The organism is Pseudoalteromonas sp. MMG006, assembly GCF_018101025.1.
Taxonomy (GTDB): domain Bacteria; phylum Pseudomonadota; class Gammaproteobacteria; order Enterobacterales; family Alteromonadaceae; genus Pseudoalteromonas.
The window spans coordinates 229,004-286,674 of record NZ_JAGJEJ010000003.1 but is presented as its reverse complement, the minus strand read 5'-3'; the positions used below and the strand labels follow the sequence as shown (position 1 = coordinate 286,674).

Below are 57,671 nucleotides of genomic sequence, written 5' to 3'. Positions count from 1 at the left end.
ACAAATTCAATGCTTAACGTAGAAAGTTTATTTAGCATTACCTTACTTGAGTCTGAGAAAGTTAACTTAAGCGTCCCATCCACACAAATTACTATACCTCGCTCACTTTACCGACCTCCTATGTTTGCTTAATTGCAGGATAGGTGTATTTAAAATTTAAATTTTTAAGCTTCAACAGCTGCTAATCACCTTTTCTGCCTTGAAATAAGACTTTTGTTTTCTTTATTTTGGCCGGAGTAGGTAATGAACCTCGTTATAAACTTTAAAATAATATTATGTAGTACTGTGCTTTTAAGTACGGTAGCTAAAGCGCAAAGTACCTTTGATTTTCAAATACAAAATTCACCCCGTTCAGTCCAAACGCTTAGCTTAGCGCAGGCGCTAAATTATGCACTTACAAATGAACCAAGGCTAAAAGCTAGCAGCGAAATGCAAGCGGCCACTATGTCAAAAGGTATTGCTGCGGGCAGCCTACCCGATCCCGTTTTAACCGTTGGTTTATTAAATTTACCAACGAATGGATATGCGTTTGATCAAGAAGGAATGACGCAGCTAAAAGTAGATTTAAGCCAAAAATTTAGTCGTGGTGATAGCCGATCCTTACAAACAAAAGCGTTAGCTCAATTAGCGCAGCAGTATCCTTGGCAACGCGCCGATAGGCTTGCTCAGGTTAAAGCAATTGTAATTGAGTCATGGCTAAATGCTTACAGGGCACAACGCAGTATTGACCTAATTGAGCAAGACAAAGGTTTGTTTTCTCAGCTAATAGAAATAACAGAGGCAAGTTACGCAAATACCTTAGGTAAAACCCGTCAGCAAGACATTATTCGTGCACAATTAGAGCTTACTCGCCTTGAAGATAAGCTTATTACGCTTGAGCAGCAATTTGAAAGTGCTAAAAGTCGCCTTGCACAGTGGCTACCTATGGATATGTTAATGCAGCCACTTAATAGTGATTTAATTAAAACGACCCCATTAATTGACTTTTCACAGTTGGAGTTTAACCAGTTAATACCGCTTTTAATGGCTCACCCTGCAATTGTTGCTATAGAAAAAACAGTCACAGCTAAACAAACAGAAGTTACCCTTGCTAAGCAAAGTTACAGACCTCAAGTGGGTGTTAATGTGGGTTATGGTTATCGAGATGATACGCCTGTGGGAGAATCGCGAGCTGACTTACTCTCAATAGGGTTGAGTATCGATTTGCCACTATTTACCGATAATAGACAAGATCAGCAAGTTAAAGCCGCTATTGCAACCGCAGAGGCAACTAAAACGCAAAAGTTGGTTGCTCTTCAAAAACTAAAAGGGATGTATTTTAAAGAGTACAGCCAGTTAGCACGGCTAAAAAAACGTGAGCTGCTTTATAAAAACACATTATTACCTCAAGTAGCAGAGCAAGCCCAAGCTACGCTAAATGCTTATACCCGCGATGATGGTGATTTTTCTGAGGTAATGCGTGCGCGTATTAGTGAGCTAAACGCCAAAATAGATGCCTTAAATATTACCGTCGACCAGCAAATTATTACTGCCCGACTTAATTACTATGCAAGTAGTTTAGATACCCAAGTAATGGCTGAGCAAGTAGGAGAAACCAATGAATATTAATTTAAAACTACTTATAGCGGGCGCTGTGGGGGCGGGTGTTTTGGCGATAACACAGCAGTTTTTAATAGATAGCTCAGCAGCAGGTGAGCAGCAACATGCATCAAAAGAGCCACTTTATTGGGTTGCGCCAATGGATAGTAATTATAAACGCGATGAGCCGGGGCTTTCGCCTATGGGGATGGATTTAGTACCTTTTTATAAAGATGATGCTAACAATAGCCCAGGTACCGTAACTATCTCTCCAGAGGTGGTTAATAACTTGGGCGTAAGAACCAGTAAGGTACAGCTAAAAACTCTGCAAAGCGATATTAATACCGTGGGATATGTACAGTACAACCAAGATCAGTTAATTCATATTCATCCGCGAGTAGAAGGGTGGTTAGAAACTTTATTTGTAAAAGCACAAGGCGCACAAGTTAAAGCGGGTGAGCCTTTGTATACCTTATATTCCCCTCAGTTGGTGAACGCTCAAGAAGAGTTTTTACTAGCAGTAAACCGTAATAATACGGTGCTAATAAGGGCGGCAAAAGCACGTTTAGAATCGTTAAATGTGTCTGATGGGTTTATACAGCGTCTTCAAAATAATAAAAAAGTAATGCAAAACATTACATTTTACGCCCGTGAAAGTGGCGTGGTTGATGAGCTAAATGTACGGGAAGGTTTTTTTGTAAAACCAGGTACATCAATGATGAGTATTGCTCAGTTAGATGAAGTGTGGGTAGAGGCGGAGGTATTTGAGCGACAAGCGGCGCAAGTAAGTGTTGGCTTACCCGTTACTATGACCCTTGATTATTTAAAGGGAGAAAAGTGGCAAGGCAAAGTCGATTATATTTACCCCGCGCTTGACGCTAAAAACCGTACTTTGCGTGTAAGACTCAGATTTAATAATAAAGATCACCGCTTAAAACCTAATATGTTTGCACAAGTAAGTATTCATTCAAGTGCGAGTGAAGCTCACCTCACTGTACCAAAAGAAGCGGTTATTCGTACTCAGCACCAAAACCGAGTTGTTATCGCAAAGGGGGAGGGGAGATTTAAATCGGTGCAAGTAGATGTTGGGCATATTAATAGTACCGAAGCCGTTATTCTATCGGGTGTTTTAGAGGGCGATAAGGTTGTTACCTCGGCGCAGTTTTTAATTGATTCTGAGTCGAGTAAAAGCTCTGACTTTAAGCGAATGGACATGCCTAATTTAGGCTCTAGTTCACACTCGGGTATGAGCATGGATATGAAGGCAACTATGCAGCCACAAACAGCCACAGTTAACGGTACTATTAATGCAATAAACTTACAAAATCGTGTCATTAATATCAGTCGTGAGGCCATACCAAAATGGAATCGAGAGCCTGCCACAATGGATTTTATATTATCGCCAGAGGTAGATATTAGCCTGCTTAAACATGCTCAGTATATTAATTTTACGTTTAGCATTATTAACGATGAATTTGTGATTACAGAGATAAAGATCGCAAAGCCAAATAGCCACTCTACTATGCAACACAGTTCTCACTAGGAGCCATTATGATAACTGCCATTATTCGCTGGTCTGTTAGCAATCGCTTTTTTGTGTTGTTGCTTACATTAATACTCATGGGGGGAGGGTTATATGCAGTAAAAAATACTCCTGTAGATGCGCTGCCTGATTTATCTGATGTGCAGGTGATTATTAAAACCTCGTATCCTGGGCAAGCCCCACAAGTCGTGCAAGACCAAGTTACATTCCCGCTGACTTCGGCAATGCTTTCTGTGCCAGGGGCGCAAACAGTAAGAGGCTTTTCGTTTTTTGGCGACTCGTATGTTTACGTTATTTTTGATGAAAAAACCGATTTGTATTGGGCACGAAGCCGCGTGCAAGAATACTTAAGTCAAGTAGCAAAACGCCTTCCTGAAACGGCTAATGCAGAGCTTGGCCCCGATGCAACGGGTGTTGGTTGGATTTACTTATATGCACTGGTTGATAAAACAAATAAGCATGACATTAGCCAATTAAGAAGCTTGCAAGATTGGTTTTTAAAGTTTGAGTTACAAACCGTGCCGGGGGTGTCAGAAGTTGCAGCCGTAGGTGGCATGGTTAAGCAATATCAAGTAAATGTAGAGCCCGATAAGTTACGCGCATATGGTATTCCGCTAAGCCTAATTCAAACGGCTATAAAGCAAGGCAATCAAGAAATGGGCGCCTCTGTGGTAGAAATGGCAGAAGCTGAATACATGGTAACAAGCACCGGCTATATAAAAAGTGAAGCCGATTTAGAGGCTATTCCCCTTGGTGTAAACGCCAATGGTACTGCGCTGCAATTGCGAGATGTAGCCGACATACGGTTAGGGCCGCAAATGCGCCGCGGTATAGCCGAGTTAAATGGAGAAGGCGAAGTAACTGGCGGCATAGTTATTATGCGTTATGGCGAAAATGCACAAAAAACAATTGAATTGGTAAAAGCAAAATTAGCATCACTCAAAAAAGGATTACCAGAGGGCGTTGAAATAGTTCCTGTGTACGATCGTTCTAACTTAATAAATAACGCAATTGATAACCTAACCAGTAAATTAACTGAAGAGCTGATTGTAGTTGCATTAGTGTGTGTGGTGTTTTTGTTTCATGTGCGCTCATCTTTAGTGGCTATTATTACCCTGCCACTAGGTATTTTAACTGCGTTTATTATTATGTATTGGCAAGGGATTAATGCCAATATAATGTCGTTAGGGGGCATTGCCATTGCAATAGGTGCAATGACCGACGGCGCGATAGTCATGATTGAAAATATGCATAAGCATATGGAAAAAACGCCATTAACCAACGAAAACCGCTGGGAGATAGTTGTTAAAGCGGCTAGTGAAGTAGGCCCAGCGTTGTTTTTTAGTTTACTTATTATAACCGTAAGCTTTATGCCGGTATTTATTTTAGAAGCGCAAGAAGGGCGTATGTTTGCACCTTTGGCTTACACTAAAACCTATGCAATGGCTGCCTCTGCGGGGCTTGCAATTACACTTGTGCCAGTTTTAATGGGCTACTTTATACGTGGAAAGGTGCTTAAGGAGGAAAAGAATCCAGTAAATCATTTATTAGTTATGGCGTATAAGCCGCTATTAAATAAAGTGCTTAAGTTTCCTAAAGTAACTTTGCTACTTGCCTGCGTGGTTGCTGTTATAGGCTTTTATCCGCTAGATAAAATGGGGAGTGAATTTATACCCCCGCTTGATGAGGGGAATTTAATGTATATGCCCACTACTTACCCTGGTTTATCGATAGGTAAAGCACGTGAAATTTTGCAGCAAACTGATAAGTTAATTGCCACTGTGCCAGAGGTTAAAACGGTATTTGGGAAAGTGGGCCGCGCCGAAACCGCGACCGACCCAGCGCCACTTACGATGATTGAAACCTTCATTCAATTAAAACCAAAAGGTGAGTGGCGCGAGGGAATGACACTCGACAAGCTCAAAAAAGAACTCGACGGTTTGGTTAAATTTCCTGGGCTGACTAATGCGTGGGTTATGCCCATTAAAACGCGTATTGATATGCTTGCAACGGGTATTAAAACCCCAGTAGGTATTAAAGTTGCTGGACCTAAACTAAGTGAAATTCAAAAAATTGGCCAACAAATAGAAGTGCTATTAAAAGACGTGCCAGGCACTGCATCGGTATACTCTGAGCGAGTAGCAGGTGGGCGCTACATTAAAGTAGACATAAACCGTGAAAAAGCCGCTCGATACAGTTTAAATATCAGCGATGTACAGCAAGTTGTTGCGACGGCTATTGGCGGAATGAACGTAACACAAACAATAGAGGGGCAAGAGCGCTACCCCGTAAATTTACGTTATCCGCAAGCATACAGAGACTCACCAGAAGAGCTCATGTTACTTCCTATAGTTACACCTTCTGGGCAGCGCATAGCTCTTGCTGATGTAGCCGATGTATTTATTGAAAATGGCCCACCCGGGATAAAAAGTGAAAATGCACGTGTAAATGGTTGGGCGCTTATTGATATTGACGGTGTTGATATTGGCACTTACGTACAAAATGCTCAGCAAGTATTAAATAAGCACTTAGTATTGCCTGCTGGTTATTCTATTACATGGGCTGGGCAGTACGAATACATGCAGCGAGCCAAAGACAAACTTACTTACGTATTACCACTTACTTTAGCGATTATTATTGTATTGCTTTACCTTAATTTTAGAAGCTTTGCTGAAGTGACTATTATTATGGCTACGTTGCCACTGGCGATGATTGGTGGCATATGGTTAATGTATTTAGAGGGATTTAATTTTTCAGTAGCAGTAGGTGTGGGCTTTATTGCCTTAGCCGGTGTTGCCGTTGAAATTGGCGTAATTATGTTGGTGTATTTAAATCAAGCCTATCAAGAAAAATCCTTAGAAGCTGAGCTAATAGGTAAGCCGCTTAGTTTAATACAGTTACAACAAGCAATTATTGAAGGCGCAGGGCTGCGGGTGCGCCCAGTAATGATGACGGTTGCAACTATCATTATTGGTTTGCTACCAGTGCTTTATGGTACTGGTACTGGCAGCGAAGTAATGAGCCGAATTGCAGCGCCTATGGTTGGCGGCATGATAAGCGCAATTGCCCTTACCTTGGTTGTTATTCCTGCCGTTTACCTATTATGGCGCAAGCAAGGGCTTAAATAATGAAGTAATAGAGCAATGTATCATTTTTTAACCTGATCTGCGCCTTGTAACTAGGCTCAGGTTACTAAAGCATTGCTCTATAAAAATTACCTATAATTTGTAAGTTGTTCTATTAAATGATTCATTATTATTTATTTTAATTTTAAGCTTTTGTTTTTAGTTGTTTTTTTAGTTGGCATGTTTTACGCAACAAAGTAGTACAGTCAACTTAGTAAGGAACGCACATGCAAGTTAAAACAATTAAAGAAGTGTACGATTGGACCGTTTTATTTCACACACAAATGGCGGCAAATTTTTATAGTGTAAAGGACATACTTGATGAACATAACGCGATGCTGGTGGACTATTACCTAAATTACGAAAAAAAGCTCGCTGAGGATTTAGTGGGTTTTAAAGCTATTACCGAAATTAATACTTTAGATACTTATAGTTATGAATACTTTGCAGAAAACCCTGACCTGATCACGTTTGAAGATATTAGTAAAGATCAGCAGTTTGATGAAAAAGTAATTCAAAACTACTTATCAAGTCAGCATCAAAAGGTGATTGAGCTATATAAATATTTATTAGAGCGCGCCGAAACTGATAATGGTCAGGAAAAGCTTGAGCAAATATTAGAGCTGGAAGAGCAAGGCTTAAAGCAAATGATGCAAAGCACAAACCGCCATATGGATATGTAATTGTAAAAAACAGGGTGTTGGTCACCCTGCTTTTTTGATCTAAGAGCAGTTAAACGCGATACCAACCTTTTTTAAATAGCGTTGTTCTAGCGCTAAATCGGCTTGAAGCAGGGTGTGCTCTTGAAGATAGTTATCGCAAAACTTTATAAATAATCCAGTGTTATTTGCGCTAATTTCCATATTTGGTTTTTGGCTAATTTGTCGTTTTTGATTAAATAAAATCGCTAAACGTAAAATAGTAATAAGCTTAAGCACCTGCTGCTGAGAAATAGTTATAAATTCAGAAAGTTCATCGAGTTTTATTTTTTTACGGTAAAAACGAATAAGTGAGCTGAGTATTAACTGCTCCTGCTGTGTAAAGCCCGGTAATTGGCTATTAGCAACAATATAAGCACTGTGCTTATTAATACCTGATGAGTTAATAGATAAGCCAATTTCATGTAGTTTTGCTGCCCAAATGAGTAATGCAACATCGTCATCATTGTTAAGTTGCCAAGGGGATTTTAAGCGCTCATAGAGCCAAATAGCGGTATCTGAAACTCGTGTCGCGTGAGCTTTATCTACCGTGTATCTGTCGCTAACATTATTTATGGTATTACTGCGAATATCTTTGTCAGCTAACTTTTGCTGCATTTCATGAAGCAATCCCTCTCGCAGTGAAAAATCACTATAAGTTAGCTCGGTGATTGCAAACTCTCTAAAAATAGCAATTAAAATAGCAAGTCCGCCACACATACTTTGCTGACGTTCTGGTGTTAGTCCCTCAATTTCTAAATTATCAATTTTTTTTGCTTTTAAAAATTGTTGTTTCAGAGTTAATAAATCGTCGTAAGTTATGCAAGGGTGATGAGGATTTTGAGCGCTCACCATAGCCAATATCGATTTTATCGTTCCTGAGGTACCAATAACGCTTTTCCACCCCTGTGATACATAATTGGCAAAAATAGCTTCTATTTCTTGTTCTGCTTTTATTTCAGCTTTATTAAAGCGCTTAGCGTTTATGATGCCGTCACTAAAAAATTGATTGGTGTAACTAACGCATCCCATATTACGGCTTGTAAGTAGTTTATGTTTAAAATGCTTACCAACTATAAGTTCTGTACTACCGCCCCCTATATCAATAACAAGACGGTTATCTTCGTTATGTACATAATGAGCAACCCCTTGATAAATCAGCCGTGCTTCTTCTTGCCCCGCAATTACATCAATATGAAAAGGAAATACTTTATTGGCCTGCGTTAAAAAAGCATGAATATTTTTAGCTCTGCGAAAAGTATAAGTTGCTGCTACTTTAACGTTGCAGGCAGGGAAGTCTTGTAGCGTTATTGCAAACTGCTTAAGCACAATTAAGGCGCGATCAATTGCTTGCTGGCTGAGCCTAAATTTATCATCTAGACCGTCTGCTAAATATACACGCTGCTTTTCTTTATGCAGAATTTGTAGTGTGCCGTCAACTTCGCGAGCAACCACTAAATGAAAGCTATTTGAGCCTAAATCGACGGCTGCTATTGAGGGATGATCATTCATTATTATAATTGTGTTCCCATTTTTTTAGATGGTCGTAAATTGCAATTTGCGAGCGTATTTTTTTTCTGTTTCCGCGTCTTACATACGCATTTTTTTGCTCGCTGTCGATTAGCCGTGCTTTAGTACGGTCTTTAAATTGTAGCTCTAAAATATCAATAATGAGCCGTTTTAATCGAGCATCTAAAATTGGTACGCCCACTTCAACGCGATGTTCTAGGTTACGTGTCATCCAATCGGCAGACGAAATATATACTTTGTCGTCTCCGTTATTACCAAACACCATGACTCTAGGATGCTCTAAAAAGCGATCTACAATACTTATTACTCTTATATTGTCGCTAAATTTAGCAATGCCTGGTATTAACGAGCACATACCACGAACAATGATGCGTATTTTAACGCCTCTGCGGCCGGCGTAATAAAGCTTATCAACAAGCTGTTTATCAACTAAGTTATTTATTTTTACAGTGATTTTACCGGGGTTGCCGTTTTCTACATGCTGAATTTCTTTATCGATTAAATCCAGCAGCATATCGCGCGCATTAACGGGAGAGATCATAAGGTATTCAAAATTGAATGGCTTATAGCTGCTTTCAATAAATTTAAATACACTATCGCATTCCTCGCAAATACCAGCGTGCTTAGTGAAAAGGCTAAAGTCGGTGTAAATTTTTGCTGTTTTTTCGTGAAAATTCCCTGTGCCTATGTGTGCGTATTTCACTATTTTATTTTTTTCTTTGCGATGAATAATACACAGCTTACTGTGCACTTTTAGTGCAGGAATACCAAAAATTACCTTTATGCCCGCACTGCTTAACACTTTTGCCCACTCAATATTATTTTGCTCATCAAAACGGGCTTTAAGCTCAACCATTACGGTAACTTTTTTGCCATTTTTTGCTGCATTAATAAGTGAAGATATAAGCCGTGATTTACTTGCAACGCGGTAAATATTAACTTTAATTTGCGTCACTACTGGGTCAAACGCTGCTTGGCGCACAAACTCTAGCAAATGATTAAAGGTATGATATGGATAGTAAAGTAATATATCTTGCTCGGTTATGGCGTCAAATACGCTGGTGTGTTTATTAAAAGCAGTGCTTTGTAATGCAGGTAGCGGTTTGTTTTCAAGGTATTGGCGACCAACATTTGGAAAGGCTATAAAGTCTCTAAAGTTTCGATAGCGCCCGGCTGGAATAAGTGCATCGTGGTGAGTCACATTTAGACGTTTTTTCATTACTTTTAACATGCTTTCAGGCATTGCTTCGTCGTATACAAGGCGCACTGGCTCTGCATAAATACGCTGCTTTAGGCCCTTTGACATTTTATCAAGCAAGCCTTCTTCTAATTCATCATCAAGATTATATTCGGCATCGCGGGTTAATTTTATTGCGTGCCCTTGAATGGTTTCAAAGTTAAAAAAGTTACTAAATACATCATTTAAAAAGTACGAGATTACGTCATCTAGCATCACTATTGTTTTACGACGGCGTGTTCTTTCTGGCGGTAAAATTATAAAGCGAGGAACCCGATCTGTAGGCACTTCAAGCATAGCAAAGTGACTTTTCTCATCGCTCATTTCTACAAAAAGGTAGGTCATTGTGTCGTTTATATAATCAGAATAGTCTTTATTTTCGTCGAGTAGAATTGGGGATATATGCTGTAATACGTTGTCGTGAAAATAGTTTTTTAGCCAATTTGAGTGAAACTCAGTCAGCTTTTCGGGGCGATCGACATGAATATTATGGGTGGTAAGGTCGTTTAAAATTTGTTGATGAATTTGATTAAATTTTTTACCAAGCTGCAATACTTTTTTTTGTATTTGGCTTAGGAGTGCTTCATCTTCTTCAAAATTAGCATCGGGAAGTTTATTTAATAAAATACGACGCTTAACATCGGCAACACGCACCCTAAAAAACTCATCAAGATTATTAGAAAAAATACCTAAAAACCGCATCCGTTCAATAATAGGGTTATTTTTGTCTTTTGCTTCTTGCAATACGCGTTCGTTAAACGAAAGCCAACTTAGCTCTTTCGCAAAGTGCTCGAGGGCTTGAGTTTGTTTGATATGGGCGTTCATACTTTATTCCATGATTAGATGCAGAATAAAATATAGTGCCGATTAATGACATTAACATGACATGCGTGTCACATTTGTGACACGCAAACAGGGGTTATGGCTCTTCTACGTCCACAATTAAATCGCTAGTAATTGCTTCAAGTGCGTAAATTACTTCGTCTTTATCCATTCCACCAGGTAAGGTTACCGTTGCAACAGCACTAAATATTGGCACTCCCCAATTAGGTGCACTCTGTTGCCTTGAATTTAAATGCGTAATGTTAGCGCCTTTGTGGCGAATAACACTTGCGAGTTCTTGTACAATACCTGGACGGTCGTTGCCCGTAATAACTAAGTTAAGCTGTTCACGTGCGCTTGGCTCTACTTCGGTATTACCTGCCTCTATCCTTACATCTAATTTTGGCAGTGCATTAAGTGCATTTTGCAAAGGTTGAAAGTGCTCCTCAGCTAATTCAAGTTGTATAATACCCGCAAAGTGCCCAAGTAAATGACTTAAATTACTACTAAGCCAGTTACCATGATTTTCTAATACGACTGATGAGATATTCTCTACTAAACCAGGGCGGTCTTGCCCTAAAATCGTTATAACCAACTGCTTCATAAATAATTCTCTTATTTAAGCCCCAAAAAGTATACGTATAGGCATTAATGTGTGACGTTAAAAAGTGTGTGGTCGAAATGTATTATTTACTATTAGCACTAGGCATAAAATATAAACTTACCGACTACTTTATACAGCACTTACAGTGCTCAACCCGTTGCCATTGCTATTTATCTGGTGCGTTTTAAGTATTGACTCCGATAAATACTTTGTCCAATTATTTTGCAATTTAGTTCACTCTATAAGAATTAATTTTTGATTAAGCTGACCATTTGGTTAGTTTATCTCTTTATACCTTTATTTGAGTGGCTTAAATATTACGGCTGTAACATTACTGTCATCTTGATGAAATATAATTTCGCCAACGTTAAGATTAAAGGGTGTTTTGATGACTTCAAATCCGAATAAACCGACTTTTAATACGGATCGAAGCCGTCTATTTAAAGATCGGTTTGCCAAGTTTGGTATAACCGCAGGTGGGGTAATGGTATTAATAGCGCTGCTATTGATATTTTTCTACCTTCTTTATGTAGTTCAGCCAATTTTTGAATCAGCAAAAGTAGAAAAACGCGATAGCTTCAATGTAACTAACTCGCAGCAAATTGCAGGTTTAGGTGTTGAAGAACAAACTGAAGTTGCTTACCTACTAAGCAAGCAAGGGCAAGTTGATTTTTATAGTGTTGATACCGACAGTTTTGGTAAAAAGCTCAAAACACTTGATGCGCAATTACCAAGCGATGCGACAAGTTTTGCAACCAGCGCTCCCTTTCAGGGGCATTATGCGTATGGTTTAGAAAACGGCAGCGTAATGGTTGTTGCACCTAAATTTTTAGTTACCTTTCCAAATAACGAGCGAAAATTAACACCTCGTTTAGATTTTCCGCTTGGGGAAATGGCACTTGAAGTTGATGAGCAAGGTGCTGCTATTAAACGCTTTGCATTTAGCCATTACGAAGACAAAACAGCCGTTGTTGCACTTACCGAAGATAAGCGCGTGCTATTTAGCAGCTTTGTTGCTGAAGAAAATATGTTTACTGGCGAAGTTGAATGGGTTGTTGAACGTACTGAGCTTGATGTAAATGGGCGTGTAGACGAGCTATTAATTTCGCCAGATACAACACGGACTTTTATTCGTTCAGCTAATCAAATTTACGTTTATGATACGCGCTACCCAGATGACGTAGAGCAGATACAGTTACTTTCAGCTAATGAAGAAAATGCAAATATAGTATCAGCACAGCTTCTAGCGGGTGCAAACTCGTTAATGCTTGCTAATGACAATGGTGAAGTGTCGCAGTGGTTTGAAGTTAATACAGAGGCTGGGCGTGAGTATCAAAAAATACGTTCGTTTGAAACGACTAAGCAAAGTAAGCTCAATGTATTTACCGAGTTTTACCGTCGTACTTTCTTTACTACGAGCAGTAATGGTGAGCTAGGCGTTTATTACACAACCAGCGAAGCAAAACTATGGCAAGGTAAGGTAAGTGAAGGCGCTATAGAAAACTTTGCAATTGCACCGCGTTCAAACGCCGCGCTTTTACTTGCTGATAACAAATTATCCGTACTTGAAATTCATAATGAGCACCCAGAAGTGACGTGGTCTGCTTTATGGCAAGAAGTATGGTACGAAGGTTACCCTGAGCCGGGTTATATTTGGCAGTCAACTTCTGCAAGTGATGACTTTGAATCTAAATTTTCATTAGTGCCAATTTCGTTTGGTACGTTAAAAGCAGCGCTTTACGCGATGTTATTTGCAGTACCTATTGCGCTTTCTGCCGCTATTTATACGGCTTATTTTATGTCAAGCGAGTTGCGTAAAGTAGTTAAGCCTACAGTTGAAATAATGGAAGCTCTTCCTACTGTTATTTTGGGATTTTTAGCGGGTCTGTGGTTAGCGCCATTAATTGAAGAGCACTTGCCGGCTATTGTTGGGCTGCTGGTATTGTTGCCGCTTGGTATTTTAGCTACCGCATTGGGTTGGACTAAGCTGCCGTCGAGTATTCGTCATAAAATTCCTGAAGGTTCACATTCAATACTATTGATTCCGGTAGTGCTATTAATTGGTTGGTTCTCATTCGCGATGAGCGAAACAGTAGAGCTTTGGATGTTTGATGGCAATGTACGTCAATACTTAACTAATGAGCTTGGTATGACGTTTGACCAACGTAACTCATTAGTAGTTGGTATAGCGATGGGGTTTGCTGTTATTCCTACTATATTCTCGATTGCTGAAGATGCTGTATTTAGTGTGCCTAAACACTTATCAAATGGCTCACTTGCATTGGGTGCCACGCAGTGGCAAACACTTGTACGTGTGGTACTTCTTACAGCAAGCCCTGGTATTTTCTCTGCAGTAATGATGGGACTTGGCCGTGCAGTGGGTGAAACCATGATTGTACTAATGGCTACAGGTAACACACCTATTATGGATTGGAGTATTTTTCAAGGTATGCGTACGCTTGCAGCAAACATTGCAGTAGAAATGCCTGAGTCAGAAGTTGGTAGCTCGCACTATAGAATATTGTTCTTAGCAGCCTTTGTACTATTCATATTCACCTTTATTTTCAACACAGTGGCTGAGTTTGTTCGTCAGCAACTGCGTGAAAAATACAGCTCAATGTAAGCGGAGAGACACGACATGGTAAAGCAGTGGTTTAAGTCTGGTTCTCCTTGGATTTGGATGACAGGTGGTGCAGTCAGCATCAGCTTGATTTCGGTTTTAGGTTTATTAGCAATGATAGCCTGGAAAGGGTTAAGCTTTTTCTGGCCTTCTGAAGTTGTACAGTTTGAGCTTGAAGGGTCTATTTCAAAGCAAACTGTAATAGGCGAAATTTACGACCGTGAATTAGTACCAAAAGCGCGCTTAGCGGCTACCGGTATTGATGTAAGCGGGTTCAAAAAAGACGAAGTAGAGCGCCTACTTATCAAAACGGGTAACCGTGAATACGTAGATTTAGACTTTCGTTGGATTTTAGAAACCGACATTACAAATAAAACAACGCCGGCAACGCTTGCTGTATTTGAGCGTAGTAAAAATGGTAACTTTTATGGTTACGTTGAAAGTGTAATTAAAGATGGTAAACCAGTTGAAGGCGATAAAATTGAAGCGCTGCATGAACTTGTAGATCGCGCTGTAGATTTAAACGATGAAGCGCTTGATTTACAAAATGGTGACATTGGCCATATAAACTATGAGCTTGAGCGTCTTCGTTTAAAAGAAAAAGGGTACTTGCTTGATGATGCATTAACAGATGAACGTGTAGCTGAGCTTGCTCAAGCACGGGCAGATTTACGTGCAGAATATGCAGTGCTTGAAAAAGATTTATTTGCACTTCGTAAGCAGGCAAAACGTGACCATGTCACTGTAAAAGATATGCGCGGTGAAGTGGTTACTATTCCGATGTATCAAGTACTTGATGTTTGGTTTCCAAACGATATGGGTTTTTTTGCAAAGCTTGGTCATTACTTTGTACAACTAGGTAAGTTTGTATCAGACGACCCACGTGAAGCAAATACCGAAGGCGGTGTATTCCCAGCTATATTTGGTACTGTATTTATGGTTATGTTAATGGCTGTAATTGTAACGCCTTTTGGTGTGGTAGCTGCAATATACTTACATGAGTACGCAGCTAAAAACGCAGTGACTAAGATGATCCGTATCGCGGTAATTAACTTAGCGGGCGTACCTTCTATTGTGTACGGCGTATTTGGCCTAGGCTTTTTTGTATATATGCTAGGTGGCAGCTTAGATCAGTTGTTTTACCCTGAAGCATCACCTACTCCCGTATTTGGTACGCCGGGTGTTATGTGGTCTGCGCTTACATTAGCTATTCTTACTTTACCGGTTGTTATTGTATCAACGGAAGAAGGTTTATCTCGTATTCCAAGTACAGTACGTGATGGTTCGTTAGCGCTTGGTGCAACAAAAGTTGAAACGTTATGGCGCATAATTATTCCTATGGCAAGCCCAGCAATAATGACAGGTTTAATACTTGCAGTTGCGCGAGCGGCCGGAGAAGTTGCACCACTTATGTTGGTAGGCGTTGTAAAAATGGCACCTACATTACCCCTTGATGGAAACTTCCCATATTTTCACTTAGATAGAAAGTTCATGCACTTAGGCTTTCATATTTACGATGTTGGCTTTCAAAGCCCTAATGTTGAAGCAGCGCGTCCGCTGGTATATGCAACGGCCTTTTTATTAGTGTCGGTGATTATTACCCTCAACATAACTGCGATTGGTATACGTAATCACTTACGTGAAAAATTTAGATCGCTTGAACACTAATTAGTAAAGATTTTATAGGTAACAAACATGATTACAGTCGCCCCACAAGTAAACCAAGCTAATATAGGTCAAAAATTAGACCTAGAAAACTTAACTGACGACCAAAAAGCGTTAGAGATTAAAAACCTTGATCTTTACTACGGTGAAAAACAAGCATTAAGCAATGTTAATATGAATATTCCGAAAGGTCAGGTAACCGCATTTATCGGACCATCGGGCTGTGGTAAATCAACGTTACTTCGTTGTATTAACCGTATGAACGATTTAGTTGATATTTGTCGTATTGAAGGTGAAATATTACTTCATGGCCAAAATATTTACGATAAAAGTGTAGATGTTGCCGCGCTTCGTCGCAACGTGGGTATGGTGTTTCAGCGCCCTAATCCATTTCCTAAATCAATTTATGAAAATGTGGTTTATGGCCTACGCTTACAAGGCATTAAAGAAAAGCGTAAATTAGATGAAGTGGTAGAGCAATCACTTCGCGGTGCTGCTTTATGGGATGAAGTAAAAGACCGATTACACGATAGCGCATTTGGCCTATCAGGTGGTCAGCAACAACGTTTAGTTATTGCCCGTTCAATTGCAATTGAACCAGAAGTACTTTTGCTAGATGAACCAACATCGGCACTTGATCCAATTTCTACGTTAGTTATTGAAGAGCTAATTAACGATTTAAAGAACAAATTTACCGTTGTTATTGTTACACATAATATGCAACAAGCAGCGCGTGTATCTGATCAAACCGCCTTTATGTACATGGGTGAGCTGATTGAATACTCAGACACAAATACCTTATTTACAACACCTAGTAAAAAGAAAACAGAAGACTACATTACAGGCCGTTACGGCTAGTTATCGCTTTCGTGTTGTTGATGAATTTAAGAGAAGGTAATTATGGAACATAATATTAATAAGCATATCTCTGGTCGCTTTAACCAAGAGCTAGAAAACGTACGTAATCATGTATTAAATATGGGTGGTTTAGTTGAGCAGCAGCTTAATAGTGCGCTTGATGCAGTTAGCCGTAACGATGCTGAGCTTGCACAAAAGGTGCGCCAAAACGATTACAAAGTTAATGCGATGGAAGTAAGCATTGATGAAGAATGTACGCGTATTATTGCGCGTCGCCAACCTGCCGCGAGCGATTTGCGCTTAGTTATAGCTATTGCAAAAACGATTGCAGATTTAGAGCGTATTGGCGATGAAGCTGAGCGAATTGCTAAAGTTGCACTTGATTCATTTACTAAAGATCAACAAGACTTATTAGTAAATATTGAAAACATGGGTCGCCAAGTTTTAAAAATGCTACATGATGTACTTGATGCATTTGCGCGTATGGATGTGCAACGTGCATTTGAAGTACACAAAGAAGATGCAAAAGTTGACCGTGAATATGAAGCGATCACACGTCAAATAATGACTTATATGATGGAAGATCCACGTTCAATTCCTAAAATAATGGATTTGGTGTGGTCAGTTCGCTCATTAGAGCGCATTGGCGATAGGTGTCAAAATATTGCGGAATACATCATTTATTTTGTAAACGGCAAAGATATTCGTCATACATCTCAAGAAGATATAGAAAAATCTTTATAAATTTTTACTAATCATTCTTTTGTATTAAAGCGACTCAGTGTCGCTTTGTGCATTGTTAGCCATGGTGAAATAATAAAAAGCGTTCACAATCGTGGCTAATACTGTAAAATTCATGCTGCAAAGCATATCAATTTGATTAAAGGGTCAGTTATGCCTACAAACGCGTTTTTAGGAGTATTTGCAAAATCTCCTATCAAACCAATGGAAGAACACATCAAGAAAGTTCATCAAGCAAGTAAAGCTTTGATACCTTTCTTTAATCACGTTTTTAAAGAAGAGTGGGAACAAGCAGAAGAGCTTCGTTTAACTATTCGTAATTTAGAGCGTGAAGCTGATGATATGAAAAGAGATATACGTTTACAGTTACCGCGCGGTTTATTTATGCCGGTAGAACGTACAGATCTGCTCGAATTAGTAACTCAACAAGATAAAATTGCCAATAAAGCAAAAGATATTGCTGGACGAGTGATTGGTCGTGAAATGACCATTCCTACAGTAATGCAAGCAGACTTTTTAGCTTATTTAACTCGCTGTGTCGATGCTACTAAACAGGCATCTAAAGCGATTAATGAGTTAGAAGAATTGCTAGAAACGGGCTTTAAAGGTCGTGAAGTGACCTTAGTAGAAAAAATGCTCGTTGAATTGGATGCAATAGAACAAGACACGGATGAAATGCAAATAAAAGTACGCCTCCAACTACGAGCAGTAGAAGGTGAGCTAAACCCTATTGATGTGATGTTTTTATATAAAATCATCGAATGGGTTGGCGAGCTTGCAGATATTGCAGAGCGCGTAGGATCACGTCTTGAGCTGATGTTAGCTCGTTAATTTAAAATCAGTTCAAACACGAAAGATTAAGGTTACACAATGGATATCATTGCATCTTACGGCACGGTATTAATTTTAATTGCCGCTGCAGTCGGCTTTTTTATGGCTTATGGTATTGGCGCGAACGACGTTGCTAATGCGATGGGTACTTCAGTAGGTTCTAAAGCACTAACAATCAAACAGGCAATTTTTATTGCGATGGTTTTTGAATTCGCAGGTGCTTATTTAGCCGGTGGTGAGGTTACATCAACAATTCGTAAAGGAATTATCGATGCCGCCCCATTTGCTGCACTCCCTGATTTAATGGTTTTAGGTATGATCTCTGCGTTATTTGCAGCGGGTACTTGGCTATTAATTGCTTCATTTTTAGGTTGGCCTGTTTCAACTACTCACTCAATCATTGGTGCTATTATTGGTTTTGCACTAGTGGCAGTAGGCACTGAGGCAATTCAGTGGGACAAAGTAGGTGGTATTGTTGGTAGTTGGATTATAACGCCGGCTATATCAGGCTTTATTGCATACTTAATATTTATGAGCGCACAAAAACTAATTTTTGATACCGATGCGCCACTTAAAAATGCTAAACGCTATGTACCACTTTATATGGGTTTAGCAGGCTTCATTATGGCGCTTGTAACCATTAAAAAAGGTTTAAAGCACGTAGGTATTAATATTGGTTCTGTAGAGGGCTATGCTCTTGCAATTGCTGTTGCAGTAATTGTGGCTATTATTGGTAAAATTGCTATTTCTCGATTAAATATCGATCCTAAAGCTGACAAGCAAATGCAGTTTAACAACGTAGAAAAAGTATTTGCGGTATTAATGGTACTAACTGCTTGTTGTATGGCATTTGCACATGGCTCTAACGATGTAGCGAATGCAATCGGTCCACTAGCTGCTGTTGTAAATATTGTTGAAAACAACGGTGAAATAGCTAAGAAAGCTGCTATTGCTTGGTGGATTTTACCGCTAGGTGGTTTTGGTATTGTGGCGGGCCTTGCTATTTTAGGTAAAAAAGTAATTAAAACGATTGGTGAAGGTATTACACATTTAACACCGAGCCGTGGTTTTGCTGCTGAATTAGCTGCTGCTTCTACAGTTGTTATTGCATCGGGCACGGGTATGCCTATCTCGACTACACAAACCTTAGTGGGTGCGGTGTTAGGTGTAGGTATGGCACGTGGTATTGGTGCACTTAACATGGGTGTTATCAGAAACATTGTAGTTTCTTGGGTAATTACATTGCCAGTTGGCGCTGCCCTTGCTATTGTTATTTTCTACGTACTAAGAACCGCGTTTGGGGTTTAACAAAAAAGTACTCAAAGACTTTTAGCTTGAAAAGATCTCAACGCCCTAGGTGTTGGGGTCTTTTTATTTGTGGAAAGAAAAAATGACTAATCTTCCAAGTATTAAACAGCTGCAATATTTATTAGCTGTTCATCAACATCAACACTTTGGCAGAGCTGCCAGCGCCTGCTTTATTGGTCAATCTACGCTAAGTAGCGCAATTCAAAATCTTGAAGAAACACTGGGTTGCCAGCTAATTGAGCGCGAAAACCGCAGCCTAATGTTTACCAGTATTGGTGAAGAAGTTGTTGAACGCTCTCGTAAAATAATAAACGATACGATTAGCTTAAAAGAGCTGACAAAAAGTTTTTTAACACCGCTTAGTGGTAAGTTAATAGTAGGCGTTATACCTACTATAGCGAGCTTTATAGCGGCGCCATTGTATCATTTTTGCAAGGAAACATTTTGCGATCTGGAACTGGTATTAATAGAAGATACCAGTGATAAGTTGCTCGATAAGCTAGAACACGGCCATATTGATTTAGCACTACTTGCATTGCCATATCAAACTGAAAAATTCCATACTCAAATTTTAGCAAAAGATCATTTCAGTCTAGTGCACCACAAAGATTACACGCAAGCGAAAGACGTGGAAGACTTTAATCTATTACCTGATGCAAGTGTGTTTTTATTAGAGCGAGAGCATTGTATGACGGGGCATGCCCTAAGTGCGTGCCATTTAAATCGTGCAAGCTGTATTAACCCTTTTGAAGCTGCAAGTTTGCATACGCTTCTAAGTATGGTTGAGCATCAGCTAGGCGTAACATTTTTGCCTCAAATGGCGATTAATGCGGGCATACTTGAAAATAAAGATATGGTTGCAACACCTTCACAAAGCGATGCTTATCGAGATATAGGTATCTTATGGCGAAAAACAACAGGCCGCATACGTGACTTTAAGCTATTTAGCCAGCAGTTAGAGATTTTTTTAAAGCGCCAATGTAGTTTAGAGCCTTTAAATCATAAATAAAAAAGCAGCCTACAAGGGCTGCTTATGACTTTGAACGTGGCTGTCGAAGGGCTCAAGCTCGGGTAAAAACAATAAATAAATCCACACGACTAAGTTAAAGTATGGAACGCAGCCTAGCGTAGTAAATACTTTAACAGGATAACCTTTGATATGTGCGTAACGGTAACATTGATACGCAATTGCAAAGTGTATAATTAGTAATAATATAACTAGCTGTGTCATACCTTTCTCCTTAAAAGCTAAACGCTTTAAAAGCGACTATAAACAATAGTATTAGCCATCAAAAGGTAATGTCATGTTTTTTAAGTGAAATACATAAAATAACACGACATTATTTATCTGGTGTTAAAAGTATAGGCAAGAAAGATAGAATTGGTAGTAATAAAATGCTTAAAATTGTTCAATAATGTTTATTTTAGAGCTAGCTTATTGTTGGTAAAACGTTTTATTTTTTGATATTTTTTCAAGTTCATTTTTTATCTTTTCTACAGGTATTGGGCGGGCGATAAAGTAGCCTTGTCCGTAATCGACACCTATTTCTTTTAGTGCAAAAAATATCTCTTCATTTTCAACATATTCAGCAACAGAGCGCTTATCTAAAGAGCGACTTATATCGTTAATAGCTTTAACAAGCGCTAAATCTATTGGATCGTTAAGCATGTCGCTCACAAACGATCCGTCTATCTTTACATGCTGTGCTGGTAACTGTTTTAAATAGTTAAAGGTGCTAAAGCCTGTACCAAAATCATCAATAGAGAAGTGACAGCCAAGTGTATTGAGCTTTTCTATCATTTTACGCGTTGCTTTTAAATTATTGATGCTGGCAGACTCGGTGATCTCAAAAATTATACGCGTTGGTGGTACTTGGTACTTTTCTAAATTTGATTCGATTAACGGTAGTAATCGCTCATCTAAAAATGATTGTGCCGATAAGTTAATTGCAACCTGATTGAGCTCAGGATGCTTTGCAACACAAGCAATTGCATTACGTACAACGCATTGGTCCATCATAAATGTATCGTTTAGCATTTCTAATGAAGGGATAAATTGATTAGGGTAAATCAATTCACCATCATGTTTTAAGCGAAGTAGTGCTTCAAAGTAGGCAACCTTATTTTCTTTAAAGTCCCAAATAGGTTGGTAATGTAGCTCAATATTATCTTGTTGCAGAGCCTGGCGAATTTCGTGACCCCATTCAAGCCCTGTTTGAAGAGTATTATTTTGAGCATCTTCTTTTGAGTAACAATGCACTAAATTACGCCCTAGGTTTTTAGCAATATATAAAGCGATATCTGCTTGTTTTAGACATTCGTTAGGGTCGCAATTTTGTGGCGTAATTTGTGTTAAGCCAATAGAGCAGCTAATGGTGTATATTTGATCTTCTGATTTAAATGAATGCTTTTCAATGGCACTACATACGCCTTCAGCAATGAGGTGAGCGTCTAGTAAATTCATATCTGAGAGTATCACTGCAAACTCATCGCCGCCAATTCTGCACACTAGGTGATCGTCGCCAATATTAGCTTTAAATAACTGCGCTACTTCTTTTAGTACTATATCGCCCTGATGATGACCTTTGCTGTCATTAATTATTTTAAAGTGATCAAGGTCAATGTATATAACAGCATGTTCTACACCTTCGTAAGTGTACTTATCTTGGCATATTTTGTTGAGTTGCTGATCGAAGTAATAGCGATTGTGTAAGCCCGTTAGTGGGTCGTGATGCGCTAAATGACGAAGCTGAAGTTCTGCTTGTTTTCGCTCATGTATGTTATCGATAGTGGCCGTTATTGTTGCGTTATTTCGGCTATTTTTAATTAACTGAAGACGACACTCAGCCCAAATCAGGTTGCCATTTTTATGGCTTAACTTTACTTCTATTTGTTGTTGCTGCTGGCCACCATTTAAAATATCGCTAATGGTATGGGTAAGCTTTTGTTGATCATCTAAACTACAGTAATCACTCAGTGATTTTTGCAGTGTTGATTTTACACCAAAGCCACTTAAGGCCTCCCACGCGGGATTAATAAAGCGGATCAACCCCTGCTGATCAAGCTCAAGCACTACAGTATTTAAGTGCAGTAAAATACGCTGATGCGCTGAAAACAACTCTTTGTAACGCACTTCACTAACACTTAACTGTTCTACTTTGTGCGCAAACTCTGCGTAACTGACCATAAAATCTTCACGTCGCGCTGCATGATCGCACACTTTATTTAAGAATGAAGGGTCGTAGGGTGCTCGAATAAAATCGGTAACACCTGAGAGTAAAAGCTGCTCTGCGTAATCGGCATCGTCGCTTTCAATAATTGTTACAATGGCCTGTTTAGAATTATGCTGAAGGATTTCTTCAACCAATAAGCTTGAGCTTTGAGCGCTAGACGAGGTTGCATCAAGTAACACGATTGAAAACTGCTGCTGGTTATAAGCGCTAAGAGCGGCTTTAGCAGTGGTAACATGCTTAATAGCAAAGTTTAACTTTAGTTGCTCGCTGATATTGTCGGCATTTTCTTGAATTGGCTCTAACAGTAATAAGTTTAGCCTGCTACTTTTTTCTAAATGAGTAGAGAGCACATTCGCGAGTACTTGCGGTAGCATATCTTTATGCTCAAACGGTAATACTGCATCTATACCGTAACTTCGAGCGGTGGTTTCTGCTATGCGTTCACAATAAATAGGCGGAATGAGTAAAATAGGAGTGTTTTTTGGGGTTTTTAAGAGCCCTGATCGAATCATTCTTGAAAAGCGCCAGCCATCAATTTTACCAACGTTAAGACCTGTAATTATAATATCGACAGGTTGTTGTTTTAATAGTCTTAAAGCTTGTTGGCTATCTTGGGCATCAATAAAGGTAAATACATCTAGGCTTTCAAGTGTGGCTCTAATCGCATGGCGTTCAGCACTACTTGCGTTTAATATAAGCAATTTTAGCTGGTTTGCCACGTTTTAAACCCTCAAATATAAATAACAATAAATTAACCAAACAAGAGTAATGATATTTAATCATAAGAACAAGAAAATTTAACGAGTAAAATGCGACTAAGGTACCATAAGTTTGGCTGATTTCTTGAGCTTAACACCCGTTACATATAAACTTGGCGCGATTTTAAATGATGTGGATTACTAAATTATGCGCGTGGCTGACTTTAGCTTTGAATTACCCGATGAATTAATTGCACGTTTTCCAAAAGCGGATAGAACCAGTAGCCGCTTACTTACTCTAGATGGTCCAACAGGTCAGGTTGAGCATAAAGTATTTAGTGACGTGCTTGATTTGGTAAATGAAGGTGACTTACTGGTATTTAACAATACCCGCGTTATTCCGGCGCGTATGTTTGGCCAAAAAGCGTCAGGCGGTAAAGTAGAAGTACTTGTAGAGCGTGTTGTTGATGAGCACAGAGTACTTGCCCATGTTCGCGCAAGTAAATCATTAAAGCCAGGTAACGAAGTTATTTTAGAAGGCAAAGCAAAAGCAACAATGATTGCACGCCACGATACTTTGTTTGAGCTTGAATTTGACCGCAATCAAAATGTACTGGATATATTAAACGACATTGGGCACATGCCGCTACCTCCATACATTGACCGCCCAGATACCGAAGCCGATAGAGAGCGCTACCAAACTGTATATGGTGAAAAGCCAGGCGCAGTAGCAGCACCCACAGCGGGTTTGCATTTTGATGATAAACTTATGGCTGCGCTTAAAAATAAAGGCGTGAATATGGCCTTTGTTACGTTGCACGTAGGTGCTGGTACATTTCAGCCAGTACGTGTAGATAGTGTTGATGAGCATGTTATGCACTCTGAGTACATAGAAGTGCCTGACGACGTAGTACAAGCTGTTGCGCAAACGAAGGCAAATGGCGGACGTGTAATTGCAGTTGGTACAACCTCAGTACGTTCACTTGAGTCGGCGGCTAAAATTCACGGCGGCAAATTAGATAGTTACTTTGGTGATACTGATATTTTCATTTTTCCGGGTTATCAGTTTAATGTTGTTGATGCCATGGTCACTAATTTTCACTTACCTGAATCAACGCTTATAATGTTAGTCAGCGCGTTTAGCGGCCAAGACAACATTATGGGCGCTTACAATACGGCAATAGAGCAGCAATATCGCTTTTTTAGTTATGGCGATGCGATGTTTTTAACGCGAAAATAAATGCAAATTTAGCTATTACTATTTATAAAAACCCAACTACTTAGTTGGGTTTTTATTTGCCTATGAGAATACACAGTGAATTTAGTTCAGTTGATAGTAATAACAAGGCAAAAAGGGTAGAATCGAGCGGTTAAATTATAGCTTGTTGGACTGTTTTTCCGACATTGAGGATGATATGAAATTTGAATTAGACCGTACTGACGGAAAAGCGCGCCGCGGCCGCTTGATTTTTGACCGTGGTGTAATAGAAACACCTGCATTTATGCCTGTTGGTACATACGGTACTGTAAAAGGTATGACTCCAGATGAAGTTAAAGCCACTGGCGCACAAATTTGTTTAGGTAATACCTTTCATTTAATGCTTCGCCCAGGTACTGAAATCATCAAGCAACACGGTGATTTACACGATTTTATGAACTGGGATTTCCCAATTCTAACAGATTCAGGCGGTTTCCAAGTATTCAGCCTTGGCGCAATGCGCAAAATTACCGAAGAAGGTGTTTTATTTCAGTCACCTGTAAATGGTGATGAAATTATGATGTCGCCAGAAAAGTCGATGGAAGTACAGCGCGATTTAGGCTCAGATATCGTCATGATTTTTGACGAATGTACGCCATACCCTGCTACCGAAAAAGAAGCAAAAGACTCAATGGAGCTATCTCTTCGCTGGGCTAAACGCTCAAAAGAAGGCCATGGAGATAACCCATCTGCGTTATTTGGTATTATTCAAGGTGGTATGTACCCAGAATTACGTGCACAATCACAAGCAGGTTTAGAAGAAATTGGTTTTGATGGTTACGCGTTAGGTGGTTTATCGGTAGGTGAGCCTAAAAACGAAATGATGAATATTCTTGATCATTGCGCGTACAAAATGCCTGAAGACAAACCACGCTACCTTATGGGTGTAGGCAAACCAGAGGACTTAGTTGAGTCGGTTCGCCGTGGTATTGATATGTTTGACTGTGTAATGCCTACGCGTAATGCACGTAATGGCCACTTATTTATTACCACTGGTATTGTTAAAATTCGTAACGCAGTACACAAAACAGACACAGGCCCGCTTGATCCTGAGTGTGATTGCCATACCTGTACTAATTACTCACGTGCATACTTGCATCACCTTGATAAATGTAACGAAATTTTAGGTGCGCGACTAAACACTATTCATAACTTACGTTACTATCAACGTGTTATGGAAGGTTTACGTAATGCAATTAGCGAAGGTAAATTAGAAGAATTTGTACAAGATTTTTATGCTCGCCGAGGCCAAGAAGTGCCAGAGCTTGTAGAGACAACAAATTAAACTTTAAAATTAAAGAGGAAGTATCATGAGTTTATTTATTTCAAATGCACACGCAGCAGCTGGTCAACCTGCAGCCGGCGGTGGCTGGGAAATGCTAATAATGTTAGCTATTTTCGGCTTAGTTTTTTACTTTTTAATCTACCGCCCACAAGCTAAGCGCGTTAAAGAACACAAAAGCTTAATGAGCGCGATGGCTAAAGGAGATGAAGTACTTACCCAAGGTGGTTTAGTAGGTAAAATTGTGAAGATTACTGAAGATAAAGATTTCATCGTTATCTCATTAAACGAGCAAGCTGAAGTAACAGTACAAAAATCTGCAGTATCTGCAGTATTGCCAAAAGGCACAATGAAGTCGCTATAAAAATAATAAGGACGACCCCGTGTTAAACAAGTTTCCAGTTTGGAAGTATTTACTTGTTTTAGCTGTGGTAGCTATTGGCGTTTTATATGCTTCTCCAAACTTGTATGGTCGCGATCCGGCCATTCAAGTTTCGGGGGCTAAAGGTGCCGATGTAGACCTCGCTGTTGTAGACAAAGTAAACGCAACCCTCAAAAAACATAACGTAACTGTTAAATCAACTAAGCTTGAAGATGGACAAATACTTGTTCGTTTCAAAAATGTTGAAGAGCAACTTAAAGCGCAAGATTTATTGCGTGATTCATTAAGTGACGATTACGTTTCTGCTATTAATATGGCTCCGGCTCAACCTACTTGGTTAAAATCACTCGGTGGTAACCCAATGAAGCTAGGTCTTGATTTAAGTGGTGGCGTACATTTCACCATGGAAATCGACATGGCAACTGCGGTTGATAACCAGCTTGAGCAAATGGAACAAGACTTTAGAAGCGATTTACGCGAAGAAAAACTACGTTACCGTAGTGTTCGCCGTGTAGCTGGCTCTGAGCGTATGCGTGTAGAAATGCGTACTGAAGAAGATAAAGATGCTGCAGAGCGCTTATTAGAATCTCGTTACCCATTAAATGTTTACATTGATGATAGCAGCAACGATAAAGCATTTTTTGCCAGCATGAGTGAGCAAAAGCTTAAAGAAATTCGTGACTACGCAATCAAGCAAAATGAAACGATTATCCGTAACCGTATCAACCAAATTGGTGTTGCAGAGCCAAATGTACAGCGCCAAGGTGCTGAGCGTATTATTGTGCAATTACCAGGTGTTCAAGATACCGCTCGCGCTAAAGAAATTTTAGGCGCTACGGCAACGCTTGAGTTTCGTGAAGTAGACGAAAACGCTGATCCAAGCGCAGCTGCTCAAGGTCGTATCCCAGCGGGTACTGAAATGATCATGAGCCGCGACGGCTACCCTGTTGTACTTAAAAAACGTATTATTCTTGAAGGTAGCCATATTACTGGCGCGCAATCAGGGAGTGACGAATACCAACGTCCACAAGTAAGTATTACTTTAGATAGCAAAGGTGGGGCAAAAATGAATGCCTTCACCAAACGTGCTATTGGTAAACGTATGGCCACAGTATTTATTGAATACAAGCCATCAGGTAAAAAGGATGAAAACGGTAAGGCGCTTCCACCAATTAAGGTAGAAGAAGTTATTAACGTTGCGACTATTCAAGCTCGACTTGATCGCTCATTCCGCATTACAGGTATCGATAACCCGGCTGAAGCGCATAACCTAAGCTTACTACTTAGAGCGGGTGCACTTGTAGCACCAATTCAAATAGTAGAAGAGCGCACAGTAGGGCCAAGCCTAGGTCAAGAAAACATTGAAGCAGGTATGACAGCTGTTGCACTTGGTTTTGCGTTTGTACTTGCCTTTATGCTTATTTACTACAAGGGCTTTGGCTTAGTAGCTAACTTAGCGCTCGCGGCTAACTTAGTGCTTATTGTAGGTATTATGTCGCTTATTCCGGGCGCTACATTAACGCTTCCAGGTATTGCTGGTATTGTATTAACCGTAGGTATGGCAGTAGATGCTAACGTACTTATTTTTGAACGTATTCGTGAAGAGCTAGCCGATGGCCGTAGCCCTCAACAAGCCGTTCATTTTGGTTATGACAGCGCTTTTAGCACTATATTTGATGCCAATATCACCACACTAATTGCTGCCATTATATTATTTGCCGTGGGCACAGGCCCAATTGCAGGCTTTGCGGTTACATTAGCAATTGGTATTTTAACTTCAATGTTTACAGCTATTGTTGGTACCCGCGCGGTAATCAACTTTATTATTGGCGGTAAACGTGTTGATAAACTTTCAATTTAAGGAGCAGACATGCAGATTTTAAGTTTGGGTAGCAGAACCCTTCGTTTCATGTCTCTTCGTAAAGTGGCTATGGGCTTTTCGACGTTATTGATAATCGCGTCGCTTGCGTCAATTTTTGTTAAAGGTTTAAACTTTGGCTTAGATTTTACCGGCGGTACTGCAGTAGAGGTGGGCTTTTCACAGCCTGCAGATCTAAAAAAGGTACGTGATGTACTTGGTGAAAATGGCTTTTCTGATGCTTCAGTACAATTATTTGGCTCAAGCCAAGAAATTTTAGTACGCCTAGCGCCTCGCGGAAGCGATGTAAAAGCAGAAGTTATTGGTAACCAAGTAATTGCCGCATTAAAACAAGCAGACGACAGCGTTGTAATGCGCCGCATTGAGTTTGTTGGCCCAAGCGTAGGTGAAGACTTAAAAGAGCAGGGTGGCCTTGCCATGTTAACTGCGCTTATTTGTATCTTAATCTATGTAGCATTTCGCTTTGAGTGGCGTTTTGCAGTAGGTGCGGTGGGTGCGTTACTACACGACGTTATTATTACAGTTGGTTTGTTTTCGGTATTAGGGTTAGAGTTTGATTTAACAATATTAGCGGCAATTCTTGCGGTAATAGGTTACTCGCTCAACGATACTATTGTTGTATCTGACCGTATTCGTGAAAACTTCCGCAAGGTACGCATTGACGACACTATCGAAATTATTGATTTGTCTTTAACGCAAACACTTAATCGTACGCTTGTAACATCAATCACTACAATTTTAGTATTGATTGCCTTGTTTGCATGGGGCGGACAAACCATTCATGGTTTTGCAACTGCATTACTCTTTGGTGTGTTTATTGGTACTTACTCTTCTGTTTATGTTGCAAGTTCGGTTGCTATAGCAATGGGCGTAAGCAAAGAAGATTTAATACCTGAAGTGATAGAAAAAGAAGGTGCAGACCAAGACGCTATGCCGTAACTAGGTTTGCAGTTAATAAAAAACCGCTCTTATGAGCGGTTTTTTTATGAGCGTATTTAATTTAAATTCAGTAAAGCTGCTAAGTACATCGCATACTGCATTTCGTTTGTAAAAGTTATTAGCAAAGTTGTGGCAAAAGCACTTTGGTGAATTTTAGCAATAGGTTTAAATTAAGCGTAAAAAAAGGAGCCTAAGCTCCTTCTTTAGTCATACCAATTTTGATTGGTATAAACAGTTTATTAGCGAAGTAACGACTCAGATAACACTGGGCGAATTTCACGAATAATAGCTTGAGTCAATTTTGGTGCGCCACAGATAATATTTCCACTGTGGTTATAGTTATTACCACCAGCAAAATCTACTACCATTCCGCCGGCTTCTTTAACCATAAGCTCACCTGCAGCTGAGTGCCAAGGTTTTAAACCAATTTCAAAAAAGCCATCAACACGGCCAGCAGCAACGTATGCCATATCTAAAGCAGAACAACCTGCACGGCGGATATCAGCTGTATGCACAAACAATGCTTTAAATGCTTCAGTGTATGCATCCATGTGGTGTTTGTTTTTGAAAGGGAAACCAGTAGCAAGTACAGTGCCCGCAAGTACTGTTGTTTTGCTTACACGAAGACGTTTGCTGTTAAGTTGTGCGCCTTGACCTTTAGAAGCTGTGAAAAGCTCGCCACGAATTGGATCATAAATAACGGCTTGGTCTAAACGACCTTTAACTTTAAGTGCAATAGAGATTGCGTAATGAGGGATACCTTTGATGAAGTTTGTTGTTCCATCGATAGGATCTACAATCCATTGGTAATCTGCATCCTTGCCTTTGTGCTCACCTAGTTCTTCACCAACAATAGAGTGAGTAGGGTAAGACTGTAAAATTGTGTCGCGAATTACGGCTTCGGCTTCTTTATCAATATTAGTTACTAAGTCGTTAGCGCCTTTTTGTTGCACTTCAACTTTTGATAAATCTTCGCCTGCGCGAAGTAAAATTTTGCCTGCGTTACGCGCAGCGCGAACCGCAATGTTTAACATTGGATGCATGGTGTTACCTTTGGGTTGTAAAAGAACGTTTGTATATTTCAGCCGGCGTATTTTAGCGACTTTTGACATAAAGTAAACAATAAACCCTAAATAAATATGCATGTTTTTTATACAGCGCTAAAAGTACCCGTGTTTTAAAGCGTAATTAATTTTAAATAATGCTTTACCTAAAGTTAGCTTGAGGTTTTATCGTGACCTCAACTTAAACAAATAAGGAAAATTATGTATTTAGAACACGTAAACTTAGTCGCAAACGATATCGATTCTATGCTTGAGTTTTATCAAGCTGCATTTCCGTATTGGTCAATTAGGAGTGAAGGAAAAGGCGATTGGTATGGTAAGCCAAGACGTTGGGTACACTTTGGTGATGAAACCCATTACATTGCCATAAGCGACCATGGTGAGGGAGAAAACAGGTACTTGTCTGGGCATCAAGTTGGTTTTGCTCACTTTGCTTATGTTACTAGCAATATAAATGCAGTAGTAACGCGTTTAAAAAAAGCGGGCTTTAATATAAGTAAAAATGGGAGTGCTAATCCATTTAGAAAAAATGTGTATTATATTGACCCCGCAGGCTTTGAAATAGAGTTTGTAGAATATTTAAGTGATATACCCAGTGAGCGAAATAACGACTTATAACCATTGTTAGCACCGCAAAGCGCGGTGCTAAAATAGTGTGTTATGAGCGGTTGTTACCAGCGCCAAGCTGAGCTTTTAGTTCATTAGCAAAACTTATAAATTTTTCTTTAATTGTGCGTTTAACTTTTACTTCTACCGAACCCAATATAGCCTTGCCTTCAATGTGAATTGTTGGGCCTTGGCGCTTATTAAGCGATACCGACTTATTTTCAAAGCTGCTTAATGTACAAAACATTTTAGATACTACATTTACATGCTCCGGCACGTATATTTCATCACTACCAAAAATACAGTTAACGTGAATAGTTACGTTTTGATGTGTAAATATAGCATCGGTAAAATCAAGTACTACAGAGCCCATATAGTTATGTAGATATATGTTTTTTGGTACAACCCATTGGCCACTTCGCTCATTAGAGCCTAATATGCTGCGCAAGGTAAAGTCGTCATCGCTGTTTTGTTGTGCACTATAATTTGGAGAAAACTGCGTGTGTTTGTGTGCTTTATATTGGTTATCGGTGTTAAGTGTTAAATCTTCCACTAAGTTCATTAATGCTTCGTTTGAGCTCGCATCCATCGCTTCATCTAAACGTCGTTCAAATGCCTCTACAGAAATAACCCCATGGCTGTAATTATAAATTAGCTGATCAATCACTTGTTCACGAACGTGTTCTATTGGGCGGTCTTCAATTTTTACAGACATTAGGAGCAATCCTTTTATTTAGTTAGTACCAATAGAAAAGCAATCAACGTACCAATTTAAAAATACTTAAATATCAGTGGTTTATTTTATAGCGATGTTTAAGCGTTGTTTATATTAACGATAGATTAACCAAAATTGCAATTATCTAGTTATTTTCACTACTTGAGAAAGTTTTACCGATAAGCCTGTAAAACTTTACTTGAGGCCCAGAGACTAAAAATACGAATTAAACCTCAACCAATTGAATTTTATACATAAATAAAGTTGGCCTAAAGCTCGCATTAATAAATTCGTCTTTAATCAAAAGGAGAAAGATTATGAAAACATTCAATAAGTCTATGATTGCAGCGTTAGTTCTTGGTACTACAGCAATGGGTGCGCAAGCAAGCAGCTGGGAAAACGAAAGTAAAGATGCTTGGATTGATGGTAAGGCAGAAACAGTGCTTCTGATGAACACTAATCTAAACAACTTTGACATTAACACTGATGTAAAAAATGGCAAGGTAGTACTTACAGGTAAAGTAAACAGCGACTTAGATAAAGAGTTAGCTGAAGAACTTGTAATTAGCCTAGATGGCGTAACGGACGTAGATAATAACTTAACTGTTGTTAAAGATATGGACGCAAAAACTACAGATACCGATATGGACACTGATGACAACGATTTAACAGACGCTAAAATTACCACGGTAATTACTACGCGCTTCTTATTCGATTCAGAGGTTGACGGTACAGATATCGATGTTGATACCGACAACGGTGTAGTGAAGCTAAAAGGTTCAGTTGAATCTGAAGCTGAAAAGCAGTTAGCTGTAAAAATTGCTAAAAACGCTGAAGATGTTCGTGACGTAGTTGATGAATTAACTATCGTTGCTGAATAATACACTATACTAAAAGCCCAGCGCTGCTGGGCTTTTTGCTTTGTCATTTTAAAGGAGTTACATCATGGATATCATTCGTATTATTTTGTCGATTTTATTGCCACCACTGGGCGTGTTTTTACAAGTTGGTTTAGGTATGCACTTTTGGCTAAATATTTTACTAACACTACTGGGTTACTTCCCAGGCTTAATACATGCAATTTATATAATTGCCAAAAAGTAATGCCGCACTTTATGTAATGTAAGCCGACCTGTTAGACGGCTTACATGTCTTCCGTACTATAAATCCCCACATTTTTATATTATTTCCCACTGAAAAGATTACTATTTAAGCAGTTAGCTTATTGATTGTTAAAATAAAGGTTTTTGCTAGTGACAAGCCCTTAAAAAGTTTTTATACTGCAACCCGCTTTAGTCGCTTAGTGGCTAAACGCTTCAAAAATTAACTGCCATGCAGTTATATAAAGTTGGCCCCTTAGCTCAGTTGGTTAGAGCACACGACTCATAATCGTTAGGTCCCCAGTTCGAGTCTGGGAGGGGCCACCACTTATCAAAATCTTTCAAGTAAATTTCTCAATATCCTATAGCACTAACACTTCATTCAATGATTCATAGTTTTATAACTACTTAATTACTACCTTTTCAAATAACTAATCATTTAGCATTTTTTGGAAGCAAGCTAGAACTGTAATTTTAGATTTATCCTCTTATTTTATATTTGCAATCAAGAAGATAGTTGTGTACTTTCCTGGGTACAATTTAGGTTGTTAAAAAAAATTTATAAGGAAGTACTATGAAAACAAATAAAATTGCAATCTTACTTTTTACTGCTGTTGTTGCGAGCCCCGCTGCACTGGCAGAATCTCCAAACTTTAATTATGTTTCTGCAGGTTACCTTGACGGTGATATTGATGGCGATGATGCCGATGGTTGGACTTTTGATGGTAGCACGCTTTTAGGCGAAAACTTTTTCCTATCTGGCCAATACCAGACTGTTGGTAATTCAGATGATGGTGTGGATGTAGACTTTAATTGGCTGAGTGCTGGGTTGGGTTATCGCACGGCTATTAGCGCGAGCACTGATTTTTATGGTTTAGTAACATATGAAAACGTAGAAGTTGAAGCATCGTATCGTGGAAGTAGCATTTCTGATGATGAAAATGGTTATGGTCTATCTGTAGGTGTTCGCTCTATGGTGAGTGACAATATCGAACTAGATGGCCGATTGGGCTATATCGATATTGCAGATGAGAGTGAAACATCTTTTACTGTGGGCGCACGTTACTACTTCAATAACAACTTTTCACTCGGTGCTAATTACACTACCTTGGATGAATTGGATCTTGTTGGTTTAACTGCCCGTTATAGCTTTTAAGTACTAAAATTATGCGAGCGCACTAATTAGTGCGCTTTTTTATCTCGTCTACTTTTCTTCCTGCATTAATCTGCCGCGTATATTCGCAAAAGTCTAAAACTGTTTTAGTTTACGTTGTACTTACTGTTAGTACGAATGTAGATAGTTGCCGGCTTATCGCTGTTGTTTTCAAGCGAGTGAGTAAAGCGACCCGTTGACTCTACGTAGCTGCCTGCACTTAGGTTTTGAGCTTTATTTTGCTCGCTTGAGTTGTAATTAACCGCACCTGCAATAACCACTGCACGAAACTCACTGGCATTAGTAGTTACTTCGCCTTTAAAGCCAGCAGGAAGTTTAATCATTGAGCCATTCATATTGGCTGTACTTCCCCATACATAGGTAGATTGCACACCGTCTACGTTAATATCGTTTAAGTCGCTATCGCTTAACCATACAATATTGTCTTTATGTAGGTTTAATGGGTGCTCACCATTATCGAATTGCTCTTTAGTTGGTTTAACCAAATAAGGGCCGGAGTCTATTTCGAGGTATATTAAGTTAGTCGTACCATTTGCAGCTGTGGTGTGGTTTTCACCTGCTGGCTGTGTCCAAAATGAGCCTGTAGGCATCCACATTTTTTCAGCCGCTGGGTCGTCATTATGCATTTGCCCTTCAATAACAATTCCGCGATAGGTGATGTTATGAATATGTGGTGGAGACTCAAACCCTTTCTTAAAGCGAACTAGCATACCTGTTGCAGTATCTGCTGTACGGTTACCCCAAAGATCGGCTGCGCCTGGGCTTTTATCGCCTCGAAGTGGGTTTAGGTAGCCCCAATCAATATTGCTTGCGGCAATTACTTTTGATGTGCTTTGCTGGGCAAAAACAGGTGATGAGCTAAATGTTGCTACAAGTGCAAGTGCTGATAAGTTTAATAATAGTTTCATATAAATGCTCCGTTAAGCTGGTATGCGTATATGGTACGGTTTGGAACTCACCCAATAAACGGGCAAATGTTTAATACACTTTCGCAAAAACGTGGATAATAGCTTTATAGTTAATATTTAATCCTGTAGCTAAACAGTATGAGGTTTTGATGAAAATTGCTGACTTACAAGTATTGCTCAAAGTGGCTGAGCTGCAATCTATTACGGCGGCTGCAAACCAATTAGATATGAGTTCGTCGGCTGCAAGCGTATCTATAAAACGTATTGAAAAAGCACTTAACGCTCAGATTTTTGTACGTACCACAAGACAAATACGTCTTACGCCTGAGGGTGAGCGTTATTTGCCATTATGCCAACAAGCACTCCAATTGTTACAGCAAGGCCAAGTGCTTATTCATGAAGAGCAGCAGTCTATTAGCGGTGAAGTGCGTATGGCGGTGTCCTCAGAAATGGGCCGTAATTTAATGCGTATTTTACTTAATAACATTATGGATAAATACAGCGATGTAACTCTGCGCCTACAAACTAGTGATAGTCGTGCAGACTTTTACCGTGATGGTGTTGATGTTGCTCTAAGGGCAGTTACTAAAGATGCAGCTAAAGAGCTCAACTTATATGGTTTTAAAATTTGTAATATTCCTCACGTGTTGTGTGCATCGCCAAGTTATATTAACAGTCACGGTGAGCCGTTAACGCCAAATGACTTACTTAATCATAATGCTCTTTTATATAAATTATATGAAGTAGTTCATGATAGTTGGGAGCTTTATAACGATGGTCAAAAATTCAAAATTAAAATGAATAGTGATCGTGCAGTTAACGATGGCGATATTGTAAGGCGCTGGTGTATTGATGGAACAGGTATTGCTAAAAAATCAGCAATTGATGTTGCTCAAGATTTATTAAGCGGAAGGCTTCAGAGGTTAATGGCCGATTACACAGTGCCGCTCACCGAAATGTGGTTAGTACTTCCTAGTAGGCAGCTTATTACCCCTGCTGTTAGGTTAATTCGCGATGAATTAAAACTCACAATAAATGAATTAAGAGCTCAGCTAATAGATAAAGGCACTATTGATGCGCAAGAGTGGCCAGAATCGCCATAAATTTTAATACGCTTTCATGTGGTTGAAAAAATTAAACTATAGACTTTCTTTTGAATTCTATTTCTCTAATTATTGGGCTTATTGCTTAGCTGATCCTATATTTATTAAGAGCGAATGTTAGTTCAACCTCTTGTACATTTATAGGAATAGTATGTTACTTAAGCAAAAAGTCTATATTAGCCTCATTTTAGCCATTGTTGTGCCTTTAGCTGCTTCTACATTTTTATTTTCAAATAGTATCCAAAGTCATATAGGAGATAAACTCGCAAAAGTAGACTTACCTACAGCACTTAGCGAAGTGAAAAGTAAAATTGAGTTAGAGCTTTCTACTCCCATTATTGTTGCTAAAGAAATAGCGCAAAATTCATTTGTTAAACAGTGGATAGCTAACGGTGAATCCGAGCAATCACAAGCTGACTATATAAATTATTTAGCGAGTATTAAAAAGAATAACAAAGCCGTTATTACTTATATTATTTCCAAAAATACTAATAACTATTACACCGATACGGGCATTTCGAGAAAAATAGATAGAACAGACGAAGCCTGGTTTGATCAGTTTTTATCATCAAATAAACCATTCGAAATTGCTTTAGATATAGATAAAGGCTCGAATAGTATGGTGGTATTTATTAACCATGCATTAGAAATTGATGGCGAGCGTACGGCGATTACAGGTGTGGGGCGCTCGCTCGATTCTATGATTAATTTAGTTAATGAATACCGTATTGGTGAGGCGGGTGTCGTGTATTTGGTCTCTGATGATGGTGAGGTGATGCTTCACAGCGACAGAGATAAAATGGGTCAGAAAATCAATATTCGTGATATTAAAAACGGCGCTATTGTAAATAAACAAATTGGCGGTGAAGATTATGTTGTTTCAAGCACGCCTGTAGAATCATTAGGTTGGCATTTAGTGGCCGAAATTCCTGAAGATCAACTCTATGGGCCTATTAATAGTGCGATTCATAGTAATTTATTATTTGGGGTTATTATTGCTGTTATAGGTCTGGTGCTAGCTAGGGTATTGGTTGCGCAAATATTTAAACCTATTGAAAATATTACCACAGCGGTTAATTCGTTAACTAAAAAAGATGGTGATTTAACTGCTAGGTTACCTACAGACGATAACAATGAAATATCTGAGTTGGCGGCAAACTTTAATTTATTTTTAGAGCAATTGCATAGTATGTTTAAGCAAGTGTCAGATTCTGCTAATCATGTAAAAAGTATTTCGCAGAATGTCCTAGTGCAAGTCCAAGGGGCAGCTAATTTGGCTGAAGTGCAATCATCAAGCACACAAACGGTTGCAGCTGCGGTTAATGAAATGGAAGTAACCGTCCAAGATATTTCTAACAGCGCTAGTAATGCCTCTGATATAGCAACTACTACAGAGGAAACCACTCACAAAGGGGTTGAATTTGTTAATGGCACCATAAAACACATGGAGCAGTTAGAAACGGCCATGGCCACCTCGGTTACTTCCGTTACTGAGCTCTCTAGTGAAATAAAATCTATTACGCAAGTGCTTGATGTAATTAAGGCTATATCTGAGCAAACCAATTTATTAGCGCTTAATGCTGCCATAGAGGCTGCGCGTGCGGGGGAGCATGGTCGAGGTTTTGCTGTAGTTGCCGATGAGGTAAGAACGCTTGCTATGCGTACCGCTGAGTCTACTGAGCAAATAAACGAAATGATTGATTCACTAAATAACAAAGCATCAACGACAGTATTAGCCATTGAGCTTGGTAGTAAAAATACCTTAGAAAACGCAGAACGCTTAAAAATAACGGGCAGTACGTTAACAGGTATATCGCAGGAAATAGTGACTTTAAGTGAGCTAAACAGTTCGGTTGCTACAGCAACACGTGAACAAACATTAGCGACTTCAGAGATTAGTCAAAATGTGGTGATGATTTCTGACTCGGCAGAGCAAACAAAGCAAAATATGAAAAATTCCGAGCAGCTATGTAATGGCTTGAATAAGGAGTCGAATATATTAAAAGACTTGCTTGGTAAATTTACATTATAAAAAGTTAAAGCTTTAAACTATAAAGCGCGTTGTAACTCAGTTATAACGCGCTTTTTTTGTTTAATTTTTACGGTATATCTCGTGTTGAATATCGTAAATATTAACGCTTAAGCTGTCTGAATCGCGACAGTAGGTTTTTAAACACTCCAGCAGGCTTTCACTAAGCATTTGCTTTTGCTCAATCGAGCGCCCTGACATTATATGTGCCGCAATATGAATAAATCCTTCTTTACCTGCACCTAGTTGATACTGCTGGTAAGCAATGGCACGGGTTTTGATAGTTTCTAAATCGAATAAGCCACTTTGAAAAGTTGCATTGTGTACTTTTTCTACGAGTACTTGAGGGAGAACAGGAAGGTCTTCTGAGTGTTCAATAATAATATGCGGCATTAAGCATTTCCTATTGTAAGTTACTGCATGGGTGTGGGCGCAATTGTAGCAAATACAGTGTTCTGCGCTAACCCCTGAGGTATTGAAAATCTTTACTCTAAAGTAATTATTTTTGATGGTAGTATAAAAACAGACACGTGAACCTTCGCTTAGCTTATAAAGCAAAATTAAGGATTAATATGAAATTACCGCAAAATTTTAAACGTTTAGCTGTGCTACTAAGTGCAGTTGTTACATTAAGTGCTTGCTCTGACGATGTTGCATCGGTGAGCTTAGGTCTATTTACTACTAAAGATGTGGTGGTTAATTCGCAGCAAGACCCGCTAGTAAAAGGTGTTACATGTCATATTAGTCATATTGAGGCCGATTTAGATTTTTCAGATCCCTCCGATATGTCTATAGCATGTCGTCAAACGGGGCCGATTACGGGGGATCAATTACAAGCTATAGATCGCAGTAAGTCGGGAGAGGTGGTATTTAAATCATCTAAAAGTATTTTATTTAAATCACTAAAAGTACGCCGTATTTACGATGCACAAAACCGTACGTTGCTGTACTTATCGTACTCAACAAAAGAATCCAGTGGTAGTCATCATCATGCACTATCGACTGTACCACTTTACAATACCCAAGCGTGGGATTGGGCGCTTAAACAAGAATAAGAGCACATTATGTTGGCGTTATTTAAAACAAAGCCACTGCTTGAGCAGGCAGAGCAGCAGTGGTTAATTGATACCTTTATTTGGGCGGTAGAAAACTTTGATGCCAGCTTTTTTACAAAGCACACGCAAATAATATTGCCAACGGCTAAATACTTCCCTGACTCGGTGTCGAGTATTGAAGAGATGGCCACAAATGTATTTACCCGTGTGCGCGATTACGCTGGGATGAGCGCATGGCCAATACAACTAGTAGCACCACAACAATTGCAGCCGCAAGTATTTCCTCATTTTGAATTTAGTGAGCAACTACGAGGTGATACAAGCCAGCTTATAGTACCGCCAAGCCATGCGATTAATATCTCGTTTAATCCTAATCAAATTAATCAGCCTCAAGATTTAGTAGCAAGCTTTGCAGGTACGTTAGCGACCATACTTATACACCATGTTGCAGTACTACCACCAGGGGGTAAAGGCTACCTGCCACAAGCTGTAGATGCACTGGCATGCTTTTTAGGTTTTGGTGTAATGATGAGCAATACAGTGTATCAATTTAAAGGAGGGTGTGGCTCGTGTTATAACCCCTATGCTAATCGCGAGGCTAAACTTAGCGAAACACATACGGTATTTATGCACGCGTTAATTAGCTACTTTAAAAACGATAAAGAGTCTAAAAAGCACTTAAAGCCGCATTTACGAAGCCAATTTAAAAAAGCTCAGAAAGAAATTAAAGCCTTAGTAGACAACTCAGCTAATCCGTTATTACTCGCCTATGCACCAAATTAAATTGGATACTTGTGAATTACTTAGATGAATTTTTGCTTATTGCTATTGCACACTTTTTTGCCGTAGCGAGCCCAGGGCCAGACTTTGCTGTGGTACTTAAACAAAGTGTACAGCAAGGTAGGCGTAATGCTTTATGGACAAGTGCAGGCGTTGGCGCCGCTATTTTGCTGCACGTTGGCTATTGCGTATTAGGCGTTGCACTTATTTTAACGCAATCACCTAATTTATTTATGGCGCTTAAATACCTCGCAGGAGCTTATTTGGCATATTTAGGTGTGCAAGCGTTAAGAGCAGCAAAACCGCCAGAAAATACGAGCGATACTATAGAAAACAAAACCGTGCTTGAGGAAAGTGTGTGGCTTGCCTTTAGGCGTGGCTTTTTAACTAATGCGCTAAACCCTAAAGCAACCCTCTTTTTTATGTCGTTATTTACCTTAGTAATTAGCGTAACTACCCCTACTAGCGTGCAAATAGCGTATGGCGTTTATATGGCATTGGCTACCTGGGTATGGTTTTCAATGCTCTCTTTGGTACTTTCAAAGCCGGGTGTTCGGGGCTTTTTTCAAAAAAGTGGTTATTGGTTTGACCGCGGTATTGGCGTTATTTTAATAGCGTTAGCTATTCGCGTTGTAATTTAAATTAATAAGAGCAGGAGTAAACATGCCTATTTATAATTTTTCGTTTGGATCAAATATGTCGTCCAACCGCTTACTTGCACGCTTACCGCAAGCTAAACGTGTTGGTACAGCGGTATTAAAAGGCTACGAGCTTACCTTTAATATGTTATTTAAAGATGGGTCGGGTAAATGTAGTATTCAAAAAAGCGATGATAAAAACGCGTTAGTGTATGGTGTTGTTTATGAAGTTAATGAAGCAGAAAAAGCAATTTTAGATACTATTGAAGGTCCAGGGTACGATTGCGTTGCAATTAAGCCAACACTTTTAGATGGCGATCAAATAGAGGCGCATTGCTATATAGCCAATACGCACGATAACGATGTACTGCCATATGACTGGTATATTCAGCACGTTCATCGCGGTGCACTTGAGGCGGGCGTACCAAAAGAATACAGTGATGCAATACTTAATCGGCCGCATAAAAGCGATACTAATAAAGAGCGCGCCGATATTGAATTTGCAGTCCATCAAAAATAATAAGGATAACCATGACATTAACTAAATTAGCCAGCTTTGCCTTGCTTGCAAGTGCCACCTTTAGCAGTTGGGCACAAATAAATACCAATAATTTAGAAGAGGTAATTAAAACTTCAATGGCGCGCTTTGACGTACCCGGTATGGCTGTAGCGGTAGTGCAAGATGACCAAGTAGTATTTGCTAAAGGTTTTGGTGTTAGTAACTTAAATACTAACGCACAAGTAAACAAAGACACGCTATTTGGTATTGCTTCAAACACAAAGGCATTTACCAGCGCAGCGCTTGCTAAATTAGTTGATGAAGGCAAGTTAAGCTGGGATGACAGGGTAATCGATCACTTACCTGAATTTAGATTATATGACTCATACGTGACCCGTGAAATGCGTATTCGTGATTTATTGAGCCATCGTAGTGGGTTAGGCCTTGGGCAAGGCGATTTAATGATTTGGCCAAGTACAGATAAATCTATAGAGGATATTTTAGCAGGGCTAAAGTATTTAAAACCGGCAAGCAGCTTTCGTAGCCAATATGCTTATAACAACTTAATGTTTGTCACCGCAGGTGAGGTTGTTGCGCGTGTATCGGGTATGAGCTGGAGCGATTACATCGAAAACAATATATTAAAGCCGCTGCATATGGATAACTCGCGCGCGGGTTTTTCACGTATTCCTAAAAGTAATAAAAACTGGGCAATAGGGCACATTCCTATGGATGGCAAGCTTAACCCATTTTTTGTTAATTACTTAGAAGACTTTAGAGGTGCAGGTGCTATTGCATCTAGCGTAAGCGATATGAGCCAATGGCTACGCACGCAATTAGCGGGTGGTAAAATGCCAAACGGCGAGCAACTATTTAGCGAAAAGCAACAAGCGCAAATGTGGCATCCGCATATTACCTCTATGGCATCTAAAAGTGCATTTGAAGCGTATCATCAGCAATTTAGAGGATATGGACTGGGTTGGAGCATTGAAGATTACCACGGCTTTAAAAAGTTGGGTCACGGTGGTGGTATTTTAGGTATGGTATCGCAAGTCACGTTACTACCAGAGAAAAAGCTTGGTATTGTAATCTTATCTAATCAGCAAGCATTTAGTGCGCTTTCGGCGGTTACTCATGAAGTGCTTGAAGATGCCCTAGAACTTGAAGATAAAGACTGGGTAGAAGATTTAGCTGATAAGCATTTTGCCGGTAAACAAAAAGCTTATGCGAATGCTAAGCCCGATGCACCAGCAGACTACCAGCCACAGTTACCTAATATTAATTACACCGGCACCTTACATGATGACTGGTACGGTGATGTGATTGTTGAGCAGTTAGATGGCAAATTACGCATTGATTTTACGCATACCAAACGCTTAAAAGGCACACTTGAGCATTATACGGGTAATACATTTATTGTTAGGTGGGATGAAAAACTATTAGAAGCCGATGCGTTTATTCGTTTTGAAATGAGCTCACAAAACCGTGTAAATAGCGCCAAAATGCGCGCGGTGTCAACCGCTGTTACCGACTTTAGCTTTGATTTTAGAAACTTAAACTTAAACTTAAAAGCAAAATAGTAATTTACTAAGGTCTGTTGACCTTTGCGGGTTTAACCTGAAAGTTCAACAGGCCCTAATGCTATACACCAAAGTCGCAAAGCCACCCTTAGGTGGCTTTGTTATATTAAACGCTCATACTAGTTTGCTTAGGAGCATTTTATGCGTACTGCAGTTATTTCACACCCTCATTGCCGTAAACATAAAATGATTGACGATCACCCCGAGTGCCCAGAGCGCTTAGATGCTATTACCGACCGGTTACTCGCAAGCGGCGTAGACGTTGGCTTAACTCACCTTCAAGCACCTAAAGCAAAACGCGAAGATTATTTATTAGCGCATGATGAGTCGTTAGTTAACCTTGTTGAGCGCTTAATTCCTCAAGAGGGATTAAATAACCTCGATGGCGACACATGGTTATGCCCTGATTCGTTAAAAGCAATTGAGCGCGCTGTTGGCGCTGGGCTGTTAGCTGTAGATGAAATACTTGCAGATAACCTCGATGCCGCTTTTTGTTCTGTGCGCCCGCCGGGGCATCATGCAAATGCACATTCATCGTCTGGTTTTTGCGTATTTAATAATTTAGCCATTGCTGTTAAGTACGCCCAAAGCAAAGGGGTTAAACGTATTGCGGTTGCTGATTTTGATGTACACCATGGCAATGGCACGCAAGACATTTTTATTGACGATGAAAACGTATTACTTTGTTCGTTATTTCAATATCCGTTTTACCCAAATACAGCCGTAAAAAATAATAACCATATTGTTAACTCGCCTTTGCCGATAGCCAGTAATGGTGAAGATTTAAAAGAGGTATTTAATACCCAATGGTTGCCCAAATTGAAAGCATTTAAACCTGAGCTGTTATTCATAAGTGCGGGGTTTGATGCACACTTAGAGGATGATATGGCAAGTTTAAAGTTTGTAGAAGATGACTATATTTGGCTAACACAGCAGTTGTGTAACGCTGTTAAAGACAGTGGTTGCAAGGGCGTTATATCATACCTTGAAGGCGGTTATGCGCTATCAGCTTTAGGAAGAAGTGCTGTAGCGCATATTAAAGTACTCACCGAGCTTTAAATAAAGAGAAAACTTATAACCCTAGTAAATCAAATGCCTGCGTAGTGCTTAGCGTTTTAATTTTACCTAAGCAACATTGGCCTTCATTTAATAAATAAGCTGTAACTAACTGCGCAAGCTGCTCCCCAGATGGTGCAGGGCAAGCAGTGCCTTGTAAATCAAGATAGTTACCTTGTTTATTAAGTACGCGTACGACGTTTAGCTCACTTTGCGTAACGCTGTGTAAGCACTCCTGCTGCTCTTGTTGGTTATGCGCTATCTCAAGCTCATTATAAATAACTAATATCTGTGGGAAGCTGTTTAGCATAGCGTGTTAGCCTACAGTTACTTCGTAAGAGGTAAATTTACGAATATTAATAACGCCGTTATCAAAAATTAAATATTGCCCTTTAATACCTTGTAAAACACCGCTTACAACCGGGTTTTTATCAAAGTTAAACGAGCTTATTTTAGTTGGGTATTCTGTTACCGGAAAGTTTAAATCAACCACGTCTTCATCAAGTTGCTCTATAGCGGTTGCACCAAATAGCTCACTTAGCTCGTTTAGTTTATCGCTGATTTGTGGAATAAGTTCAGCGGCGGCGGCTTTTAAGTCTATTGCTTCGTTTTGGCCTTTTAACATATTGCGCCAATTGGTTTTATCGGCAATAAACTCGGCTAATGCAACCTCTACCAAGCCCGACTGCAAGCGTGTTTGCACTTTAAAAATAGGTAAAGCCTGAGTAGCACCTTGGTCAACCCAACGTGTAGGTATTTGTGTATGGCGCGTAATGCCTACTTTTAACCCCGAAGTATTAGCTAAATAAACATAATGTGGGATCATGCAGTTTTCTTCGCCCCACTGTGGCTCTCGGCATGTACCTTGGTCGTAGTGGCAGGTTTCTGGCTTCATAATACACATGTCGCAGCTAGCAAGCTTACGCATACATACAAAGCAATGACCCTGAGAGTAACTCTTTTTAGTTTTTTTACCGCAGTTAGAGCATAAAATAGTACCGCTAAAAGTAAGCGTGAGTTCTTTACCTATGTATGCATTTAAATCAACTAGCTCGTCGCCAACCGGAAGGTGATACTGAACCGGCTCTGTTAAGCTCGATTTTAATTTACGCAAAGTGCCTTGCATCTTTACTTGGCCCCTAAAGATGTTAAAAAGAGGAGTCTAACATTTTTAAGCTATATTGGCTTTTTAAGAAATGCAAATAGTCATCAAAGGGAAGGGGTTTTGCATATAGGTAGCCTTGTGCGCGGTCGGCACCCATTTCTTTTAATAAGTGATGTACCTCTTGGGTTTCTATTCCCTCGATAGTAATAGATAAACCAAGGTTATGCGCCATATCTATAGCAGTTTGAACAATGACTTTGTGCCCTGCATTATTAATTAAATCAAATACAAATGACTTATCTACTTTTAACTCGGTAAAGCGATAGTTAACTAAATAGCTCAATGAAGAATAACCTGTACCAAAGTCATCAAGTACCACGCGTACACCTAAATCAGATAGCTCATTTACTAATGAAATAAGTGCTTCATGGCTTTCAACAAGCGCAGATTCGGTTAATTCAAATTTAAGTAAATGCGCAGGAACCTGATATTTTATAAGTATGTTTTCTACTTTTTCGGCTAAATTTTTTATAGATAGATTTTTAGCGCTTAGATTTACACTAATGGGGTGAACGGTGTGACCCTCTTGCGTAAGTTTGAGCAAATCTTTACAGGCACGCTCAATAACCCACAGCGTTAACTCACTAATAATACCAGTATGTTCGGCAAGTATAATTAGCTCTTCTATGGATACCCTTTTAAAGGCTGGGTCTGGCCAGCGAAGTAGGGCCTCAGCACCGTTAACTTGATTGAAATTCAATCCTATTTGAGGCTGATAATACAAAGCTAGCTGATCTGATTTTATAGCATTTTGTAATTTAGCTGCGAGCGATACATCCATTAGAAGATTACTTCCATTTGGGGTGCTTACAACCAAGTCGTTATTGTTTTTAGCCTTTTTGAGGGCTAGATATCCGCGTTTTAGCCAATACTCAAAGTCGTCACTTTTACCTGCGTTGCTTATACCAATATTATAAGTAAGCTGCAGGTTTAGCCCTTGTATTTCATATTGCTTTGATAAGCTATTAATTATTTTAATGAGCGCTGCTTCAAGGGATTGCTGATTTTGATTTTTAGTTGAAATACACGCAAATACACCACTGCCTAAATCAGCTAACCGAGGGCTGTTATTAAAATCTATATCTAGATTCGCAAATTCACGTTCGTGGCTAAGTTCTAGCTCTATTTGTTTGGCTACATGCTTGATTAATGTATAGCCCTGCGAAGGGGTAATAATGGTATTTAGGGAGTTGAAATGGCGAATTTTAATTAAGCATAAGGTCGTGTTTCTACCCTGTAATTGCAGAGCCATAAAAGCTTGCTTAAGCTTAGCACTGTTAAGTAGCTTAGTTTGTTGTGTATGTGTTGCATGATAAAGCGCTCGCTCTCGCTGGTAGCGAACTCTATCGGCAAGTGCCATAGCCATTAAAATAACTTCACACAAAATAGCGACTAAAAAAGCATGTCGGATTGCAAAGCTATACGCTAAAAAGCCGGTTAGCTCTAACGGCTGTATCGCAGCACCTATAATTAGAGGTATCCACGAAAATACATAAAACTTAGCCCATCTAAACCCTGTACGTAATTTGTTATAGATTAAAATAATACACACAACATATAAAAGGCTAAGCACACAAAAAAAGACTGGAGCTGCTATGTATTCGGGTAAGAATAGTGTGGCTATTGAGAGTAAAAATATTAAAAACAATAGCGCTTTACTCAGTTTATAACGCCAGCATTTATCTTTGTGGTAGCGTAAAAACATCGTACAAAATGCCAGTGTAAAAAACGCCATTGCATAGTTAGTAAAAATAACTTTTTCGTGTAAAAACAACTGAAGCTCTAGAGGCCACAAATAAAAGCCAAAGCCCATAACAACGCCCATTAAACAAAGAGCACTCATTATGTAACCTATATAAATAAGGTAAACACGGTCTTTAATACCAAAATAAAGCACTAGGTTATAAAGAGCAGCCATTAGCAATACGCCGGCAAATATTCCCCAAATACCTGTTTGCGAACGAACTAAGTCTACAAACTCTTTGTAACGATAAAGGTTTACAGGTGTTTTACTAATACCTGAGGTGTCTATTTTAATCGCTAAGCGTTCTATTGATTTACTCGGTAGTGAAAAGCGGATGTGAGGCACACTGTATTGAAATAAAGAAAGTGATTCTTCTTTGTCGCCTAATTTGTATGTTTCAATAAGCTCATTGTTTGGCGTAAGACGGTAAATACTTAAGTGATCGACCATTGGGTTGTCAAAATGAGCAACAATGTCTTGTTCATATAAACTTTTATTTTCTAAATCTATAAATAACCAATAGTTTTGCTGTTTAAAACTCCAAGGGATGTCGGAGAAGGATTTATTAGTCAGTTGATTAGGGCTTGCAATAATATCTTTGAGGGAGCCTGTTTTATTTTCATCAATATAATAGGCGTAATCTAAATATACAGGTGTAGTTTTTTCGACGGTGTAGCGTGTAGGCACGACTAGATTTGACGCTAGTGTGCTAATAATAAAAAATATAAAAACCAGTATGGCTACAGCCACCCCGTGATAACGTAAAGTTTTTGTTTCCAACGCTGTACACTTGTAATAACTATTTGCATAAGTGTAGCACTAAAAAAGCGCAGATAAACTGCGCTTTTTTAGTTAAATTTTTAGGGCCTGCTTATCCTTCAGGATTAAAATTTGTTCTAACTAGGGACGATTTAATCGTGGCGCGAGGTTTGTAACCTAGTGGGCTAAGTAAAAACCGAGCAACAAAGAGTTAATCGTCCCTAGGACGAACCTTCGTGCAGCGTGTGTTTGGTATTTATACTGCGTTATCGCCTATTTATGGGGAATAACCACACTACATAGGCTCTGCCTTGCCTAAATACCAAACACACTGCTGCAAATTTAACCTCGAAAGATAAACAGGCCCTAAGTTAAACCAATAACTTAGTTACAGACTATTGCTCGCGAGCAATCGCTCGGTAGGCAATATCAGTACGATATTCCATACCTTCCCAGCTAATTTGTTTTACCAGCTCGTATGCGCGCTGCTGAGCCTCAGTTACGGTATTACCAAGTGCTGTTGCACATAATACACGTCCGCCTGCGGTAACAACATTTTCGCCATCTTGCTTAGTACCCGCATGAAATACTTTTTCATCAGCAGGGTAGTTAACTTTAAGGCCCGAAATAGCATCACCTTTAGGGTAGTCACCTGGGTAGCCATTTGCTGCAAGTACAACACCTACTGCTGCACGTGAATCAAACTCGATGGTGGTTTTATCAAGCTCTACACGGTTAGCAGCTTCAATTAACTCAACTAAATCTGATTGAAGGCGTAACATCATAGGTTGTGTTTCAGGGTCACCAAATCGACAGTTGTATTCAATAACTTTAGGGGTGCCCGTTTCGTCAATCATTAAACCAGCGTATAAAAAGCCAGTGTACGGGTGGCCTTCGCTTGCCATACCTTCTACCGTAGGGAAGATCACTTCGTTCATAATGCGCTGGTGGATTTCGTCGGTAACAACTGGGGCTGGAGAGTAAGCACCCATACCACCTGTATTTGGACCGGCATCGCCATTGTAAGCACGTTTATGATCTTGGCTAGTTGCAAACGGTAAAACGTTTTTGCCATCAACCATTACGATAAACGACGCTTCTTCGCCTTCTAAAAACTCCTCAATTACTACACGGCTACCAGCATCACCAAAGGCATTACCGGCGAGCATATCGCGAATAGCATCTTCAGCTTCTTGTTGCGTCATTGCAACAATAACGCCTTTACCTGCGGCTAAACCGTCAGCTTTAATTACAATTGGCGCACCTTTTTCTTTTAAATAAGCAAGGGCAGGGTCAATTTGTTCAAACGTTTGGTAATCGGCGGTTGGTATAGCATGGCGTGCTAAAAAGTCTTTGGTGAACGACTTAGAGCCCTCAAGCTGAGCTGCGCCCGCTGTTGGACCAAATATAGCCATGTTATGTTCACGAAACTTATCTACAGCACCTAATACTAGCGGTATTTCAGGGCCAACAATGGTGAGTTCCACATTGTTTTGCTGTGCAAAGTTTAATAAACCATCTAGGTCTTCAACGTTAATAGCAACGTTTTCTAATTTAGGCTCAAGCGCAGTGCCTGCATTACCTGGGGCTACAAAAACTGTGTTTACTTTGCTGTTTTGAGCGGCCTTAAACGCAAGTGCGTGTTCGCGGCCGCCGCTGCCAATGACTAATACATTCATGGCGTACTATTCCTATTTAAAGCGGTTTTTTAAATTTCAGCGTCATACGGTCACTTTCACCAATAGCTTTGTATTTGTCAGCGTCTTTTTCGCCAAGACGTAAGCTAGGTGGTAGCGTCCACACTCCCTTAGGGTGGTCGGCTGTATCTTTTGGATTTGCGTTAATCTCACTTGTTGCAACCAGTTCAAACCCAGCTTTTTTAGCTAAGTCGACTACGTAGCTTTGCTTCATGTAGCCTGTTGATTTTTGATCCTCATCAGCACGGCTTTCATCTAAGCGATGCTCAACTACACCTAATATGCCACCTGGTTTTAGCGCTGTGTAAAAAGACTTAAATGCACTTAATGCGCCCTCAGTGTCTTTCCCCATGTACCAGTTATGTACGTTACGAAAGGTTAATACCATATCGACTGTACCCGCTGGGGCTATATCAGTGTGTGTTAAAGGGGCAAATTCAGAAACTTCTACTTTACTAAAGCGCTCGTCTTCGGCTACTTTTTTCTTAAAGGCAGCTAGAGAGCGCTGGTAGTAACCTACAGATGAATCGCTAGGAAAATGCGCAGCATAATACAGGCCTTGCTCTTTAAGCGCTGGCGCTAAAATTTCACTGTACCAACCACCGCCTGGCGCAATTTCAACAACAGTCATTGTTGGTTTAAAACCAAAAAATGCCAATGTTTGCTCAGGGTGACGATATTCATCACGAGCGCTATTTTTAGCGCTACGTTCGCTTGATTGAACTGCATGGCTAAGGCTCGGCTCATGATTGTGGCTAAGTGCCACTGTGGAAGTGAGCGACAGCGAGGCTACTAGTAAGGTCTTAAGTGCAAATTTCATCGTTTGTTCCTTCACATCAAAATTAAGGTTATAGAATAACCAGAATACGTGAATTGATTGCAAACAAAAAGGGTTAAACGCTGTGTTTAACCCTTTGTGTGATTAGTGGCGGAAATGGCGCATGCCAGTAAACACCATGGCCATACCAGCTTCGTCAGCTGCGGCGATAACTTCTTCATCGCGCATTGAGCCACCTGGTTGGATTACAGCGGTAATACCAGCCTCTGCTGCTGCATCAATACCATCACGGAATGGGAAAAACGCATCCGACGCCATTACTGAACCTGGCACTTCTAGGTTTTCATCAGCGGCCTTAATACCTGCAATTTTTGCAGAGTAAACACGGCTCATTTGGCCTGCGCCTACGCCGATAGTCATACCGTCGCGGGCATAAACAATCGCATTTGATTTAACAAACTTAGCGACTTTCCAGCAAAATAGTAAATCTTTAAGTTCTTGCTCAGAAGGCTGGCGCTTAGACACTACTTTTAAGTCGCCTTGGGTAACCATGCCTAAATCACGATCTTGTACTAAAACACCGCCGTTTACGCGTTTAATGTCGTGGCCCGTTGCTTTGCCAGTCCATTGTCCACACTCTAATAAGCGTACGTTCTTTTTAGCTTCAACAATTTTTGCTGCTTCGCTTGAAATGCTAGGGGCAATAATCACTTCAACAAATTGGCGGTCAACGATGGCTTGTGCTGTGGCTGCATCAAGCTCACGGTTAAAGGCAATAATGCCGCCAAACGCTGATGTTGGGTCTGTTTTAAATGCACGTTCATAAGCGCTAAGGATATCGTCGCCAATTGAAACACCACATGGGTTTGCGTGTTTAACAATAACACACGCAGGTACATCAAATTCTTTAACACACTCAAGTGCGGCATCGGTATCTGCGATATTATTAAACGAAAGCGCTTTACCTTGTAGCTGAGTAGCTGTTGCAACGGATGCTTCACTTACATCGTTTTCAACGTAAAAAGCAGCATCTTGGTGTGAGTTTTCACCGTAACGCATATCTTGCTTTTTAGTGAATTGCATATTGATAGTACGTGGGAATTTAGTGTCTTCAACGGCTTCTTCAGTGTAATCAGGCACCATTTTACCAAAGTAGTTAGCAATCATGCCATCGTATTGAGCTGTGTGCTCATAGGCTGCAATGGCTAAATCAAAACGTGTTTTATACGTAGTTGAGCCATTGTTGTTTTGCATTTCGCTAATCACACGCTCGTAATCGCTTGCGTTTACCACAATCGTTACGTCTTTGTGATTTTTTGCGGCTGCGCGAACCATCGTTGGACCGCCAATATCAATGTTTTCAATGGCATCTTCAAGGCTGCAGTTTTCTTGAGCGACAGTATTCGCAAAGGGGTATAAGTTAACTACAACAATATCGATAGCAGAGATGTTGTTATCTGCCATTACGCTTTCATCTTGTCCGCGACGAGCTAAAATGCCGCCGTGAATTTTAGGGTGAAGGGTTTTTACGCGACCATCCATGATTTCAGGATGACCTGTGTGATCTGATACTTCAGTCACTTTTATGCCGTTATCAGCAAGGAGTTTACACGTACCGCCAGTTGATAAAATATCTACACCTTGCGCTTCAAGTGCGCGGGCAAATTCAACAATACCGGTTTTATCAGACACACTTAATAGTGCGCGACGAATGGGACGATGAGTATCCATTGTAGTTTGATTTCCTCAGTTAATGAGCTAGCTTAGAAGCGGGCATTTTAACTGATTACTACTCAAAAAACGACTTATAAAGCGCCAATATGCGTGAGCATTTTGCAATTTGGTTAATAAATTGCAGGCATAAAAAAAGCACCCAAAGGTGCTTTTTTTTGCATGATACCAATTGTATTGGATTAGTAAGCAGTTATAACGATAGAAAAACAAGTCTATAACAAGGCAAAAATTTTACAGTGTAGTTATTCTACATAAGAAATTTTTAACGCCGTTATGGGCTTGTTTAGCTCGTTAGAATGCTTACGCTTTCAATATAATTGGTATTAGTTCATGCCGTATTTTTTAAGCTTTTTACGTAAAGTACCACGGTTGATACCTAGTAAAATTGCCGCACGAGTTTGGTTGCCACGTGTGTATGTCATTACTTCTTCAAGTAATGGCGCTTCTAGCTCTGAAAGAACAAGGTCGTAAACGTCTTGCACATCTTGACCGTTAAGCTGCTTTAAATAGTGGTGAACAGCTTTCTTTACTGCATCACGCAATGGCTGCGGTTTCTCGTGTGACTGAACATGAGGGTTTGTGATAAATGGAGAAGTCACGTTTTGTTCGAACATTATTTAATCTCTTTCTTTCTTAGTTAGCTGCTAGTGTTTTAAAGTATTGCTTTAATGCGTCAACCTGTGCCTGTGGGTTGTCGAGCGCATTAAATACTCGCCTAAACTGACCATCACTGTCATGGGTTTGCAAATACCAAGATACATGTTTGCGAGCAATCCGCGCTCCCATTGGCTCACCGTAAAACGCATGGAGGTTTTCTAAATGCTCCATTAAAATACTGCGTACCTCTGAAATAGCAGGCGGCTGTAAGTGTTCTCCAGTTCGCAAATAGTGGTCTATCTCCCTAAATATCCAAGGGCGACCTTGGGCGGCTCGGCCAATCATAATGGCATCTGCACCCGTATAGTCCAAAACCTGCTTTGCTTTTTCTGGTGATGTAATATCGCCATTTGCAACAACAGGTATCGACACTGAGCGTTTTATATCCCTAATCGTGTCATATTCTGCTTCACCTTTGTACATGCATGCGCGTGTGCGCCCATGTACGGCAAGTGAGGCTATGCCATAACGCTCAGCTATTCTCGCAATCTCTACACCATTACGGTTATCCTGATCCCATCCTGTTCGGATTTTAAGTGTGACTGGGATATCAACAGCATTTACCACTGCATCAACTATCTCTTCCACAAGTTCAGGAAACTGTAATAAGGCAGAGCCTGCGAGTTTCTTGTTCACTTTTTTTGCTGGGCACCCCATATTGATATCTATGATCTGTGCACCGTTTGCAACATTGAATTGTGCGGCCTGCGCCATAAGCTCAGGATCTGCTCCTGCAATTTGCACCGCGCGTATACCCGATTCACCGCTGTGATCCATACGGTTCATCGACTTTTCAGTTTTCCAAACCTTAGGGTTTGACGATAGCATTTCAGACACAGCTAGCCCCGCACCTAAACGGCGACAAAGTTGTCTAAATGGTCTGTCTGTAATACCTGCCATTGGCGCGACTATTACATTATTCTCAAGTTGGTATGAACCGATACGCACTGTATTCAATAGGCCTCTTTTCAAGGGGCGCTAAGTTTACGGTTTTTTTAGGAAAAATCAAAGGCTATAAATTGAACAAAAGTGACTTTTTTTTGCCCTTTTCGTATTGACATTTGATAACCGCATGACAAGTAGGTTGATTTGTTTGAAATTTATACAGGTTTTATTTTTTACACAATAATTAGAAAAAAAATAATATGTAAAAAAATAGTAAAGCCTGTTAAATACAGGCTTTACATGCGGGTTTTGAGTTAATACTCTAAATTTGCTCTTAACAGTTGTTAGGCTTTTTTAGCGCCGCTAACTCGCGTCCAATCACCTTCAACGGCAATATCATCGAGCTCAATAAAGGGTGCATAAATATCAGCTACTGACTGAGCTTGTTCTTCTAAAATACCTGACATGGCAATTTTGCCACCTGGCTTTAGCAAACCTAAAATCACACTGTGCAATTCGCGAAGTGGTTGCGCTAAAATATTAGCCACTACTATATCGGCGGTAAACTCAGGTTGGTTTTCTGGAAGATACACTTCTAACTTGTCTGCAACGCCGTTACGATTAGCATTATCTAAGCTTGCTTCAAGTGCTTGCGGATCAATATCAATCCCAATCATGCGCTCAGCGCCAAGTTTAATAGCAGCGATACCTAAAATACCTGAGCCACACCCAAAGTCCACTACGGTTTTACCTGTTAGGTCTTGGCTTTCTAACCATTTAAGACATAGAGCTGTTGTTGCATGCGTACCGGTACCAAATGCAAGGCCTGGATCAAGTAATACATTAACAGCATCAGGGTCAGGAATGTCGCGCCAGCTAGGACAAATCCATAGCTTTTCACCAAACTGGATAGGGTGGAAGTTATCCATCCATTCACGCTCCCAGTCTTTATCTTCGAGCTGCTCGATTTTATATACTAGCGAGTCTTTAATTTCATTATGGCGCTTTAATAATGCAATCACAGCGTTCATATCGTGATTAGCTTCAAACAGGCCAATTACAGTAGTGTCTGCCCAAAACTCGACAGTGCCAATTTTAGGCTCATAAATAGGCGTGTCTTTTGCGTCAATAAAAGTAACAGAGGCGCTGCCTGCTTCCATTAGTAAGTCGCTTACAGCATCTGCGGTTGCGGCGTTGGCATTGATACGGATTTGGATCCAAGCCATGGTTGTTTCCTTGAAATAGAAAAAAGGCCGCTACAGCGGCCTTTTTAGTTTATATGAAGCGCTAAATTATTTAGCGTCTAAAAAGCTTTTCAGTAAATCTGAGCGAGAAGGGTGGCGTAATTTACGCAGCGCTTTCGCTTCTATTTGACGAATACGCTCACGTGTTACATCAAATTGTTTACCTACTTCTTCTAAGGTGTGGTCGGTATTCATATCAATACCAAAACGCATACGTAGTACTTTAGCTTCACGCGCTGTTAAGCCCGCTAGTACATCGTTAGTTGCGCCACGAAGAGATTCCATTGTTGCCGAGTCAATTGGCGAATCAATAGTGGTATCTTCGATAAAGTCACCTAAGTGCGAATCTTCATCATCACCGATTGGTGTTTCCATTGAAATTGGCTCTTTGGCAATTTTAAGTACCTTACGGATTTTATCCTCAGGCATCATCATGCGTTCTGCTAATTCTTCTGGATTTGGCTCACGACCCATTTCTTGTAACATTTGACGAGAAATACGGTTAAGTTTATTAATCGTTTCTATCATATGTACCGGAATACGGATTGTTCTTGCTTGGTCAGCAATTGAGCGAGTGATTGCTTGGCGTATCCACCACGTAGCATAAGTTGAGAACTTATAACCACGGCGGTATTCAAACTTATCTACCGCTTTCATTAAGCCAATGTTACCTTCTTGGATTAAATCCAAGAACTGTAAGCCACGGTTTGTGTATTTTTTAGCAATTGAGATTACAAGACGTAAGTTAGCTTCAACCATTTCTTTTTTCGCACGGCGGGCTTTCGCTTCACCAATGCTCATTCTACGGTTAATGTCTTTAATACGCTCTATGCTTAAACCTGTTGTTTGCTCGATAACAGATAATTTGTTGATACAACGAATTATCTCAGGCTTAACCTCTTCAAGCTTGGTCGAATGCTTTTCATTAGCACTGATTTCTACGTCAATCCAAGAAGCATCAGTTTCATTATTAGCAAAGTGCTTAATGAACGTTTTCTTAGGTAACTTAGCAATTTGTACCGCTTGTTTCATGATAAGACGTTCTTGAATACGAACTCTGTCCATCATTTCACGCATGTTATTAACCATGCGATCAAACTGTTTAGGTACTAATTTGAATGTTCTGAACAACTCGCCAATTTCGAAAATAGCAGCTTGAGATTCAGGGTGTGAACGACCTTTAGAATCAAACGTATCACGTGCTTTGTTATATAAATCACGTAAGTTTTCAAAGTGTACACGTGCCTCTTCAGGATCTGGGCCAGTATCTACTTCTTCTTCTTCGTCTTCATCATCGTCACTGTCTTTGTCATCGTTGTCATCATCGTCATCAAGTTGTTTTTCACTTAATTCTGAACCGATGTTAGTCGCTGATATTGGCGCGTCATCTTCGTTAGGATCAATAAATCCAACGATAATATCGCTTAAGCGCATTTCTTCAGCTTCAAACTTATCCCACTGCTCTAGCAGGTAAGTAATTGCTTCAGGGTACTCTGCAACAGAAATCTGTACTTGGTTGATACCTTCTTCAATACGCTTAGCGATTACAATTTCGCCTTCACGTGTTAGAAGTTCAACAGTACCCATTTCGCGCATGTACATGCGAACCGGATCCGTTGTGCGGCCGATTTCTTTTTCTACAGTTGCAAGTGCTGCAGCGGCAGCTTCTGCTGCGTCTTCGTCTGTCGTTGTTTCTTGCATCATTAATTCATCAGCATCAGGCGCGTTTTCGCTAACCTTGATACCCATGTCATTAATCATGCTAATGATATCTTCTACTTGATCTGAGTCTATAATGTCTTGTGGAAGGTGATCATTTACTTCTGCAAAAGTTAAGTAGCCTTGCTCTTTACCTTTTTGAATCAGAAGTTTTAATTGTGACTGAGGAGTTGGATCCATAGAGATTGTTTCTTCCACTCTGATAAGTTGATACAACAGGCGCCATCATGTAGTTTGCATTAAAGCCAACTAGAATAATGTGACGCAGTGAATAGCACAGTATAACAGTTTAAATCAAATCTGACTAGCTGTTAGTGGCTTTTAACGCTGTCATTAGCAAATGACATTCAAGTCTTTCGTCGCTATTAAGACCTTGTGTCTTGTCCTTTATTAATAGGGTCTCGAGTCGATAATTTAAACACTGATCTTCAATAAATTTAAAAGTATTTTTAAAAACAGTCTCTAAACGCTCTTCATTTATTTGATGTTGCCATGTTGCAAGCTTAATTAATGGCTCGTAGTCATCCGTATCTCTAAAACACTCTAGTAACTGAGCGGTAGTTACTTCTTCTTTTTGCAAAGCTTGCTCTTGTAGTCGAAGTAATAAACCAATGCCAGCAATATTCATTTGCGCAAGCTCTGGTAAGTACGGCACGCTTTTGGCTAGAGCAGGGTGCTGAATTAATATGCCGATTGCCTGACGCATAGGCGTTATTTTAAATTTTCGTTCAATAGAGTGTTGTTGCTTTGGTGTTTTTAAGCGGCTATTAAGTTGCTCTCGAGTTCGACCAATCAAGCGCCCTAATTGTTCCAAAATATTTTCTTGATAAAACTCACTCGGAATTTTTTCAATAAGAGGCAGCGCAGCACTTAGTAGTTTAGCTTTACCGGAGTCGAGTGTTAAATCAACTTCTTGGCTAAGTTTGTTAAATAGTACCTTGGTAAAGTCATCTGCTTGACTAAGGCGTTGTTCAAATTGCTCTTTTCCTTCTTTTTGTACGAGGGAATCAGGGTCTTCACCGTCAGGTAAAAATGCAAACTGTAATGCTTTACCGTCGTTTAAATAAGGGAGTGCGTTTTCAAGCGCTCGCCATGCAGCATCACGGCCAGCTCTGTCGCCATCGTAACAACAAATTACCTTGTCTGTGGTTCTAAACAAAGTGTGCATATGCTCGCTTGTGGTTGCGGTCCCTAGTGCGGCAACAGCGTATTCAATTCCTTGTTCCGCAAGCGCAACGACGTCCATATAACCTTCTACAATCATTACATGGTCGAGTTTTTTATGAGCTTGCTTTGCTTCATATAGCCCATATAGCTCAAAGCCTTTATGAAATATTCGAGTTTCAGGAGAGTTTAGGTATTTTGGACCTTGGTCTGCCTGCATTACACGTCCGCCAAAGGCAATAACGCGTCCACGTTTATCGCGTATAGGGAACATTAACCGGTCGCGGAAAAAATCAAACTGTCTACCAGGCGTTTTTTCAGAGGCCAGTTTTAGTTCTACTAATTGCTCTTTTTGTTCTTTGTTACGGCCAAGCTGTAAACATAATCCATCCCATTCACTTGGGGCGTAACCAATCATAAACTTTTTAACAGTTTCGCCGCTTAAACCACGGCCTTTAACATACTCAATTACAGCTGCTGAGTTACTATGGTGCTTTAATTGGTGCTGATAAAATCGCGCAGTGTGCAGCATTAAATCGTAGTCTGAGCGTTTTTGGGCTGCTGTGCGCTCCGGAGCTGAGCTGTTACCTTGTTCTCGTGGTACATCTAAGTTTAATAAGCTGGCAAGTTCTTCAATGGCATCAACAAACTCTAGTTTGTCGTACTCCATAACAAACGATATTGCATTGCCATTCGCACCACAGCCAAAACAATGATAAAACTGCTTGTCTTGCGATACGGTAAATGAGGGCGATTTTTCGTTATGAAATGGGCAGCAGGCTTGATAATCTTTACCGGCTTTTTTAAGGCCAACTTTAGAGTCGATGAGTTCGACAATGTCGGTTCTGGCAAGTAAATCGTCTATAAAATTACGTGGGATCTTTCCAGCCATTAGTAAAATAAAGTCCTGAGATAATAAGAAGAATAACGAAAACGAAATGTACGTTTAGTGCCAAATAAAGCCTATTTAACTTACCAAAACATACT

Annotated in this window: 49 protein-coding genes and 1 tRNA gene (1 of these 50 cut by a window edge); 30 read left to right on the top strand and 20 right to left on the bottom strand. The window is 39.9% G+C overall.

The window, feature by feature from the left end:
* From J8L73_RS05495 to J8L73_RS05475, 5 genes are all read left to right on the top strand, one after another.
* Positions 1-132: the end of a hypothetical protein gene (locus tag J8L73_RS05495; RefSeq protein ID WP_348771959.1), read on the top strand. Its footprint begins 312 nt before the window's first position; only the last 132 of its 444 coding nucleotides appear in the window; its start codon lies beyond the left edge, outside the window; its stop codon occupies positions 130-132.
* A gap of 111 nt (positions 133-243) precedes the next feature.
* Positions 244-1,608, top strand: coding sequence for a TolC family protein (locus tag J8L73_RS05490; protein ID WP_211015289.1), 1,365 nt, complete (start codon positions 244-246; stop codon positions 1,606-1,608).
* Entirely contained in the window at positions 1,598-3,121 is a 1,524-nt protein-coding gene (locus J8L73_RS05485) for an efflux RND transporter periplasmic adaptor subunit (RefSeq protein ID WP_211015287.1), read from the top strand. The genes J8L73_RS05490 and J8L73_RS05485 overlap by 11 nt, the downstream gene beginning before the upstream one ends.
* An 8-nt stretch (positions 3,122-3,129) precedes the next feature.
* Positions 3,130-6,249, top strand: a complete 3,120-nt coding sequence (locus J8L73_RS05480; protein ID WP_211015285.1) for an efflux RND transporter permease subunit — start codon at positions 3,130-3,132, stop codon at positions 6,247-6,249.
* 224 nt (positions 6,250-6,473) lie between these two features.
* Positions 6,474-6,929 carry a hypothetical protein gene (locus tag J8L73_RS05475; RefSeq protein WP_210998756.1) on the top strand — a complete coding sequence of 152 codons (456 nt, stop codon included), beginning with the start codon at positions 6,474-6,476 and terminating at the stop codon, positions 6,927-6,929.
* 39 nt (positions 6,930-6,968) lie between these two features.
* Here J8L73_RS05475 and J8L73_RS05470 read toward each other — a convergent pair whose 3' ends face one another.
* The 3 genes from J8L73_RS05470 to J8L73_RS05460 all read right to left on the bottom strand — a co-directional run bounded on the left by J8L73_RS05470 (position 6,969) and on the right by J8L73_RS05460 (position 11,137).
* On the bottom strand, positions 6,969-8,456 hold the full coding sequence (locus J8L73_RS05470; RefSeq protein WP_211015283.1) for an exopolyphosphatase: 1,488 nt from the start codon (positions 8,454-8,456) through the stop codon (positions 6,969-6,971).
* The gene (gene ppk1, locus J8L73_RS05465; RefSeq protein ID WP_211015281.1) at positions 8,449-10,536 is read right to left on the bottom strand and encodes a polyphosphate kinase 1; all 2,088 of its coding nucleotides are present in this window, start codon (positions 10,534-10,536) and stop codon (positions 8,449-8,451) included. Before ppk1 ends, J8L73_RS05470 begins: the two co-directional genes overlap by 8 nt.
* Before the next feature lie 94 nt (positions 10,537-10,630).
* Entirely contained in the window at positions 10,631-11,137 is a 507-nt protein-coding gene (locus J8L73_RS05460) for an ACT domain-containing protein (protein ID WP_211015279.1), read from the bottom strand.
* A 388-nt stretch (positions 11,138-11,525) separates the two neighbouring features.
* Between J8L73_RS05460 and J8L73_RS05455 the strand changes: the two genes are divergently transcribed.
* From J8L73_RS05455 to J8L73_RS05425, 7 genes are all read left to right on the top strand, one after another.
* Positions 11,526-13,760: an ABC transporter permease subunit gene (locus J8L73_RS05455; RefSeq protein WP_210998760.1), complete on the top strand. Its 2,235-nt coding sequence runs from the start codon at positions 11,526-11,528 to the stop codon at positions 13,758-13,760.
* A gap of 15 nt (positions 13,761-13,775) precedes the next feature.
* The gene (gene pstA, locus J8L73_RS05450; RefSeq protein WP_210998761.1) at positions 13,776-15,425 is read left to right on the top strand and encodes a phosphate ABC transporter permease PstA; all 1,650 of its coding nucleotides are present in this window, start codon (positions 13,776-13,778) and stop codon (positions 15,423-15,425) included.
* A 27-nt stretch (positions 15,426-15,452) separates the two neighbouring features.
* Positions 15,453-16,280, top strand: coding sequence for a phosphate ABC transporter ATP-binding protein PstB (pstB, locus tag J8L73_RS05445; protein ID WP_210998762.1), 828 nt, complete (start codon positions 15,453-15,455; stop codon positions 16,278-16,280).
* A 42-nt stretch (positions 16,281-16,322) separates the two neighbouring features.
* Positions 16,323-17,024 (top strand): phosphate signaling complex protein PhoU, encoded by a 702-nt coding sequence (gene phoU / locus J8L73_RS05440; protein WP_058549343.1) that lies wholly within the window; start codon positions 16,323-16,325, stop codon positions 17,022-17,024.
* Between the two features lie 150 nt (positions 17,025-17,174).
* Positions 17,175-17,852 carry a TIGR00153 family protein gene (locus J8L73_RS05435; protein WP_210998763.1) on the top strand — a complete coding sequence of 226 codons (678 nt, stop codon included), beginning with the start codon at positions 17,175-17,177 and terminating at the stop codon, positions 17,850-17,852.
* A 39-nt stretch (positions 17,853-17,891) separates the two neighbouring features.
* Complete coding sequence (locus J8L73_RS05430; protein WP_138681177.1) at positions 17,892-19,160, top strand: inorganic phosphate transporter; 1,269 nt, start codon at positions 17,892-17,894, stop codon at positions 19,158-19,160.
* Positions 19,161-19,242: 82 nt separating this feature from the next.
* Positions 19,243-20,169, top strand: a complete 927-nt coding sequence (locus tag J8L73_RS05425; protein WP_211015277.1) for a hydrogen peroxide-inducible genes activator — start codon at positions 19,243-19,245, stop codon at positions 20,167-20,169.
* A gap of 9 nt (positions 20,170-20,178) precedes the next feature.
* Here the strand turns inward: J8L73_RS05425 and J8L73_RS05420 are convergent, their stop codons facing one another.
* Together J8L73_RS05420 and J8L73_RS05415 are read right to left on the bottom strand one after the other, a co-directional pair.
* Positions 20,179-20,391, bottom strand: coding sequence for a hypothetical protein (locus J8L73_RS05420; RefSeq protein ID WP_210998765.1), 213 nt, complete (start codon positions 20,389-20,391; stop codon positions 20,179-20,181).
* A gap of 204 nt (positions 20,392-20,595) precedes the next feature.
* Positions 20,596-23,112, bottom strand: coding sequence for an EAL domain-containing protein (locus J8L73_RS05415; protein ID WP_211015272.1), 2,517 nt, complete (start codon positions 23,110-23,112; stop codon positions 20,596-20,598).
* A gap of 187 nt (positions 23,113-23,299) precedes the next feature.
* On the opposite strand from J8L73_RS05415, the gene queA reads away from it, so the two are divergent.
* The 5 genes from queA (at position 23,300) to secF (ending at position 28,831) form a co-directional block, all read left to right on the top strand.
* A complete protein-coding gene (gene queA / locus J8L73_RS05410; RefSeq protein ID WP_058549349.1) occupies positions 23,300-24,331 on the top strand; it encodes a tRNA preQ1(34) S-adenosylmethionine ribosyltransferase-isomerase QueA in 1,032 nt (343 codons plus the stop codon).
* Between the two features lie 175 nt (positions 24,332-24,506).
* On the top strand, positions 24,507-25,634 hold the full coding sequence (gene tgt, locus J8L73_RS05405) for a tRNA guanosine(34) transglycosylase Tgt (RefSeq protein WP_058549350.1): 1,128 nt from the start codon (positions 24,507-24,509) through the stop codon (positions 25,632-25,634).
* A gap of 25 nt (positions 25,635-25,659) precedes the next feature.
* Positions 25,660-25,995 carry a preprotein translocase subunit YajC gene (yajC, locus tag J8L73_RS05400; protein WP_058549351.1) on the top strand — a complete coding sequence of 112 codons (336 nt, stop codon included), beginning with the start codon at positions 25,660-25,662 and terminating at the stop codon, positions 25,993-25,995.
* 19 nt (positions 25,996-26,014) lie between these two features.
* The gene (secD, locus tag J8L73_RS05395) at positions 26,015-27,874 is read left to right on the top strand and encodes a protein translocase subunit SecD (protein WP_211015269.1); all 1,860 of its coding nucleotides are present in this window, start codon (positions 26,015-26,017) and stop codon (positions 27,872-27,874) included.
* Positions 27,875-27,883: 9 nt separating this feature from the next.
* Entirely contained in the window at positions 27,884-28,831 is a 948-nt protein-coding gene (gene secF / locus J8L73_RS05390) for a protein translocase subunit SecF (RefSeq protein ID WP_210998769.1), read from the top strand.
* Positions 28,832-29,070: 239 nt separating this feature from the next.
* Here secF and suhB read toward each other — a convergent pair whose 3' ends face one another.
* The gene (gene suhB / locus J8L73_RS05385) at positions 29,071-29,874 is read right to left on the bottom strand and encodes an inositol-1-monophosphatase (RefSeq protein WP_058549356.1); all 804 of its coding nucleotides are present in this window, start codon (positions 29,872-29,874) and stop codon (positions 29,071-29,073) included.
* A 222-nt stretch (positions 29,875-30,096) separates the two neighbouring features.
* On the opposite strand from suhB, the gene J8L73_RS05380 reads away from it, so the two are divergent.
* On the top strand, positions 30,097-30,513 hold the full coding sequence (locus J8L73_RS05380; protein WP_210998770.1) for a VOC family protein: 417 nt from the start codon (positions 30,097-30,099) through the stop codon (positions 30,511-30,513).
* Between the two features lie 40 nt (positions 30,514-30,553).
* Here J8L73_RS05380 and J8L73_RS05375 read toward each other — a convergent pair whose 3' ends face one another.
* On the bottom strand, positions 30,554-31,216 hold the full coding sequence (locus J8L73_RS05375; protein ID WP_211015267.1) for a LiaF domain-containing protein: 663 nt from the start codon (positions 31,214-31,216) through the stop codon (positions 30,554-30,556).
* Between the two features lie 317 nt (positions 31,217-31,533).
* Between J8L73_RS05375 and J8L73_RS05370 the strand changes: the two genes are divergently transcribed.
* The 4 genes from J8L73_RS05370 to J8L73_RS05355 all read left to right on the top strand — a co-directional run bounded on the left by J8L73_RS05370 (position 31,534) and on the right by J8L73_RS05355 (position 33,472).
* Positions 31,534-32,097, top strand: a complete 564-nt coding sequence (locus tag J8L73_RS05370; protein WP_210998772.1) for a BON domain-containing protein — start codon at positions 31,534-31,536, stop codon at positions 32,095-32,097.
* Positions 32,098-32,161: 64 nt separating this feature from the next.
* Positions 32,162-32,320, top strand: a complete 159-nt coding sequence (locus tag J8L73_RS05365) for a YqaE/Pmp3 family membrane protein (protein WP_004587604.1) — start codon at positions 32,162-32,164, stop codon at positions 32,318-32,320.
* A gap of 246 nt (positions 32,321-32,566) precedes the next feature.
* Positions 32,567-32,643 (top strand) — tRNA-Ile (locus tag J8L73_RS05360).
* Positions 32,644-32,890: 247 nt separating this feature from the next.
* Positions 32,891-33,472, top strand: coding sequence for an outer membrane beta-barrel protein (locus J8L73_RS05355; RefSeq protein ID WP_211015265.1), 582 nt, complete (start codon positions 32,891-32,893; stop codon positions 33,470-33,472).
* Positions 33,473-33,576: 104 nt separating this feature from the next.
* On the opposite strand, the gene J8L73_RS05350 is transcribed toward J8L73_RS05355, so the two are convergent.
* Positions 33,577-34,398, bottom strand: coding sequence for a DUF4437 domain-containing protein (locus J8L73_RS05350; RefSeq protein WP_211015264.1), 822 nt, complete (start codon positions 34,396-34,398; stop codon positions 33,577-33,579).
* Between the two features lie 149 nt (positions 34,399-34,547).
* Between J8L73_RS05350 and J8L73_RS05345 the strand changes: the two genes are divergently transcribed.
* Complete coding sequence (locus tag J8L73_RS05345; RefSeq protein WP_211015262.1) at positions 34,548-35,501, top strand: LysR family transcriptional regulator; 954 nt, start codon at positions 34,548-34,550, stop codon at positions 35,499-35,501.
* Positions 35,502-35,652: 151 nt separating this feature from the next.
* A complete protein-coding gene (locus J8L73_RS05340) occupies positions 35,653-37,533 on the top strand; it encodes a methyl-accepting chemotaxis protein (protein ID WP_211015260.1) in 1,881 nt (626 codons plus the stop codon).
* A gap of 60 nt (positions 37,534-37,593) precedes the next feature.
* Here J8L73_RS05340 and J8L73_RS05335 read toward each other — a convergent pair whose 3' ends face one another.
* Complete coding sequence (locus tag J8L73_RS05335; protein WP_058549364.1) at positions 37,594-37,923, bottom strand: 5-carboxymethyl-2-hydroxymuconate Delta-isomerase; 330 nt, start codon at positions 37,921-37,923, stop codon at positions 37,594-37,596.
* 179 nt (positions 37,924-38,102) lie between these two features.
* Here J8L73_RS05335 and J8L73_RS05330 point away from each other — a divergent pair, with 179 nt between their 5' ends.
* The 6 genes from J8L73_RS05330 (at position 38,103) to J8L73_RS05305 (ending at position 43,141) form a co-directional block, all read left to right on the top strand.
* Positions 38,103-38,585: a CreA family protein gene (locus tag J8L73_RS05330; RefSeq protein WP_211015258.1), complete on the top strand. Its 483-nt coding sequence runs from the start codon at positions 38,103-38,105 to the stop codon at positions 38,583-38,585.
* 9 nt (positions 38,586-38,594) lie between these two features.
* Positions 38,595-39,368 (top strand): hypothetical protein, encoded by a 774-nt coding sequence (locus tag J8L73_RS05325; protein WP_211015256.1) that lies wholly within the window; start codon positions 38,595-38,597, stop codon positions 39,366-39,368.
* A gap of 11 nt (positions 39,369-39,379) precedes the next feature.
* Positions 39,380-40,006: a LysE family transporter gene (locus J8L73_RS05320; protein WP_211015254.1), complete on the top strand. Its 627-nt coding sequence runs from the start codon at positions 39,380-39,382 to the stop codon at positions 40,004-40,006.
* 22 nt (positions 40,007-40,028) lie between these two features.
* Positions 40,029-40,523, top strand: coding sequence for a gamma-glutamylcyclotransferase family protein (locus J8L73_RS05315; RefSeq protein WP_210998777.1), 495 nt, complete (start codon positions 40,029-40,031; stop codon positions 40,521-40,523).
* 11 nt (positions 40,524-40,534) lie between these two features.
* Positions 40,535-42,082 (top strand): serine hydrolase, encoded by a 1,548-nt coding sequence (locus tag J8L73_RS05310; protein ID WP_211015252.1) that lies wholly within the window; start codon positions 40,535-40,537, stop codon positions 42,080-42,082.
* A 141-nt stretch (positions 42,083-42,223) separates the two neighbouring features.
* Entirely contained in the window at positions 42,224-43,141 is a 918-nt protein-coding gene (locus tag J8L73_RS05305) for a histone deacetylase family protein (RefSeq protein ID WP_211015250.1), read from the top strand.
* A gap of 13 nt (positions 43,142-43,154) precedes the next feature.
* Here the strand turns inward: J8L73_RS05305 and J8L73_RS05300 are convergent, their stop codons facing one another.
* The 11 genes from J8L73_RS05300 to dnaG all read right to left on the bottom strand — a co-directional run bounded on the left by J8L73_RS05300 (position 43,155) and on the right by dnaG (position 57,576).
* Complete coding sequence (locus J8L73_RS05300; protein WP_210998780.1) at positions 43,155-43,448, bottom strand: hypothetical protein; 294 nt, start codon at positions 43,446-43,448, stop codon at positions 43,155-43,157.
* Between the two features lie 6 nt (positions 43,449-43,454).
* A complete protein-coding gene (locus J8L73_RS05295) occupies positions 43,455-44,264 on the bottom strand; it encodes a DUF2797 domain-containing protein (protein ID WP_210998781.1) in 810 nt (269 codons plus the stop codon).
* Positions 44,265-44,286: 22 nt separating this feature from the next.
* A complete protein-coding gene (locus J8L73_RS05290) occupies positions 44,287-46,827 on the bottom strand; it encodes an EAL domain-containing protein (RefSeq protein ID WP_211015248.1) in 2,541 nt (846 codons plus the stop codon).
* Between the two features lie 374 nt (positions 46,828-47,201).
* Positions 47,202-48,485, bottom strand: a complete 1,284-nt coding sequence (gene purD / locus J8L73_RS05285) for a phosphoribosylamine--glycine ligase (RefSeq protein WP_211015246.1) — start codon at positions 48,483-48,485, stop codon at positions 47,202-47,204.
* Positions 48,486-48,501: 16 nt separating this feature from the next.
* Positions 48,502-49,323 carry a class I SAM-dependent methyltransferase gene (locus J8L73_RS05280; protein ID WP_211015244.1) on the bottom strand — a complete coding sequence of 274 codons (822 nt, stop codon included), beginning with the start codon at positions 49,321-49,323 and terminating at the stop codon, positions 48,502-48,504.
* Between the two features lie 102 nt (positions 49,324-49,425).
* A complete protein-coding gene (purH, locus tag J8L73_RS05275; protein WP_210998785.1) occupies positions 49,426-51,012 on the bottom strand; it encodes a bifunctional phosphoribosylaminoimidazolecarboxamide formyltransferase/IMP cyclohydrolase in 1,587 nt (528 codons plus the stop codon).
* Positions 51,013-51,338: 326 nt separating this feature from the next.
* Entirely contained in the window at positions 51,339-51,629 is a 291-nt protein-coding gene (gene fis, locus J8L73_RS05270; protein ID WP_002957804.1) for a DNA-binding transcriptional regulator Fis, read from the bottom strand.
* Positions 51,630-51,648: 19 nt separating this feature from the next.
* Complete coding sequence (gene dusB / locus J8L73_RS05265; protein WP_171038382.1) at positions 51,649-52,620, bottom strand: tRNA dihydrouridine synthase DusB; 972 nt, start codon at positions 52,618-52,620, stop codon at positions 51,649-51,651.
* Between the two features lie 281 nt (positions 52,621-52,901).
* On the bottom strand, positions 52,902-53,783 hold the full coding sequence (prmA, locus tag J8L73_RS05260) for a 50S ribosomal protein L11 methyltransferase (protein ID WP_211015242.1): 882 nt from the start codon (positions 53,781-53,783) through the stop codon (positions 52,902-52,904).
* A gap of 66 nt (positions 53,784-53,849) precedes the next feature.
* The gene (gene rpoD, locus J8L73_RS05255) at positions 53,850-55,700 is read right to left on the bottom strand and encodes an RNA polymerase sigma factor RpoD (RefSeq protein WP_211015240.1); all 1,851 of its coding nucleotides are present in this window, start codon (positions 55,698-55,700) and stop codon (positions 53,850-53,852) included.
* 124 nt (positions 55,701-55,824) lie between these two features.
* Positions 55,825-57,576 carry a DNA primase gene (gene dnaG / locus J8L73_RS05250; protein WP_211015238.1) on the bottom strand — a complete coding sequence of 584 codons (1,752 nt, stop codon included), beginning with the start codon at positions 57,574-57,576 and terminating at the stop codon, positions 55,825-55,827.
* Positions 57,577-57,671: the final 95 nt, after the last annotated feature.

What these genes read in the sequence shown, in the direction of transcription:
- dnaG (WP_211015238.1), bottom strand. Translation starts at nt 57,576, where the DNA reads ATGGCTGGAAAGATCCCACGTAATTTTATAGACGATTTACTTGCCAGA.
- J8L73_RS05420 (WP_210998765.1), bottom strand. Translation starts at nt 20,391, where the DNA reads ATGACACAGCTAGTTATATTATTACTAATTATACACTTTGCAATTGCG.
- J8L73_RS05365 (WP_004587604.1), top strand. Translation starts at nt 32,162, where the DNA reads ATGGATATCATTCGTATTATTTTGTCGATTTTATTGCCACCACTGGGC.
- J8L73_RS05425 (WP_211015277.1), top strand. Translation starts at nt 19,243, where the DNA reads ATGACTAATCTTCCAAGTATTAAACAGCTGCAATATTTATTAGCTGTT.
- pstA (WP_210998761.1), top strand. Translation starts at nt 13,776, where the DNA reads ATGGTAAAGCAGTGGTTTAAGTCTGGTTCTCCTTGGATTTGGATGACA.
- fis (WP_002957804.1), bottom strand. Translation starts at nt 51,629, where the DNA reads ATGTTCGAACAAAACGTGACTTCTCCATTTATCACAAACCCTCATGTT.
- J8L73_RS05430 (WP_138681177.1), top strand. Translation starts at nt 17,892, where the DNA reads ATGGATATCATTGCATCTTACGGCACGGTATTAATTTTAATTGCCGCT.
- J8L73_RS05460 (WP_211015279.1), bottom strand. Translation starts at nt 11,137, where the DNA reads ATGAAGCAGTTGGTTATAACGATTTTAGGGCAAGACCGCCCTGGTTTA.
- queA (WP_058549349.1), top strand. Translation starts at nt 23,300, where the DNA reads ATGCGCGTGGCTGACTTTAGCTTTGAATTACCCGATGAATTAATTGCA.
- J8L73_RS05295 (WP_210998781.1), bottom strand. Translation starts at nt 44,264, where the DNA reads ATGCAAGGCACTTTGCGTAAATTAAAATCGAGCTTAACAGAGCCGGTT.
- prmA (WP_211015242.1), bottom strand. Translation starts at nt 53,783, where the DNA reads ATGGCTTGGATCCAAATCCGTATCAATGCCAACGCCGCAACCGCAGAT.
- purH (WP_210998785.1), bottom strand. Translation starts at nt 51,012, where the DNA reads ATGGATACTCATCGTCCCATTCGTCGCGCACTATTAAGTGTGTCTGAT.
- J8L73_RS05335 (WP_058549364.1), bottom strand. Translation starts at nt 37,923, where the DNA reads ATGCCGCATATTATTATTGAACACTCAGAAGACCTTCCTGTTCTCCCT.
- J8L73_RS05355 (WP_211015265.1), top strand. Translation starts at nt 32,891, where the DNA reads ATGAAAACAAATAAAATTGCAATCTTACTTTTTACTGCTGTTGTTGCG.
- ppk1 (WP_211015281.1), bottom strand. Translation starts at nt 10,536, where the DNA reads ATGAACGCCCATATCAAACAAACTCAAGCCCTCGAGCACTTTGCGAAA.
- J8L73_RS05455 (WP_210998760.1), top strand. Translation starts at nt 11,526, where the DNA reads ATGACTTCAAATCCGAATAAACCGACTTTTAATACGGATCGAAGCCGT.
- J8L73_RS05375 (WP_211015267.1), bottom strand. Translation starts at nt 31,216, where the DNA reads ATGTCTGTAAAAATTGAAGACCGCCCAATAGAACACGTTCGTGAACAA.
- J8L73_RS05305 (WP_211015250.1), top strand. Translation starts at nt 42,224, where the DNA reads ATGCGTACTGCAGTTATTTCACACCCTCATTGCCGTAAACATAAAATG.
- J8L73_RS05310 (WP_211015252.1), top strand. Translation starts at nt 40,535, where the DNA reads ATGACATTAACTAAATTAGCCAGCTTTGCCTTGCTTGCAAGTGCCACC.
- J8L73_RS05480 (WP_211015285.1), top strand. Translation starts at nt 3,130, where the DNA reads ATGATAACTGCCATTATTCGCTGGTCTGTTAGCAATCGCTTTTTTGTG.
- J8L73_RS05345 (WP_211015262.1), top strand. Translation starts at nt 34,548, where the DNA reads ATGAAAATTGCTGACTTACAAGTATTGCTCAAAGTGGCTGAGCTGCAA.
- secF (WP_210998769.1), top strand. Translation starts at nt 27,884, where the DNA reads ATGCAGATTTTAAGTTTGGGTAGCAGAACCCTTCGTTTCATGTCTCTT.
- tgt (WP_058549350.1), top strand. Translation starts at nt 24,507, where the DNA reads ATGAAATTTGAATTAGACCGTACTGACGGAAAAGCGCGCCGCGGCCGC.
- J8L73_RS05330 (WP_211015258.1), top strand. Translation starts at nt 38,103, where the DNA reads ATGAAATTACCGCAAAATTTTAAACGTTTAGCTGTGCTACTAAGTGCA.
- J8L73_RS05490 (WP_211015289.1), top strand. Translation starts at nt 244, where the DNA reads ATGAACCTCGTTATAAACTTTAAAATAATATTATGTAGTACTGTGCTT.
- J8L73_RS05325 (WP_211015256.1), top strand. Translation starts at nt 38,595, where the DNA reads ATGTTGGCGTTATTTAAAACAAAGCCACTGCTTGAGCAGGCAGAGCAG.
- J8L73_RS05435 (WP_210998763.1), top strand. Translation starts at nt 17,175, where the DNA reads ATGCCTACAAACGCGTTTTTAGGAGTATTTGCAAAATCTCCTATCAAA.
- J8L73_RS05340 (WP_211015260.1), top strand. Translation starts at nt 35,653, where the DNA reads ATGTTACTTAAGCAAAAAGTCTATATTAGCCTCATTTTAGCCATTGTT.
- purD (WP_211015246.1), bottom strand. Translation starts at nt 48,485, where the DNA reads ATGAATGTATTAGTCATTGGCAGCGGCGGCCGCGAACACGCACTTGCG.
- phoU (WP_058549343.1), top strand. Translation starts at nt 16,323, where the DNA reads ATGGAACATAATATTAATAAGCATATCTCTGGTCGCTTTAACCAAGAG.
- J8L73_RS05475 (WP_210998756.1), top strand. Translation starts at nt 6,474, where the DNA reads ATGCAAGTTAAAACAATTAAAGAAGTGTACGATTGGACCGTTTTATTT.
- J8L73_RS05380 (WP_210998770.1), top strand. Translation starts at nt 30,097, where the DNA reads ATGTATTTAGAACACGTAAACTTAGTCGCAAACGATATCGATTCTATG.
- J8L73_RS05300 (WP_210998780.1), bottom strand. Translation starts at nt 43,448, where the DNA reads ATGCTAAACAGCTTCCCACAGATATTAGTTATTTATAATGAGCTTGAG.
- rpoD (WP_211015240.1), bottom strand. Translation starts at nt 55,700, where the DNA reads ATGGATCCAACTCCTCAGTCACAATTAAAACTTCTGATTCAAAAAGGT.
- J8L73_RS05485 (WP_211015287.1), top strand. Translation starts at nt 1,598, where the DNA reads ATGAATATTAATTTAAAACTACTTATAGCGGGCGCTGTGGGGGCGGGT.
- J8L73_RS05280 (WP_211015244.1), bottom strand. Translation starts at nt 49,323, where the DNA reads ATGAAATTTGCACTTAAGACCTTACTAGTAGCCTCGCTGTCGCTCACT.
- yajC (WP_058549351.1), top strand. Translation starts at nt 25,660, where the DNA reads ATGAGTTTATTTATTTCAAATGCACACGCAGCAGCTGGTCAACCTGCA.
- J8L73_RS05470 (WP_211015283.1), bottom strand. Translation starts at nt 8,456, where the DNA reads ATGAATGATCATCCCTCAATAGCAGCCGTCGATTTAGGCTCAAATAGC.
- suhB (WP_058549356.1), bottom strand. Translation starts at nt 29,874, where the DNA reads ATGCATCCAATGTTAAACATTGCGGTTCGCGCTGCGCGTAACGCAGGC.
- J8L73_RS05370 (WP_210998772.1), top strand. Translation starts at nt 31,534, where the DNA reads ATGAAAACATTCAATAAGTCTATGATTGCAGCGTTAGTTCTTGGTACT.
- J8L73_RS05315 (WP_210998777.1), top strand. Translation starts at nt 40,029, where the DNA reads ATGCCTATTTATAATTTTTCGTTTGGATCAAATATGTCGTCCAACCGC.
- pstB (WP_210998762.1), top strand. Translation starts at nt 15,453, where the DNA reads ATGATTACAGTCGCCCCACAAGTAAACCAAGCTAATATAGGTCAAAAA.
- J8L73_RS05350 (WP_211015264.1), bottom strand. Translation starts at nt 34,398, where the DNA reads ATGAAACTATTATTAAACTTATCAGCACTTGCACTTGTAGCAACATTT.